General features: G+C 66.5%; 37 protein-coding genes. 29 read left to right on the forward strand and 8 right to left on the reverse strand.

Going from position 1 to position 42,179, the window contains the following annotated elements; all coding sequences use genetic code 11:
- The 7 genes from OXM57_05180 to OXM57_05210 all read left to right on the forward strand — a co-directional run.
- On the forward strand, nt 1–189 hold a 189-nt coding region (locus tag OXM57_05180; protein ID MDE0352061.1), incomplete at its 5' end, for a hypothetical protein.
- The gene (locus tag OXM57_05185) at nt 186–605 is read left to right on the forward strand and encodes a cytochrome c maturation protein CcmE (GenBank protein MDE0352062.1); all 420 of its coding nucleotides are present in this window, start codon (nt 186–188) and stop codon (nt 603–605) included. The genes OXM57_05180 and OXM57_05185, both read left to right, overlap by 4 nt.
- Complete coding sequence (ccsA, locus tag OXM57_05190; protein ID MDE0352063.1) at nt 602–2,629, forward strand: cytochrome c biogenesis protein CcsA; 2,028 nt, start codon at nt 602–604, stop codon at nt 2,627–2,629. Before OXM57_05185 ends, ccsA begins: the two co-directional genes overlap by 4 nt.
- Nucleotides 2,622–3,020, forward strand: coding sequence for a cytochrome c-type biogenesis protein CcmH (locus tag OXM57_05195; protein ID MDE0352064.1), 399 nt, complete (start codon nt 2,622–2,624; stop codon nt 3,018–3,020). Before ccsA ends, OXM57_05195 begins: the two co-directional genes overlap by 8 nt.
- Nucleotides 3,021–3,030: 10 nt before the next feature.
- Nucleotides 3,031–3,786, forward strand: coding sequence for a hypothetical protein (locus tag OXM57_05200; protein MDE0352065.1), 756 nt, complete (start codon nt 3,031–3,033; stop codon nt 3,784–3,786).
- A complete protein-coding gene (locus OXM57_05205) occupies nt 3,783–4,382 on the forward strand; it encodes a redoxin domain-containing protein (protein MDE0352066.1) in 600 nt (199 codons plus the stop codon). The genes OXM57_05200 and OXM57_05205 overlap by 4 nt, the downstream gene beginning before the upstream one ends.
- Before the next feature lie 135 nt (nt 4,383–4,517).
- Nucleotides 4,518–5,804: an ATP-binding protein gene (locus OXM57_05210; protein MDE0352067.1), complete on the forward strand. Its 1,287-nt coding sequence runs from the start codon at nt 4,518–4,520 to the stop codon at nt 5,802–5,804.
- A gap of 100 nt (nt 5,805–5,904) precedes the next feature.
- On the opposite strand, the gene OXM57_05215 is transcribed toward OXM57_05210, so the two are convergent.
- Together OXM57_05215 and OXM57_05220 are read right to left on the reverse strand one after the other, a co-directional pair.
- Entirely contained in the window at nt 5,905–6,819 is a 915-nt protein-coding gene (locus OXM57_05215; GenBank protein MDE0352068.1) for a TatD family hydrolase, read from the reverse strand.
- Between the two features lie 32 nt (nt 6,820–6,851).
- Nucleotides 6,852–7,730 carry a TIM barrel protein gene (locus tag OXM57_05220; protein ID MDE0352069.1) on the reverse strand — a complete coding sequence of 293 codons (879 nt, stop codon included), beginning with the start codon at nt 7,728–7,730 and terminating at the stop codon, nt 6,852–6,854.
- Nucleotides 7,731–7,780: 50 nt separating this feature from the next.
- On the opposite strand from OXM57_05220, the gene OXM57_05225 reads away from it, so the two are divergent.
- From OXM57_05225 to OXM57_05275, 11 genes are all read left to right on the forward strand, one after another.
- Nucleotides 7,781–9,118 carry a ScyD/ScyE family protein gene (locus OXM57_05225; protein MDE0352070.1) on the forward strand — a complete coding sequence of 446 codons (1,338 nt, stop codon included), beginning with the start codon at nt 7,781–7,783 and terminating at the stop codon, nt 9,116–9,118.
- 100 nt (nt 9,119–9,218) lie between these two features.
- Nucleotides 9,219–11,132, forward strand: a complete 1,914-nt coding sequence (locus OXM57_05230; GenBank protein ID MDE0352071.1) for an ABC transporter substrate-binding protein — start codon at nt 9,219–9,221, stop codon at nt 11,130–11,132.
- A gap of 60 nt (nt 11,133–11,192) precedes the next feature.
- Complete coding sequence (locus tag OXM57_05235) at nt 11,193–12,245, forward strand: ABC transporter ATP-binding protein (protein ID MDE0352072.1); 1,053 nt, start codon at nt 11,193–11,195, stop codon at nt 12,243–12,245.
- 8 nt (nt 12,246–12,253) lie between these two features.
- Nucleotides 12,254–13,267, forward strand: a complete 1,014-nt coding sequence (locus tag OXM57_05240) for an ABC transporter ATP-binding protein (protein ID MDE0352073.1) — start codon at nt 12,254–12,256, stop codon at nt 13,265–13,267.
- Nucleotides 13,264–14,214, forward strand: coding sequence for an ABC transporter permease (locus tag OXM57_05245; protein ID MDE0352074.1), 951 nt, complete (start codon nt 13,264–13,266; stop codon nt 14,212–14,214). Before OXM57_05240 ends, OXM57_05245 begins: the two co-directional genes overlap by 4 nt.
- Entirely contained in the window at nt 14,211–15,143 is a 933-nt protein-coding gene (locus tag OXM57_05250) for an ABC transporter permease (GenBank protein ID MDE0352075.1), read from the forward strand. Before OXM57_05245 ends, OXM57_05250 begins: the two co-directional genes overlap by 4 nt.
- Nucleotides 15,144–15,299: 156 nt before the next feature.
- Nucleotides 15,300–17,096 carry a thiamine pyrophosphate-binding protein gene (locus OXM57_05255; protein MDE0352076.1) on the forward strand — a complete coding sequence of 599 codons (1,797 nt, stop codon included), beginning with the start codon at nt 15,300–15,302 and terminating at the stop codon, nt 17,094–17,096.
- A 52-nt stretch (nt 17,097–17,148) separates the two neighbouring features.
- Nucleotides 17,149–18,114 (forward strand): hypothetical protein, encoded by a 966-nt coding sequence (locus OXM57_05260; protein ID MDE0352077.1) that lies wholly within the window; start codon nt 17,149–17,151, stop codon nt 18,112–18,114.
- 108 nt (nt 18,115–18,222) lie between these two features.
- Nucleotides 18,223–19,197, forward strand: a complete 975-nt coding sequence (locus tag OXM57_05265) for a hypothetical protein (GenBank protein MDE0352078.1) — start codon at nt 18,223–18,225, stop codon at nt 19,195–19,197.
- Nucleotides 19,197–20,801 (forward strand): thiamine pyrophosphate-binding protein, encoded by a 1,605-nt coding sequence (locus OXM57_05270; protein MDE0352079.1) that lies wholly within the window; start codon nt 19,197–19,199, stop codon nt 20,799–20,801. Before OXM57_05265 ends, OXM57_05270 begins: the two co-directional genes overlap by 1 nt.
- A gap of 52 nt (nt 20,802–20,853) precedes the next feature.
- A complete protein-coding gene (locus OXM57_05275; GenBank protein ID MDE0352080.1) occupies nt 20,854–22,212 on the forward strand; it encodes an aspartate aminotransferase family protein in 1,359 nt (452 codons plus the stop codon).
- Between the two features lie 49 nt (nt 22,213–22,261).
- Here OXM57_05275 and OXM57_05280 read toward each other — a convergent pair whose 3' ends face one another.
- Nucleotides 22,262–23,032: a glucose 1-dehydrogenase gene (locus OXM57_05280; protein MDE0352081.1), complete on the reverse strand. Its 771-nt coding sequence runs from the start codon at nt 23,030–23,032 to the stop codon at nt 22,262–22,264.
- A gap of 82 nt (nt 23,033–23,114) precedes the next feature.
- Between OXM57_05280 and OXM57_05285 the strand changes: the two genes are divergently transcribed.
- The 8 genes from OXM57_05285 (at nt 23,115) to OXM57_05320 (ending at nt 33,257) form a co-directional block, all read left to right on the forward strand.
- Nucleotides 23,115–23,711 carry a hypothetical protein gene (locus OXM57_05285; GenBank protein ID MDE0352082.1) on the forward strand — a complete coding sequence of 199 codons (597 nt, stop codon included), beginning with the start codon at nt 23,115–23,117 and terminating at the stop codon, nt 23,709–23,711.
- An 88-nt stretch (nt 23,712–23,799) separates the two neighbouring features.
- Nucleotides 23,800–24,726, forward strand: coding sequence for a hypothetical protein (locus OXM57_05290; protein MDE0352083.1), 927 nt, complete (start codon nt 23,800–23,802; stop codon nt 24,724–24,726).
- A gap of 317 nt (nt 24,727–25,043) precedes the next feature.
- On the forward strand, nt 25,044–27,002 hold the full coding sequence (locus OXM57_05295; protein MDE0352084.1) for a PPC domain-containing protein: 1,959 nt from the start codon (nt 25,044–25,046) through the stop codon (nt 27,000–27,002).
- A 248-nt stretch (nt 27,003–27,250) separates the two neighbouring features.
- Nucleotides 27,251–29,029 carry an ABC transporter substrate-binding protein gene (locus OXM57_05300; protein MDE0352085.1) on the forward strand — a complete coding sequence of 593 codons (1,779 nt, stop codon included), beginning with the start codon at nt 27,251–27,253 and terminating at the stop codon, nt 29,027–29,029.
- A 104-nt stretch (nt 29,030–29,133) separates the two neighbouring features.
- Nucleotides 29,134–30,171, forward strand: coding sequence for an ABC transporter permease (locus OXM57_05305; GenBank protein ID MDE0352086.1), 1,038 nt, complete (start codon nt 29,134–29,136; stop codon nt 30,169–30,171).
- A 2-nt stretch (nt 30,172–30,173) separates the two neighbouring features.
- Nucleotides 30,174–31,046 carry an ABC transporter permease gene (locus OXM57_05310; GenBank protein MDE0352087.1) on the forward strand — a complete coding sequence of 291 codons (873 nt, stop codon included), beginning with the start codon at nt 30,174–30,176 and terminating at the stop codon, nt 31,044–31,046.
- Entirely contained in the window at nt 31,027–32,148 is a 1,122-nt protein-coding gene (locus tag OXM57_05315; GenBank protein MDE0352088.1) for an ABC transporter ATP-binding protein, read from the forward strand. Before OXM57_05310 ends, OXM57_05315 begins: the two co-directional genes overlap by 20 nt.
- The gene (locus tag OXM57_05320; GenBank protein ID MDE0352089.1) at nt 32,145–33,257 is read left to right on the forward strand and encodes an ATP-binding cassette domain-containing protein; all 1,113 of its coding nucleotides are present in this window, start codon (nt 32,145–32,147) and stop codon (nt 33,255–33,257) included. The genes OXM57_05315 and OXM57_05320 overlap by 4 nt, the downstream gene beginning before the upstream one ends.
- Here the strand turns inward: OXM57_05320 and OXM57_05325 are convergent.
- The 3 genes from OXM57_05325 to OXM57_05335 are packed head-to-tail and all read right to left on the reverse strand — an operon-like array spanning nt 33,254 to nt 36,762.
- Entirely contained in the window at nt 33,254–33,997 is a 744-nt protein-coding gene (locus OXM57_05325) for an SDR family NAD(P)-dependent oxidoreductase (protein MDE0352090.1), read from the reverse strand. The two genes, OXM57_05320 and OXM57_05325, sit on opposite strands and share 4 nt — an antisense overlap.
- A gap of 3 nt (nt 33,998–34,000) precedes the next feature.
- On the reverse strand, nt 34,001–35,164 hold the full coding sequence (locus OXM57_05330) for an aminotransferase class V-fold PLP-dependent enzyme (protein ID MDE0352091.1): 1,164 nt from the start codon (nt 35,162–35,164) through the stop codon (nt 34,001–34,003).
- On the reverse strand, nt 35,155–36,762 hold the full coding sequence (locus OXM57_05335) for a thiamine pyrophosphate-binding protein (GenBank protein MDE0352092.1): 1,608 nt from the start codon (nt 36,760–36,762) through the stop codon (nt 35,155–35,157). The genes OXM57_05330 and OXM57_05335 overlap by 10 nt, the downstream gene beginning before the upstream one ends.
- Between OXM57_05335 and OXM57_05340 the strand changes: the two genes are divergently transcribed.
- The 3 genes from OXM57_05340 to OXM57_05350 all read left to right on the forward strand — a co-directional run bounded on the left by OXM57_05340 (nt 36,761) and on the right by OXM57_05350 (nt 40,535).
- Entirely contained in the window at nt 36,761–38,347 is a 1,587-nt protein-coding gene (locus OXM57_05340) for a D-aminoacylase (protein ID MDE0352093.1), read from the forward strand. The two genes, OXM57_05335 and OXM57_05340, sit on opposite strands and share 2 nt — an antisense overlap.
- A gap of 901 nt (nt 38,348–39,248) precedes the next feature.
- A complete protein-coding gene (locus OXM57_05345; GenBank protein ID MDE0352094.1) occupies nt 39,249–40,247 on the forward strand; it encodes an IS1595 family transposase in 999 nt (332 codons plus the stop codon).
- A gap of 99 nt (nt 40,248–40,346) precedes the next feature.
- Entirely contained in the window at nt 40,347–40,535 is a 189-nt protein-coding gene (locus OXM57_05350; GenBank protein MDE0352095.1) for a hypothetical protein, read from the forward strand.
- 370 nt (nt 40,536–40,905) lie between these two features.
- On the opposite strand, the gene OXM57_05355 is transcribed toward OXM57_05350, so the two are convergent.
- Nucleotides 40,906–41,316 carry a retroviral-like aspartic protease family protein gene (locus OXM57_05355; GenBank protein MDE0352096.1) on the reverse strand — a complete coding sequence of 137 codons (411 nt, stop codon included), beginning with the start codon at nt 41,314–41,316 and terminating at the stop codon, nt 40,906–40,908.
- A gap of 473 nt (nt 41,317–41,789) precedes the next feature.
- Nucleotides 41,790–42,056, reverse strand: a complete 267-nt coding sequence (locus tag OXM57_05360) for a hypothetical protein (GenBank protein ID MDE0352097.1) — start codon at nt 42,054–42,056, stop codon at nt 41,790–41,792.
- Nucleotides 42,057–42,179: the final 123 nt, after the last annotated feature.

The raw sequence follows: 42,179 nt of genomic DNA on the forward strand, positions 1-42,179 counted from the left end.
GACGGGGCGCCGATGGCCGCCAGAGCACCCGTTTGTTTCGCAGACAGACCACTAGTCTCGGAGGCCGGGATGGCGGGTAGCTGGGTGCTGTTCGGCTACCTGGTCGCCTACGGGGCGCTGGCGATCTATGCCGGCCACCAGGCATACCGCATCAGGCGGCTTGGCCGGCGGCTGCCCCCGGAGACATGAACCGTCGCCACGTTCTGATCCCGGCCGGGGCGCTCCTGGCGATCGTGGTCGGCTTCCTCGTGTGGGGGGGCATCACGGACAACGTCGTCTACTACCTGACACCGTCGGAGGCGGTCGATCAGCGATCCGGCCAGGAGCCCGGCTACCGGTTCCGACTGGGGGGCCTGGTAGAGGCGGACTGGCTCCATGGGACCGACGACGGGGTCCGGTTCATGGTCGGGGACGGCGCAGTCTCGATAGCCGTCGAGCATGCCGGCGCCGTACCCCAGCTGTTCCGCCCCGGGATCGGAGTGGTCGTCGAGGGGGCCTGGGAGGGAGAGACGTTCCGGTCGGACACCCTGCTGATCAACCATGACGAGCAGTACCGGGCCGTGGACGGCGAGGGAACCTACCAGGTACCGACCGCCGGGCCATGATCGCCTGGCTGGGACTCGGCTCGATCCTGGTCGCTCTCGGGGCGGCGCTGGCGGTGGCGTGGAGGGGGCTACCCGCCCTGGCAGGACGGGGCGCCGTGCCGATGCAGCGGATGAGGGGTCCGGTGCTGTGGCTCCTCGGCGGGGCTACGGCCGCCATGCTGGTACTGGAGATCGGCCTCCTGGCCGGCGATTTCTCCATCGCCTACATAGCCAATAACCACCGGATCGGGACCCCGCTGATCTTCACCATCGCCGCCGGATGGGCCGCGCTCGAGGGTTCGATCGTCCTGTGGGGGCTGGTGCTGGCGGCCTTCACCGGAGCGGTGTTCCGAGCCATGTACAGGCGTGACCACCCGCTCGCCGGAGGAACCCTGTCCGTGCTGGGGATGCTGGCCGTCTTCTGGTTCGGCCTGATGGCAACGGTCGCCAACCCCTTCGCAGTCTGCGCCGCCGCGGCCGACACCGCCGGGTGCGCCGTGTCGGCCTGGGCGCCCTGGTCGGCCGTGGACCTTCCGGGCACCGGCCGGGGGGCCAATCCCCTGCTCCAGAACCACATCCTGATGGCGGTCCACCCGCCCGTCCTGTACGTGGGATACGTGGGCTTCTCCGTGCCGTTCGCGGTCGGGATCGCCTCGCTGGCCGCCGCCGACCAGCAAGGGACCTGGCTCCGCACCACCCGTACCTGGACCCTGACCGCCTGGGGGTTCCTGACCACCGGCATCGTGCTGGGCGCCTGGTGGAGCTACGAGGTGCTGGGCTGGGGCGGGTACTGGGCCTGGGATCCGGTCGAGAACGCCTCCTTCATCCCGTGGTTGCTGGCCACCGCCTTCATCCACTCGTCAGTGGTCCAGCTGCGCAGGGGCGTGCTCCAGTCCTGGAACTACGTGCTCGTGATCGGCGCCTTCGCGGCCACCATCCTCGGCACCTTCCTGACCCGCTCGGGGGTGATCGCCTCGGTGCACAGTTTCACCCAGTCATCCATCGGCCCCGTCCTCCTGGCGTTTCTGGCGGTGGTCCTGGCCGGGTCGCTGGCCCTGTTCTCCGCCCGTGTCCACCTGGTGGGCAGCGCTCCCCGTCTCGACTCGCTTGCCAGCCGGGAGGGCGCCTTCCTCCTCAACAACCTGCTCCTGGCGGTATTCGCCTTCGTGGTCCTGTCCGGCACCCTGTTCCCGCTGGCCGTGGAAGCCTTCCAGGGAAAGACCGTGGGCGTGGGCCGGCCGTTCTTCGACCGGTGGGCCGTGCCGCTCTCCTACGGCCTCATCCTGGCCATGGGCATCGGGCCCATCACGCCGTTCCGGGTGGCCCGCGCCCGGGTGCTGTGGGAGCGGGTGCGCACGCCGATGCGGATCGCCCTGGGGCTGGCGGCCCTGCTGGTCCTCCTGGTGAGCCGCAACCGGCACGTGATCGTGGTTGTGGTGCTGGCGGTCTTCGTCGTGTCGGCCATCGCCAGGCACCTGGTGGTGCTGGTCCGCAAGCGCGCCACCGCAACCGGCCAGGGATCGTTGGCTGCCGCGGGGACCTTGATGAGGCGTGATCCAGGCTACTGGGGCGGGCAGATCTCCCATGTCGGCGTGGCGATCCTGGCGGTCGGGATAGCGGTCTCGGCCAACCACGCCGGCTCGGGGTCCATCGCGCTGAGCCCGGGCGAGACCGCTCCGTTCGCCGGCTACGAGATCGCCTACCGGACCCCGTTCTCGCGCGCCGAGCCGAACCGGGACGTCCTGGGCGTCCGCCTGGACGTGTCGCGGGGCGGTGAAGCCGTGACCGTGATGTCCCCGAGCCTCAACAGCTACGGCAACGGCGTCCCTCCCGTCGTCACCCCCGCGGTGTACTCGACGCCGCGGGGAGACCTGTACGTCTCGCTCACCCGGCTCGACAGCTCGGGGATGGTGGCCGATGTGTGGAGCTACCCGCTCCAGTGGATGGTGTGGCTGGGCGGGCTGGTGACGGCTGCCGGAGCAGGCTTCTCGCTCTCGGCCGTGGCAGGCCGGAGACGGCGGACGGCGGGAGCCGGCCATGGCTGACCGCCGCGCCCTCCTGGCGGGCGCCGCCACCCTGATCCTGGCCGCGGTCGTCGCGTGGGGCCTGGTGGTCGGCGAGCCGAGCGACCGTGACCGGGTAGAGGCGCTCGGCGCCCGGATCCGGTGCCCGGTCTGCCAGGGGGAATCGATAGCCGACTCCCCAACGCCCTATGCCAACGACATCCTGGCGTTCGTGGAGGAGAAGGTGGACGAGGGCTGGAGCGACGAGCAGATCCTGGACTATCTGGAGGCCAGGTTCGAGGGTATCCGGCTGGATCCCCGCTTCTCGGGCACCACGGTGCTGCTCTGGGTGCTGCCGGCAGGGGTGGCTGTCGCCGGCGCCTGGCTGGCCTTCCGGCGCCTGATCCGACGACCGGACACTGCCGATGGGTGACGGGCCACCGGTGAGCCGGCTCCGAGCCCTGATCGAGGCGGACATCCGCGACGTGCGCCGGCAACTGGCCGAGGAGGAGCTCGACGCCGCCACCGCCGGGCAGTTGATCGAGCGGTACCGGCAGGAGCTGGCCACCATCGAGGCCGGAACGGCGGACGGAGTCCTGGAGCCGGCGCCGCCCGGCCGATCCGGACGGCGCCTGGCGGGGACGTTGCTCCTGATCGGCGCCGTGATCGTCGTGTCGGTGACCGCCTACTTAGCAATCCGGCCCAGGGAAGGCGGGTTCGTGACCGGCTACTCGGAGACGCCGGTGGACCTTTCCGAGGTGACCAACGACCAGATGGAGGCGGTCATAGCCGCCAACCCCGATGTGCCCGGGATCGCCGCTATGCGGCTCAGCCTGGCCGACCGGTATTTCGAGGCCGGTGAGTTCTCGAACGCCCTCCCCCACTACCTGGACGCGCTGGATGGGGACCTCGACCGCACCCGCCGATCCCGCGCCCTGGCGAGGGTCGGCTGGATGACCTTCGAGTCGGGCAACGCCGGTATCGCCCGGTCCTACCTGGACGAAGCCCTGGCGGTGGATGGCGGCTACGCGGAGGCGCACCTGTTCCTCGGGTTGCTGCTGCTGGCCGAGGACGACGCCATCGGCGCCCTGGAACACCTGGAACCCCTGCTGGACGAGGCGGACCTCCCCGAAGGGATCCGAGGGGCGATCGAGGAGAGGATCGCCGAAGCCCGGCGGCAGGCGGGGGCCGGCGGATGAGCTCCCGCGGGCGCTACCTGCTCGTGGCCGGGCTGGTGGCCGTCGGCCTGGCCGTAGCCGTCTTCGCGGCCCGGTTCGGGGAAGGCGCCGGCCGGAGCGCCTCACCGGTCGTCGGCGCGGCGGTTCCCGACCTGACCCTCCCCTACCTGGACGGGAACGGTTCTCTGAACCTGGCTGATCTGAGCGGCTCGCACGACGTGGTAGTGGTCAACTTCTTCGCCTCCTGGTGCCTGCAGTGCCGCAACGAGCACGCCGATCTCATCTCGACCGCCGATGCCTACCACGACCGATCGGTGCGGTTCCTGGGAGTCGCTTTCCAGGACAATCCGGCGCGCGCCACCTCTTTCCTCGACGAGTTGGGCCGGGGTGGCGCCACCCGGTACCTGTCCGATCCGGGCTCCCGCGCCGCCATCGAGTTCGGAATCTTCGGCGTCCCCGAGACCGTCTTCATCTCCGGCGGCGTGATCGTCGGGAAGTTCCTCGGCGAGTCCGACACCCTCACGCTCACCGGAGCCCTGGAGCAGCTCCTATCCGGCCAGGCAATCGAGTCGAGACAGGTAGGCGAATTCCGCCAATCCCCGGAGGGAGACCCGTAGATCTGCCCTTGTCGGCCAAGCCTCCGGTCGCCGCGCGGATAGTCTGGAGTTACGAGCGCCGGATTGCGATTCGGTTGCGCCGAACGGGGCATGCGCACCGCTGACCAACTTGTTCCGAAACGGGGGGCACCACAGATGACCGATCAGCAAGACCCGCCGCAGCAACGGATTGAAGGCAACGACCCCTTCGGGATGTCCCGGTTCAGCATCCGGCGCTACTCGATCCAGCATTTCCTCCTGATCGTGCTGGTAAACGTCCTGCTGGCGACGCTGACCGTCGCCACGATCCGGTGGGGCAATCCGGCGCTGGTGGCACTGTCGACCACGACAGTGGTCGTTGTCCTGGTCAAGACGGTCCTGGTGGTGTGGGTGGGTATGCGTACCGTGGAGGTTGAGATCTGGATCAGGCGCCTCGGTATGGGTGACTTCGAGTACCGCATCGAGCCGCGGGGCAGCGACGAAATCGCCAAGGCCTGTGAAGCGTTGGAGACGTTGCGGCTGCGTTCAATCGAGGTCGTGAGGCTGCAACTCGTGGAGCGCCTCAGTGCCGAGTTGGCCTCCGCCAACGCCGACCTGGAGACCCGGAACCTCGAACTGGATCAGACCTTGTCCCAACTCCGCGAGGCGCAGGACCAGTTGGTTGCCCAGCAGAAGCTGCGGGAGATGGTCGATCTGGCCTCCGGGGTTGCCCACGAGATCAGGAACCCGCTGAACTTTGTAGCCAACTTCTGCGACGGATCCGCCGAGCTTCTTGATGATCTGATGGAGGCTCTGAGCCAAGACGAACAGGACGATGACCAGATCGAGGGGATCAGCAACGAAATCCGGACCAACATGGACTACATCCGGAGGAACCTGGGCCGGGCCGACCGAATAATCGAGGGCATGATCAACCTGGGAGACATCCAAGGGTCCTGGCAGGAGGTGAGCCTGAACTTGTTGGTGCAGCAGGCCGTGCGGGCCGCGGTGGATGCCTACCTTGCCGCAGGTGGCGGCGGGAAGCCCTCGGTAGAAGTATGGGAGGACCCGGCTGACCCACAATGTTTGGCAGTCCCCGAAGGCTTGGCATTGGCTGTCATGTGCCTGGTCCAGAACTCCCTCGAAGCCGTAGCCGCCGGTGAGAGGCCCGACGCCCCGATCACCGTGTCCGTCGAGACCGACGGAGACCGGGCCGATGTGATCGTCAGAGACGAAGGCTGCGGCATGACCCCCGAAGTGCTGGAGAATGTCATGAAGCCTTTCTACACCACCAGGCAGGGCGACAACCAGGGGGCGGGCCTGGGACTGCCCCAGGCCGCCGAGGTAGCCCGCGCCCACGGCGGCACCGTTGAGATTCAGTCGACACCTGGAAAGGGCACCACCGTAACTCTGACGCTGAGCATGCAGCACAGCCCGGCCGACACCCCCGAGCCTGTCTCGTAGCGACCGAAGACCGGAGGCGCCCCACCACCTGATCCCGACACCGGGAGTTGCCCGGTTCGTGGACGGTCCCGCCAATCCGGAGGGCCAACTACCAACTAAATCAGACCGCTAGCACCCGCGCCGGATTCGTGTGGGTCATGGCGTGGATCGCCTCTTCGCTGATGCCCTCTTCGCGCAGCATGGGGAGGAAGGTCTCGATCAGGTACTGGTAGCCGTGACCGCCGTTGGTCTTCAGGCGGGGCCGGGCCGGCATGTCCTGGGCGATGACCAGGCGGTCCTGGTGGCCCTGGCGGACCAGTTCGGCCAGGAACTCGGCCCGGCGCTTGTCGGAGTTGATCCACTCGATCCCGATCAGGTCGAACTCCATGTAGGCGCCGGTGGCGGCCACCCGTTCCAGTTCCGGCATCTCCAAGGTGCCGTCGAGGTGCCCGAAGATCACCCGATCGACCTCAACGCCCTCCTCCTGGAAGATCTCCAGGAACTCCAGCGCCATGTACATGGTGGTGTGGGTGGTCAGCGCCAGGCCGGTCGCCACCTGCGCCCGGGCCGCGGCCCGCAGGACCCGCTCCTCCACCCCCTGGACCCAGGCCTTGTCGAGGCCGATCTCCCCGATGATGCCGGGCTTGACGCCGGTGTCACCGACGCCGTTCTCTATCTCGTCGATCATGTAGTCGGCCAGCCGCTGGGTGGTCCACTTGTTGACGAACTCCGGGTAGTAGGGCTCGCGGTAGAAGCCGGTCCCCATGACGATGTGGACGTCGCTCGCCTCCGAGACCCGGCGGAGCTTCTCCGGATCCCGCCCGATGTGCTCCAGGGTCGGGTCGACGAGGGTTCCCCCGCCGGCATCCCTGTAGAGCCGGACCTCCTCCGTCATCTGGACCTCGTCGGTTATCGGGATCGCCAACCAGCGGTGCCTGGGCCACGAGAGATCGGCGAACACGTGGTCATGCATCTGGGTGTGGCCCAGTTCGCCGGGCGATACCGGGCCCCGGACCGTCATCACCTGCTTGGACACGAGCTACCACCTTCCCCCGAGCCGCCGACCCGCTATCCCGCGTGGGCGGCTTCTATCGCCTCCCGCGCGAACGCGACGCCCCGCCCGAATACCTCCTCGGCATGCTCCTCGCGGGCGTGGTCCTCGAAGGCCGCGTACTTGGCGGTTCCGTCCCGCTCCATCTCCGTCAGCAGTCCCCGGTAGTTGATGCCGTCATCTCCGACCGCGATGGGCAGGAAGGTTCCGGCATGGGCATCGGACAGCGTCTCGTACTGATCGGCCGAGCCGTAGATCTCCTCCGAGAATCGGGCCATTCCCTTGAGATGGGCGTAGGCGATGTAGTTGCGCAGGATCCGGTACCCGTAGGGCCAAGGCTCTATGCCCGCTGCGTAGACGTTGCCGGCATCGAAGTTGACCCTGATGTGAGGCGCGTCCAGAGCGTCGAGGAAACGGGCCGTGAGTTCCGGCTCCCGAACAACGTCCGTGCGCTCAGGATCCTCGTTACGGAGATCGAAGTGATTCTCCAACAGCATGGTGATGCCCTTTTCGGCCGCAAGGTCGTGGCAGGGTTCCATCCGCCGCTTGTACCGCTCCACGATCTCGTCGAAGTCCCAAGCGGGATTGTGCCCGGGATAGGTGATGACGAACTCCGCCCCCGCATCGCCGGCGAGGTTGATCACGTCACAGATCGCCCGCTGCGCCGCGGCCACGTCGTCGGTGATCATCACCCTCCACTTGGCGGTCGCGTTGACGCAAACGATGCGAACGCCGTATCCGTCCAGCGTTTCGGCGGCGTTGTCGAAACCATCGTTCTGGGGGTAGTAGACGAGCTCGATGGCTCCGATCCCCAGCCGGCGGCATCGCTCCCCGAGCTGCTCGTAGGTGGGATGCCATCTATTCCAGGACGAATCCGCACAAATCGCCAGTTCCATCGGTTCACTCTCTCTTCCCGCCGCCGACCGCCTAGGTTAGATTCGTGACCATGTCGGGAACGGTCCGGATCCTCACCAAGATCGGTCTGCCCGCGGCCGCCTGTCTGGTGATCCTCGCATGCGGTGGCGAACCCACCTCAGATGACGCGACCACAGGCGCGACCCGGGCACCGACGACCACGACCACTGCTCCTACGACATCGGCCACCACGACTTCCGTCCCGACGCCCACCACCGGCGGTTCCCTGGAGACGAGCACCACCCAGACGGCGCCCGAGGTGCTGACGGTGGAGGTAGTGCTCACCGACCTGGAGAACCCCCGCGGCGTCGGCGTGGATGCGGAGGGTGCCCTGCTGATCGCCGAAGCCGGATACGGGGAGGACGCCGATGCCCCGATCCTGAGGACCGGCCGCCTCACCCGCTTCCTGGACCTCAACGGTGACGGCGACTTTCTCGATCCCGGGGAGGCTGAGCGGTGGCTGGACAACCTGTTCAGCTTCAACTCGGTCAACAAGTACGAAACGGGTCGGGATGAGGTCAGCGGGGCTACGGATGTGCTGGTCCACGAGGATGGACGGGTCTTCCTGTCCCTTGACGGTGGGATCGACCAGAGCGGGGGCACGTTCATCCTCTTCGAGTTGGACGAGGACGGGACCCTCCTGCGGGAGATCAACCAGAACTCCAACATGACCGGGATCGGGTTCGCTCCTGACCAGCGCAGCGTCTACGCATCGCAGAGCACCCACAATTCGCTGATCGAGATCCGGCTCGAAGACGGAGACGTCCGGCACATCGTCACGTTCGAGGACCTCTACAGCGGTCAGCAGGCGGTCCCGGCCGGCCTGGCAGTGGACCCGACCACCGGCGACGTGCTGGTGGCGTTGTTCTCCGGCGTCGCCAAGGCCGAGGGCGAAGCATGCCGGTTCGTACCCGAGGCGATGTGCGACGGACGCTACCTGCCGCTGATCCCTACGGATGCGAAGGTGGTCAGGGTCGATCCGGCCACGGGCTCGGTCACCGACGAGGTCACCGGGCTGACCGCGGCGGTGGACGTGGCGGCCGACTCCGAAGGGAACGTCTTTACGGTGGAGATGGCCGCCGACCACGCCCAGCTGTTCCATCTGGGAGTCGACCTGTTCCTAGCCGACCTCCCCGCACTGCACGGCGGATACATAAGGTTCAGCGGGAGGGTCACGATGTATCCCGCCGACGGAGGGGACCCACGTGTCCTGGCGGAGGGCCTTGACCAGCCGACCAACATCACGGTCGGACCCGACGGCGCCCTGTACGTGTCGACGGGGCAGGGCACCCCTGGCCGCCCCATCCCCGGTCCGCAAGGCCGTACCGAAATAGTGGGAGAAGTTCTCCGGATAACCGGATACAAGTAGGACCCCGTCCCTGTGGACGGCATCCGACGGGACCACTATGTTTACAAGATCGCAGGTGGGCCGTGCCGCGGCCGGACAGGCACTCGAGAGGAGACACGCCATGAGAGCTAGTCGGATAGGGCGATTGCTGGGGCTGTTGCTCGTCGTCATGCTGGTGGCCGCGGGATGCGGCGCCGAGGACGACACGGCCGCGGAGGATGCGGCCGCCGCGCAGGCTCAGGCGGCCGCCGCGCAGCAGGAAGCCGACGCCGCAGCGGCACAGGCGGCCGCGGCTCAGGAGGAAGCCGACGCCGCAGCGGCCGCGCTGACCCAGGCCCAGGCTGACCTGGAAGCCGCCCAGGCGGCAGCGGCCGAGGCCATGGAGGGCGACGACGCCGCTCAGGCCGAGCTCGAGGCGGCGCAGGCCGAGCTCGAGGCGGCGCAGGCCGAGCTCGAGGCGGCGCTGGCCGAAGCCGAGGCAGCTCTCGATGAGGCCGAGATGGCCGCCGATGAGGCCATGAAGGCCGCTGAGGCAGCCGAAGCCGAGGCAGCCGCGGCAACGACGACGACCGTGGCGGCGATGGCAGAACCCGAACTGATCGAGGTCGTGGTCTCCGAGGACAGCGACATCTACAACTTCGACCCGAAGAACTCGGCGGGTGGTGAGTTCGACGCACCTGTGTTCACCACCATCTACGAGACGCTGGCCTGGACGAGCCCATCGGGCGACGTCCTGCCCCGCCTTGCTACCGACTGGACCATCTCCGAAGACAAGATGACCTACACGTTCAACCTGCGGGAAGGAGTCAAGTTCCACAACGGCGCCGACTTCACCGCGCACGATGTCGTGTACAGCGTCAACCGCGCCGTGAGCCAGGGGATCCCGATGGTGCAGCAGCGGGCCCAGAACCTGGAGAGCGTGACCGCAGTCGACGACTACACGGTCGTCTACCAGTTGAAGCAGCCTTCCACCGCGTTCCTCCTCAACATCGCGGACACCACCGGGCTGGGTTTCTCGTCGGTCCTCACGTCCACGGCGCCCGCCCACGGGACGACGCCCGTCGGGACCGGCCCCTTCACGTTCGTGTCCTACGTGCCCGGCTCGGAGTTGGTGCTGGACGTCAACCGTGACTACTGGGACCCCTCGGTCCTACCGTCGTACGACCGCATCCGGGTGAGGATCATCAAGGAAGACGCTTCGATGGTGGCTGCACTCCGCGCCAAGGAGGTGGCCCTGATCCATCCCACCGCCACCGCGACGGCCAGGACCCTGAGGGACGAGGCGGACTTCACGATCGTGGACACGGCGTCCCGCACCTTCTGGATCCATGCCAGCCGGGTGGGGGCGACCCGTGACGAGGCCGTGGTCAAGGCACTATGGCTCTCCATGGATCGTCAAGCCCTGGTTGACATCGCCTTCCTCGGCGAGGCGTTCCCGTGGTCGACCTCCCATCCGTCGGTTGCGTACGGCCTGGGACCCGACGACCTGCCCAACTACCAGCGGGACGTCGAGGCAGCCAAACAGATCCTGGCCGAGGCCGGTTACACGGACGGCGTCGACCTCGTGTTCACCTACCCGACCCGGGTCCCCTACGAGGACGTATTCTTCGAGGTCCTCCAGGCATCCTGGGCGGAAGCCGGGATCAACGTGACCCTCAATCCGGTGGAGCAGGCGGTCTGGATACCGAAGCTGATCAACGCGGACTACGACCTGTCGGCCACGGACCAGGGCTGGTACTCGAACCCCTACCGGTACGTCCTACCCAGGACCGGCTGGCAGGCTCCCCCAGAGGAGATCCTCCCCGAGCTGATCCCCGAACTGGACGCCCTGGCGGCGGCCTCCCAGGAGGAGCGGCCCGAGATCTTCCAGCGGATCCAGAGGCTTGAGGCCGAGAACGTGTACCCCTACACGGGCACCGTCTACGCCAACGCTTCGCATGTGTACCACAACGATCTGCTCGCCAACGCGGACCTGGGTACGTATATCACCGGCGACAAGCGGGTTCTGTACCTCTCGCTGGTTCCGGCTGGATAACTCGCAATCAGCGGCCGGGTGGGCTGCAACGGCCCACCCGGCCCCGGCCATCGCCTTTCAATGGAAGTAACGGAGGCCCCGGACCCGAGGTTCGACGGGACGATTCTGGCGGTCCGCGACCTCGTCACGGTCTACCCGACCCGGCTCGGTGTCGTTCCCGCCGTCGACCACGTCGGCTTCGAGCTCCGGGCGGGCGAGGTGCTGGGCATCGTCGGAGACTCGGGTAGCGGAAAGACCACCCTGGCCCGTTCCCTTCTTGGTCTGGTCGCCGCCCCGGGCCGGATTGAAAGCGGGGAGATCTTGCTACACGGCCGGAACCTGCTGGACTTCACCCCCGAGGAGATGAGACAGGTCCGCGGCACCGAGATCGCCATGATCTTCCAGAATCCGATCCGCTCCTTCCATCCCGGCTTCACCATCGGGTGGCAACTGACCGAGGCGGTGACGAGACATCAGCGGGTCTCCCGCCGGGAGGCCACCGACCGGGCCATCGAGGCGCTGACCTGGGTGGGTATGCCGGAACCGGCGGTGCGGATGAGGGACCATCCCCACCAGTTCTCGGGGGGGATGTTGCAGCGGGTGATGATCGCCATGAGCCTGCTGAACGAACCCGCGGTGCTCGTCGCCGACGAGCCCACCACCGCTCTCGACGTGACCATCCAGGCGCAGATCCTGGAGTTGGTCCAGAGGCTGGCCGTGGACCGGGGATTGGGGGTGATCCTGGTGACGCACAACCTCGGGATGGTGGCCAGCATCTGCGACCGGGTGATGGTTATGTACGCCGGCCAGATCGTGGAGGAGGCCTCGGTCGAAGACGTGTTCGCCCGTCCCGCCCATCCTTACACCGTCGGCTTGCTCGACTCCCAACCGGACCGGGCGACAGGCGCCAGACTGGAGGCCATGGCAGGCGGGTCGCCGACGATGACCGCCCTGCCCCCGGGGTGCAGGTTCGAGCCGCGCTGCGCCTATGCGGAGGCGGCGTGTTCCCAACCACCCGATCTCTGGGCCCTGAGCAGCGGCCAGACCGCCCGATGCTGGGTCAGCAAGCGACACGGCGGGCTACCTGCTCACCCGGACGCCGGGCCCGGCGCCGCCGGATCCGGAACCGGTTAGGCGACGGGATGGCCCTACTAAGGCTCGAAGGCGTCTCGGTTCACTTCCGGCTTCGCAGGCGCGGACGGGCGGGCGGGATCGTGCGCGCCGTCGACGGCGTGGACCTGACCATTAACGAGGGCGAGGTGCTCGGCATCGTCGGCGAGTCGGGCTGCGGGAAGACCACCCTGGGCCGGGTGATCGTCGGGTTGCAGCGACCCACTTCGGGTGACGTGGTGGTGCGGGGTGAGAAGCGGTCGCTCCGCCAGCGTCCGGGCGCCAACGCTCGAGCCGACGGCTTCCAGATGGTGTACCAGGACGCGGCCGGATCCCTCAACCCCTGGAAGCGGATCGGCTGGACCATCGCCGAGCCGCTCAGGAACGAGGGCATGAGGAAACCCGAGATGCGCGAGCGGGTTCTGGAACTGCTCGATCAGGTGGGCCTCCCCGATTCGATGATCGACCAGTACCCGGGTCAACTCTCCGGAGGGCAGCAGCAGCGGGCGGCCATAGCCAGGGCCCTGGCCGGGCGGCCCCGGCTGATCGTGCTCGACGAGGCGGTCAGTTCCCTGGACATGTCGACCCAGGCACAGGTCCTGAACCTGCTCAAGGACCTGGCGGAACGCCACGCGGTGAACTACGTGTTCATCTCTCACGACATCGCCGCGGTCGACTTCATGAGCGACCGGGTAGCGGTCATGTATCTGGGCAAGATCGTCGAGCTCGAAGACGCTCACGACCGCAAGAACCCGCTCGTCCATCCGTACTCCATCACGCTGCGGTCGGCGGTGCCGGTGCCGGATCCGGTCGTGGAGCGCCGCCGCAACCGCATCGTGCTGACCGGGCCGGTGGCCAGCGCTACCGAACTTCCTTCCGGGTGTCGCTTCCACACCCGTTGCCCGATCGCCCAACCGCTCTGTTCCGACGCCGAGCCGGAGTTGGTAAGCGCATCGCCAACCAGCCGGGTTGCCTGCCACTTCGCCGGGGAGTTCGACGGCCGTTACGCCGCGACCGGCGCCGGGACTCACGGGGCTTCGGCGTGATCCTCTTCACCGTCCGCAGGTTCGCCGAGGCGGTCGCCGTGCTGTTCGTGCTGACCTTCCTGATCTACGTGATCGGGACCATCGTCCCGGGTGACATCGCCCAGCAGATGGCGGGCATCGAGGGCGCCACGCCCGAGCGGATGGCCGAGATGCGGGCCCGTCTCGGGCTGGACCGCCCGCTGATGGTGAGGTACGGGGAGTGGTTGGGCAATGCGGTGAGGGGCGACTTCGGCCATTCGTTGTTCACGGAACGCAATATCGCCGCCGATGTCCGGCAGCAGTTCCCGGTGTCCCTGGAGGTGGCCTTCCTCAGCGTTCTGCTGGCGGTGATCATCGGCATCCCGCTCGGCGTGTACGCCGCCGTGAACACCGGCACGATCGTGGACAGGGTCCTGAGAGGCATCTCCCTGGTGTTCTTCTCGGTGCCGACCTTCGTATCGGGAGTCCTGTTCGTATGGCTGGGATCGATCGTCCTCAGGTCCTTCTACACGTCGTTCTACGTGCCGTTCACCGAGGATCCGATCGCCAACCTGCGGTCGATCATGTTGCCGTGCCTTGCTATCGCCCTTCCCACGTCCGCCTCGATCATCCAGATGACCCGCACCACGATGATCGCCAGCCTGCAGGAACCGTTCGTCGATACGGCCCGTGTCAAGGGCGCCAGGGAGAGCAGGGTCCGGTATATCCACGCGCTGCGCGCCTCGCTGGGACCCGTCGTCACGCTGATCGGCCTGCTGTTCGGCGCTCTCGTCGGTGGTCTGATCATCGTGGAGCAGATCTTCAACCTGCCCGGGCTGGGCCGCGGGGTATTGCTCGGCATCGCGGAACGTGACTTCCCGTACGTGATAGCGGCCACGCTGGTCATCGCCAGCGTCTACATAGTGGTGAACTTCATCGTGGACCTCCTCTACCCCATCCTCGACCCGAGACAGCGGGAACAGACATGACCACACCGCACCCACTGCCGGACGCTCTCTCGACGGTGGAGAGGCGGGGAGCCGGGGAGACCCCCGGGATCCGCAACGCTCGTTTCTGGCACCAACTCCGCGCCGTGGCCAGGCATCCCTCCGGAAGGTTCGGCCTTCTGCTGATCGCGCCCGTGCTGATCCTCGCCATCGCCGGACCGCTGGTGATCCACTGGGATCCCATCCAGATCAACCCGGCAGACTCCCTCCAGGGACCGTCCGCCCGGCACTGGTTCGGGACCGACCAACTCGGCCGGGACCTCGCCGCCCGGGTGGTGAGCGCCATCCCGGTGGTCATCTGGGTCCCACTCGGCGCGGTCATCCTGGCCGTGACCACCGGGAGCGCCATCGGCATCCTGGCCGGATACCGCCGGGGATGGCTGGAGAGGGTGCTGATGGCGGGAACCGACGTGCTGCTGGCGATGCCGGGCCTGCTTACCGCCATCCTCATCGTCGGCGTGTTCGGAGGCGGCTCCCGCAACATGATCCTGGCCATCGGAGTCATTTACCTCCCCCGCTTCACCCGCATCGCCCGCGGTTCCACCCTGGAGGTCCGCGGCCTCCCCTACGTCGATGCCGCCCGCCTGTCGGGCACCAAGCCGCTGGCCCTCGTCACCCGACACATCCTGCCGGGCATCAGCTCTCCCCTGTTCGTGATGTGCGTGCTCAGCCTGTCCACCGGGTTGCTGGTGCAGACCGCCCTGAGCTTCCTCGGTTTCGGCTTCGAGCCTCCCACCGCCGATCTCGGGAGGATGCTCGCCAACTCGGTCGACTTCCTGACCCTCGCCCCGTGGATGGCCATATCCCCCGCTCTGGTGATCACCCTGCTCATCCTGGCCTTCAACAACTTGGGCGACGCGGTCCGCGACGTGATGGACCCCGAGGTCGCCCGCTCCGCAGGCGCGGTCTGACCTCAGCCCGCACGCGAAAACCGCCATCTAGAGCGAGATCTAACTGCTCTCAAACAGCTAGTACCAATTGTCCAAATGGCTTACCGGCGCCGACCCTGACGGCCATCGTCCCGTGTCCTGTCCTGCCAGGGCGGCACCGGCCGCAAGACGGTGCACGTGTACAATCCGCTCACCGACAGGGGTGGACTTACGGGCGATCCGACTCAGATAACCGGCGCAGCATCGCTCGTGCGTGCCCTGGAACTTGAGGGGATCGACACGGTCTTCGGGTTGGTCGGTCACGGCAACCTCGCATTCGTGGACGCCCTGGCGGACAGCGACACGATCGACTACGTCACCGTGTTCCACGAGCAGGTGGCCGCCCACGCCGCCGACGCCTACTTCCGGGCGGGTGGACGGATCTCGGTCGTGACGACCACGGTGGGACCGGGATTCACCAACCTGATGACCGGACTCGGGGACGCCATGCTCGACTCGTCGGCCATGGTGGTGATAGCCGGGGGGATGCCGAGCGCCTACGTGGGGAAGGAGCCCCTCCAGGAACTCTCCTACTCGATCGACAACGCCCAGATCGACATCGCCCGCCCTCTCACGAAACGGATCATCCAGGCAACCGGCGCCGCCGAGCTCGCCAACCAGTTCCACCGGGCGGTGGGCTACGCGCTGGCGGGGTGTCCGGGCCCGGTCGTCCTGCAGGTCCCGCTCGACTTCTTCTCGGAATGGGTGGAGCCTTCGGTTGCCAGGCTCCGACCCTCACGGCCCGGCCGCAGCGGCCCCGATCCCACCGAGATGGAACGGGCGGCCGATCTGATCGCACGAGCCGAACGCCCGCTCGTCTTCGCCGGCGGCGGCGCCATCATCTCGCATGCCTCCGCGGCGGTGACGCGCCTCGCCGATGAGTTCGGGCTGCCGGTCGCCACAACCATGAGCGGGCAGGGGGCCATTGCCGAGAACCACCCGCTCTCGATCGGCTACACGGGCGTCGTGGGGACCAGGCCGGGCAACAATGCGGCGAGAAGGGCCGACCTGCTGGTGGCGGTCGGTACCCGGTTCCCGGAGATGGATTGCAACAACTGGAGGCCGGAGTACTTCACTCCCATCCCGCCCGCCAAGTTGATCCATATCGACATAGACCCCAACCAGATCGGCAAGATCTACCCCACTGACGTCGGCCTGGTCGGTGACGCCCGCCGCTCTCTCGAGGAACTGGCCGCCGCGCTGGGAGACCGCATGAACGGAGCAGACCCGTGGCATGGCTGGCGCGAGGAGTTGGCCGGCGAGAAGCAGACCTGGGCGGACGACCTCCATGAGGTCCGCACCACCCCCAGCTTCCCGTACGAGCCGGCCTACCTGGGAACCCTGCTGCGCGAGCTGCTGCCACCCGACACGATCCTGGTCACGGGGGTAGGAATCCGCCATGCCATTGGGCAGCACTACCCGTTCTTGAATGAGGGCACCCAGATCGTGGCCAGCGGGTTCGGGACCATGGGCCAGGAAGTAGCCGCTCCGATAGGAGTACGGAGGGCCCGCCCGGACGTGCCGGTGGTAGCCGTGGTGGGCGACGGGGCGGTGATGGCATGCCTCGCGGCGCTCCCCACCGCGGTGACGGCGGGCATCGACGCGGTCTGGCTGATAGCCGACAACACGGGTTACGCGTCGATCGCCCTTTACCAGAACAAGCACTACGGTCGCGACGCCGGCACCTATTTCAAGGACCACGAAGGGGTTTCCTACGATCTGGACTACGTAGCCTTCGCCCGCTCCTTCGGCGCCCGGGCGGAGCGGGTAACCGATCCGGACGACTTCCCCGGGCTTCTGTCCAGGGCCTTGGAGGAACGCGGCACCTGGGTACTCGAACTGCCGGTGACACCCTATCCCCGCATCATCGGATCAGGTCATTGGGATGTGAACGACATACTGGCGGCGGGTACCGAGAAGGGTCGGACCGGCTGACCTACCGTGCCCTTGGACGTGCGCATACGGACCGACCGGGGAGGATGGCGGAGTGACCGGAACGGGCCTGATACGAACGGTGCTAGGCGACGTAGCGCCCGAGCCCTGGGGGATAACCAACGCTCACGCCCATCTGGTCGGCGTGCCCGACACCTCCAAGCCACCCTTCGACACCACGGACGCGTCCGAGCTCACCATGACCCTCGACGACAGCCTCCCCGAATTGGAGGACTTCGCGGGCGCAGGCGGGTTCTGCCTGGTCGATCTGACCCCGGCTGGTATGGGACGGGACCCGGCGGCGCTCGTGCGGGCCTCGGAGCAGACCGGGATGCACATCGTGATGGGCACGGGCATCTATCACCACGCCCACCACCCCGGGTCGATCGCCGGCCTGGATGAGGCCGAGATCGCCGAGATGCTGGTCCGGGACATCGTCGAGGGGGTGGACGGCACCGGTGTGCGCGCCGGCATCATCGGGGAGCAGGGCACCTTCACCGGCCCGATGACCGAACGCGAGAAGGTCGTGTTCAGGGCCTCGGCCATGGCCGCGATGGAGACCGGAGTGGCGGTCACCACCCACACCCACCTGGGTCTCAACGCCCTGGACCAGATCGACGTACTCACGTCGGTCGGTCTGGCCCCCGAGCGGATAGTGATCGGACATCTTGACGACGGCGAGCCCGACCTCGACCTGATCCGCGAGATCATCAAACGGGGGGCTTGGGCACAGTTCGACGACATCGGGTACGAGTACTACACCGAGAGGCTCAAGGTCCAGATGACGACCGACGTCGTCCGGGCCGCCAAACTGCTCCAGTTGGCCGAGGAAGGCCTGGCCGGCCGGGTGATCCTCGCCAGCGACTTCGGCATGCAGCGGCATCTGCAGGTCCGGGGCGGACCGGGTCTGGTAGTACTCGCGGACGGGTTCCGCCGGACAGCTCTGGACGGAGGAGTCCCCGAAGAGGTGCTCGATCAGTGCATGATCACCAACCCGGCAACCGTTCTGACCATGCTGTGAAACCGACGCCTACTTCCCCGACCGGGCGGCTGCGCGCTGCTTGCCGGCCGAACGGGACCTTCGACGGAGCCGGCAGGAACGCCGGATCTCCGCGGAGCGGCTGACGGCATGCGCTCGCCGGGTCTGATCAGGACGGTGCGAGGAGACGTGCCGGCAGGCGACTGGGGTCTGACGAACGCCCACGCCCACCTGTCTCTGGGTGTGGAGGAGCAGGCGCATCCGGCCTGGACCGAGACGGCGGAGCGTTACGGCGATCACATGCTATCGATCGAGGACACCTTGCCGGAGTTGTGGGACTTCTCCAGGGCGGAAGGCACGTGCCTGGTCGAACTCACGCCGATGGGCATGGGACGAGATCCCGGCGCCCTGCTACGTGCATCGGAAGCAACCGGCGTACATGTCGTGATGGGAGCGGGCATCTATCACGAACCGTTCCATCCCGACCGCATCGCCGGCCTGACCGCCGACCAGATCGCCGAGATACTGGTAGGGGAGATCACGGAAGGTGTGGACGGGACGGGGATCCGGGCCGGGATCATCGGCGAACAGGGCACCTATACCGGACCGATGACCGAACGGGAGACAACCGTGTTCAGAGGCTCGGCGCTGGCAGCCGTCGAGACCGGGGTGGCGGTGTCCACTCACACGTATCTGGGGCGCAACGCCCTCGACCAGATCGACGTACTCACGTCGGTAGGGTTGGCGCCCGAGCGCATAGTCGTCGGGCATCTCGACGACACCGAGCCCGACCTCGAGCTTGTCCGCCGCATCGTCGGGCGGGGCGCCTACGCACAGTTCGACACCATCGGGTACGAGTACTACACCGAGACGCTCGGGGTGCAGATGACGACCGACCGCGTGCGCGCCGGAGCGTTGCGCCGGCTGGCCGAGGAGGGTCTGGCCGATCGGATCATCGTGGCCAGCGACCTATGCAGGAGACGACACCTCACGGTCAACGGCGGCCCCGGCCTCGCCCATCTCATCACCGGGTTCCGAACTCTGGCCATCGGAGAGGGTGTCCCGGCCGATGTTCTGGACCGGTGCATGATCACCAACCCGGCCTCTGTCCTGGCGATGGTCTGATGGCGGTCCCGAACGGGGGTGACGCGGCGATCGCGGCCCTGATCGAGGGCGGCGTCACCACCGTCTTCGGTATCCCGGCCAGCTACACCGTGGAGATCTACGACGCCATCGGCCGCCAGGGATGCATTAGGTCGATAGTGGCTCGCAACGAGCAGGCCGCCGCCTTCATGGCCGACGGCTACGCACGCCGCTCGGGCGAACCCGGGGTGGTGGTGGTCACCGGGGGTCCCGGACTCGGGAACACGGTCACCGGCCTGCAGACCGCGTACGCGGATTCGTCGCCTGTGGTGGTCATCGCCAGCGATCACAATCCGTCCCACCGCTGTGGCCGGCCCCTCGGACTCCCGCACGAAGCACTTGACCAGGCCGCGCTGGCGGAAGCCACCGGAGCGAAGGTGGTGCGGGCAGACACCGGCGCATCCATCTTCGCGGCCGTGGAGGAGACCCTGGCAGCGTGTCGTTCGGGGCGTCCCCGACCCGGGGTGGTGCTGATCAGTCGCGCCGCCCTGGAAGCACCGGAGACTCCACGCCCCGCTATGCGAGAGAAGCCCCGGCTGGATTACCCGACGGCTAACGGCGACGAGGTGGATCGGGTAGCCGGGCTTCTCGCTGCGGCTACCGACCCGGTAGTTCTGGCCGGCGCCGGGGTGTTACGGGGACGGGCAGAGCCTCAGCTGGCGCGCCTCCTTCACAGCACAGGTTTGCCGGTGGTTACGACGGTCGCCGGCCGCTCGTCGGCCGATCGGGACAGCGGCTGGGTCGGAGTCATGGACAATGCCGCCACCCGGGTCATCGTGGAACGGGCTGACCTGGTGCTGGCTCTCGGCACGAGCTTCGGATGGGCCTCCACCGCAGATTGGACGCTCCGCATCGGTGGCTCGCTCGTCCACGTCGACATCGATCCCGCCAGCCTCGGACAGCATTACGAGCCGGATCTGGCTATCGAAGCCGACGTCGGTCCCTTCCTCGCCTCGCTCGGAGAGGCGGTGGCCCGGCGCCGGACCCGCGCCGGCCGCCTCCGGACGGAGATCGACCCGGTGACCGCCTCCCATCCCTGGACCGATCCGATCGACAGGGTGCTGCCGTCCCGTGGCGTGACGATCTGCGGTGACGTGACGATGGCTTCGCGGTGGATCCCCGGTGGAGTGGCTCTGGGACCTGAGCGCCGGCTCATGACCCCTTGGAACTTCCAGACCCTCGGATGGGCATACGGAGCCGCCCTGGGCGTGCAGGCCGCCGCACCGGACGAGACCGTGCTGGCGGTGATGGGAGACGGCGGAGCTCTGTTCACGCTCGGGGAATTGGCTACTGCCGTGGAGCATGAGCTCCCCGTGTGCCTGGTGGTGTACAACAACCGCTCCTACGGGATCATCGCCGAGGTCCAGGACATGTACTGCGAGGGGCGCCGGTTCGGCGTCGACCTGGAACAACCCGACTTCACGGCCGCGGCGCGGGCATTCGGCATGAGTGCGTCGCGCGCCGACACCCCTGATGAGTTGGCGGCTGCTCTCAGCAAACATGTAGGAACCGGCGAGCCAAGCCTCATCGAAGCGCGACTCGGCATCGCCGACCTGGGCATCGATCCGGTCGACGGCCGGGACTAGTGAACGGCATAGCGCCACCAGACGACACGGCAGACAACTCCGGAGAAGCAAGATGAACCACACAGGCAACCCATCCGGTACCCCGGAGCTACCCAGGCTCGTCACCGAAGTACCCGGCCCCAGATCCAGGGCGATCTTCCAGCAGGATCAAAGCCTGCTTGCAGCCGGCAACTCCGCCGGTTCGCTCTGGTCGGAACTGGCAGTGGTGGAAGGACGCGGCGCCATGATCCGGGACGCCGACGGAAACTGGCTCCTCGATGCGTGCGCCGGCACCGTGGTGATGAACCTGGGCCACGGGCACCCGGCGGTGGCGACCGCTCTCGGGGAACAGGCCCGGCTGCTGACCCACTTCTACGACTTCGCCACCGAGGTCCGGGTGCGTTTCGCAGAACTCCTCAGGAGCACCCTGCCCGAAAGGTTCGATGCCTTCCACCTCGCCAACTCCGGGAGCGAGGCCGTGGAGGCGGCCCTCCGGACCGTCCGCTCGGCCACGGGACGCCACGAGGTGATCGCCTTTCACAACGGCTACCACGGACGGACGCTGGGGGCGCTCTCTCTCACCTCGGGCGCGGGACGAGAGGGCCTCGGACCGTTCCTGCCGGGCGTGGTGCATGCGGTGGCCCCCGATCCGATGGAAACGCCGCACCGGAGCGAAGCCCAACGGGTCGAGGCATGCGCCCGGCACCTCGACCGGGTGGCGGGGCAGGTACTGGCCGGCCCACCCGCCGCGGTCATCATCGAGCCCATGCAGGGAGCCGGGGGCATGATTCCCGTCCCCGCCGCCTTCCTCGAGTCCGTCAGGGCTTTCTGCGACCGGACCGGGGCCCTGCTCATGTTCGACGAGATACTGACCGGAGGCGGCCGCACCGGCCGGCTCTGGGCCTACCAGCACTCCGGCGTGGTGCCCGATCTCCTCCTGCTCGGCAAGGGCATCGGCGGAGGCTTCCCCCTTGGGATCGTGGCCGGTCCCCGGCACGTCATGGACGCCGGTCCTGGTGCGCAACCCACCCACAACAGCAGCACCTTCGGCGGCAACCCGCTCGCCTGCGCATCGGGTCTCGCTGCGCTGACCGCTTTGCTCGAAGAGGGCCTGGTGGACAACGCCTCCCGCGTGGGCGAACACCTCGTCAACGCGCTCGGAGAGCGCCTGGCACAGCGTCGCAACGTGGCGGACGTCCGGGGACTGGGCCTGGCCATCGGTGTCGAGATGGTCCGCGATCGGGCTACCCGCACCCCCGTATCCGGTGACTTCATCCGCGAGGTGCTGCGGGGTCTCCTGCGCAGGGGCGTCGTGATATCCAGCACCGGCCACGTGATGAGGATCACCCCTCCCCTATGCCTGACGATCCCCCAGGCCGAGTACATAACACATGCCGTCGGGAGCACGCTCGCCGAGCTCGAGCGGGATTGAGCCGATCCACCCATTCGCGCGTCCCGAGCCGGGCCGACCGCTCCCGAGTTCAGACCGCCGAGTACCCCCCGTCGACCACCAGGTCGGAGCCGGTGACGTAGGAGCTGTCATCCGACGCCAGGAACAGGACAGCCCTGGCGATCTCCTCGGGTTCCGCCCAGCGCTGCATCGGTATGTGGGGAAGGAACAGGGAGCGCCGCTCCGGGTCATCCCAGGACGAGCGACCCATCTCGGTCATCGTGAATCCCGGCACCACCGTATTGACCCGGATCCCGTACCTGGCGTACTGGGCGGCGGCGGTCCTGGTGAGGAGGCGGACCGCTGCCTTCGAGGCCGCATAGGCAGGGGCCTGGGCCTCGGACAGGTCCGGGTAGATGGCTCCGAGCATGCCCATAACCGACGACACGTTGATAATCGACCCGGATCGCTGGCCCTTCATCACCGGCAGGACGGCGCGGATTCCGAGGAAGGTCCCGGTCAGGTTGACATCGTTGACCCGGTTCCATTCCTCGAGGGGGGTGTCCGCGAAGGAGGACCGGTAGCCGGTCCCGGCGTTGTTGACCAGCACGTCCAGTTTCCCGAAGCGATCGACCGTCTCCTCCACAGCCCGCTGCCAACTCTCCTCCCGGGTCACGTCGAGAGCGACGAAAGACGCCGTTCCCCCCTTTGACGAGATGGAGGCCGCTACTCGCTCCCCCGCCTCGGTTTCGATGTCACCGACCACGACTGTGGCCCCTTCCCCGGCGAACAGGACTGCTTCGGTAGCGCCCATGCCCCGGGCAGCTCCGGACACGAACACCGCCTTGCCTTCGAGCCTCACCTGTTCTCCTCACTTCCGGTTGCCCACCCCAGATTCTGTCTCCGGTTCGCCAACCCCGGTCCTCCCAGGCTAGAACTTCAGTGTGAAGACCAGGGCCCTCTGCACGATCGCCGTCGTGGTTGCCTCCCTGATGGGGAGCTGCCGCGCCGCCCCCTCGCCCACCACCGTCCAGACGTCGGACACGCTCGCGACGGCCACCGTGGCGACCACCGCCCCCAGCCCCCCAACGGCCTCGGCCGCGACCACCCACGCAACCAACACCCAGGCCTCTGCCGGGCCGGTATTGGATGGAGCCGCGGAGGAGTGTGACAGCTTCACCATCGCCCTCGACCGGCTCGTCTTCATCCGGCTACAGCCCATCGTCGAGGAGGCCGCTGACCTGCTCCACTCAGCACCCGACCACGTCGACCCCGCGGAGGTGGCGACCGGGCTGATGGAAGCGAGCCGCCGACTCTTCGGGCTGGTCGAGGAGCTCGATCTGATGGGAGTTCCACCAAGGGAGATCGTGGATCTGCTGCTGTCGATAAGGGAGGGCATCCTGGCATACGCCGCCGGTTTCGACGAGGGATCCCGAGGATGGGCATCGGGCGACGCAGAGTTGATCGCGGAGGCACGGGCCGATGTCCTGGAGGCGTCGGCGGTTCTGACCGAATTCTTCGGATGGCAACTCTGCCCCTGAGGAGATAGTCGGGGCCGCGACGCAGCCCGCCGGTGCCGGTTCGGGTAGGGTCGAAGCAGCGACGGGATCGACCGACCGGGGAGACGACATGGCGTTGCAGGTAATGACCGTGCGAGGGCCGGTCTCACCGGATGAACTGGGCCACACCCAGATGCACGACCACATTTTCGCCGACATCTCTTGGGCCCGGCACCGCTGGGTGGCCATGCCGATCACGGACGAAGTCCAGATGACCGAGGAGGTCGGGTTCTACAAGGACGCGGGCGGGGGCACTCTGGTCGACTGCGGATTGGAACACATAGGCCGGAAGCCGGTTGAAATGCGGCGGATCTCCGAGACCACCGGCGTGCACCTCGTGATGGGAACCGGCTTCTACCGGGAGCCCTACTACCCCGAGTTCGTCAACAAGTGGACCACCCGCCGGCTCGCCGAATACATCGTCAACGAGATCGAGAACGGCTGGGCCGACACCGGCATCCGCCCGGGCATCATCGGCGAGATCGGCATCGACAAGCGCTGGGTGCAGGGGGTCGAGGAGCGGGTCATCCGCGCCGCCGCCCGGGCTCACCATGCCACCGGCCTGGCGATCACCACCCACACCCCGCCGCACACGGCTCTGCTCTTCCACGAGATCCTCCAGGAAGAGGGGGTGCCACCGGACCGCATCATCTTCGGGCACCTGGACAACACGCTGGAGATGGACGAGTTGGAGCGCATCGCCCAGACCGGCGCCTACATCCAGTTCGACCTGATCGGCATCGAGTGGATCAACGCAGACCACCGGCGCGCCCGGTTCCTCGCCGAGTTGGTCCGTCGAGGTCACAGGGACCGGCTGCTGGTGGCCCAGGACATGCCCGCCCGCCCGCGCCTGATGACCAACGGCGGCCACGGCTACCGGCACCTCATCGACAACTTCCTGCCGATGCTCCGCAACGAGGGACTCGACGAGGAGACCATCCACCAGATCACCCACACCAACCCCGCCCGAGCCCTCGCTGTGGACAGCGCCGACTGAGAACTTGTGCATCCCTCCCGGAGGTCATGGCCTCTTCTCGCTCTCGAGCGAGGGCCCCGGTAGGCGACCGGGCCGGTAGCCTGTCGGTGCCGATGGAGTCGCCAATCCGTGTACCTTGCCTCGGGCTGCTCGCGGCTTTGGTTGCCGTAATCGTCCTAGCGAGCTGCGGAGGCGACTCGACACAGGAGTCAACTTCCACCACCGCCGCAAGCAGCACGACAACAACTGCCGGCAGCACGACAACGACCACCACTGCCACCAGTACGACGACCGCGCCATCCGAGACCACGGAGGCTCCCGCCGATTTCGATGTCAGCGTGGATGCGTACACCGATTGGGGAGAGGTGTTCAACGCTCTCACCACCACCGAACAGGAGTGCATCCGCGACACCTTCGATGCCGACTTATTGGAGTCGGTACTGGACCGATCGGTCATGTCGGAGTCGGACACCCCGGAGGCTTGGGAGATCTCGATGTTCTCGTGCCTCGCCCCTCAAACTGCCCGAGCCGTGTTCCTCGCCTTATTGGTCGCAGGGATTGAGAAGGATGGTGCATTCCGGGCAGACGCGGATGCGCAGGCCTGCCTGGATGAATGGGTAGCCGGGATCGATGTGTTTGCAACGATGGTGGCCCTGTCGGCTGATGACGCCGGGGCGGCAGGGGAAGTTACCACCGCGTTCATGAGATGTCATCCAGATCTGTTCATTTCCTCCATGCTCGAGCAGACCGGCATGACCCTCGAAGACCTCAACGAGGAAGAAGCAACCTGCCTCCGGGAATGGGCAGCCGGCACCGACTGGGCAACCCTCCTCGCAAGCTCCACCGACGACCCTTCGTTTCTGGGAGACTTCGTCCCCGACCTGATCGCATGCGCCCCCGACCTGTTCATCTCATCCATGCTCGAGGACACCGGTCTGACCCTTGACGACCTCAGCGAGGAAGAAGCAACCTGCCTCCGGGAATGGGCAACCGGCATCGACTGGGCAACCCTCCTCGCCGGAGACGACTTCGCGGTCCTCCTGGACTTCCTCCCCGACCTGTTTGCGTGCGCCCCCGACCTGTTCATCTCATCCGTCCTCGAGGACACCGGTCTGACTCTCGAAGACCTCAGCGAGGAAGAAGCGTCCTGCCTCCGGGAGTGGGTAACCGACTTCGATTGGTCGACCCTCTTCACCGGCTTCGCCGACGATTCCATGTATCTGTTCGAGCTGCTGGAGTGCGTGCCCGACCTATCGTGGTCGGAGCCCGGTGACCTTCCTTGGGGCCAGGTGATCGAAGAGGCAACACCCCTTGGGATCGGTGTGGTCTTCCAAGGCGAGTTGGACGACGAAGGCGACAGCGACTACTTCATCTTCGAAGCCGAAGAAGGCGAGTTCTACCAACTGGACGTAACCCTCGGAACCCTCGAAGACTCCGTACTGGACCTATACGACGCAGACGGCATCTGGCTGGACGCCAACGACGACTATGGCGACTCGACCGCGTCGCGGCTCGTATGGGACGCGCCCGCCACCGGCACCTACTATGTCCAGGTAGCCAGCTTCGACACCGGCACCGGCACCTACACGCTCACGATCTCAGGCATCACGGACGATCACGCGAATTCGGCAGCCAACGCAGTGCCGGTCGAGATCGGAATGACAGCCCGAGGCGCGATCGACTACGAAGGCGACGGCGACTACTTCATCTTCGAAGCCGAAGAAGGTGTGTTCTACCAACTGGACGTAACGCTCGGAACCCTCGAAGACTCCGTACTGGACATCTTCGACACCTACGGCATCTGGCTGGACGGCAACGACGACTCCCCCGAATCCACAGCCTCCCGGCTCTATTGGACCGCACCCGGCACCGGCACCTACTACGTCCGGGTGACCGGCTTCGACGTCAGCACCGGCACCTACACCCTCACCATCGCCGTCTCGGACATCGTGGACGACCACCCCGATTCGACTACCGACGCAACACCGGTGGAGATCGGAGTGGCAGCCCATGGCGCTATTGACTACGAAGGCGACAGCGACTACTTCACCTTCGAAGCCGAAGAAGGCGAGTCCTACCAACTGGACGTGACCCTCGGAACCCTCGAAGACTCCATACTCGAACTGTTCGACGCCGACGGGATCTGGCTGGACGCCAACGACGACTTCGCCGAATCGACAGCCTCCCGGCTCGTATGGCTCGCACCCGGCACAGGCACCTACTACATCCTGGTAGGCAGCTTCCGCACCGGCACCGGCACCGGCACCTACACCCTCACCATCGCCACCGCCCTGTAGCGTCGTCTCGCTCCGGGCTTGCTCCGGTCTCGACGGATCGCTCCTGATCAGTCGGGTGGTCTTCGCCTACCACGGCGCGCCATCACCAAGGAAAATGGAGTCCCACTATCTCGGACGCCGGCCGGTCCCTCCATGTATGATCAAAATTGAGACCACTCCGGGGTCAGGTGGAGCAAGTGGACGTTCTTACCCGGGGTCCGGACGAAGGGAAAACGATGTACAAACACCGACCAGGCCGATGGCTGGCAGTGTTATTGACACTGGCTGTGTTCGCCGTCGCTTGCGGCACGGACGACGCGGACGATGCACCCGCAACCCCGGCGGCCCCTGCGACCACCGCCGCGCCCGCGGAGACAACCGCCACGACTGTGGTGGAGGTGGGAACGACCACCACGACCGCGGCGCCGGCGGGTGAGACCACCACGACGACCGCCGCTCCCACGACCACCACCGAGGCGATGGCCGAACCCCTGACGGGCCGCGAGGCAACCGTCGTGATCGGCAAGAAGATGGATGGCGACACCAAGTTCGATCCGGCCCGGGCCTTCGAGGAACTGTACGTGCTCGTGCTCGGATCCGTGTACAACAACCTCGCGCAGTGGGCGCAGACCGATACCGGCTACGACTACCAGACGCTGCTTCCCGAGTTGGCCACCGAGTGGTCGTCCAACGCGGACGCTACCCAGTGGACCTTCACGCTGGATCCGAACGCCCGCTTCCACGACGGGTCACCGGTCACCTCTGACGATGTGGCGTTCTCGTTCATGCGGCTGAAGAACGTAGCCGCCACGCCGTCCTACCAGGCGGCCAACCTCGACAGCGTCGACACGCCCGACCCCCAGACCGTCGTGGTCAACCTGGCCGCACCAGACGCTGAGTTCCCGGGCCTGACCACCGCCGCCGCTTTCAGCATCCTCAACAGCGAGTTGGTGATGGCCAACGGCGGCGCGGCCGGGGAGGATGCCTCGGAGACCGACACAGCCGGCGAATGGCTGGCCCTGAACAGCGCCGGATCCGGTCCGTTCACCTTCGACTTCTCCGAACCGGGCAGTCGCCTCGAGATCGTCCGCGTGGACGATTACTGGGGAGGCCCGCCCGCCGTCATGGAGCGGATCATCATGGTGAACATCCCCGAAGCCCAGTCGCGCATCGACGCGCTGGCCCGGGGCGACATCGACCTGGCATGGACGGTGATCCCGCACCAGGCCGCTACGTTGGGAGAGGACTACACGATCCTGCAGGCCAACACCAACCACTGGTACTACGTGATATTCACGACCGATGCGGAGAACAACAACGCATTCGTGGCCAACCCGACGGTCCAGAAGGCGCTCAAGTACGCCATCGACTACGACGGCCTCCAGCGACTCTGTCCCGGATACACCGCCAATCGGGTGTACGGCCTGGCGCCGATGCGCCTGGGAGGCATCACGGAAGGCTACGAGCGTGACCTGGACAAGGCCAAGGAACTGCTGGCAGAGGCGGGCTATCCCGATGGCTACGACGATCCTGAGAACCCGATCCGTCTCCAGACGTTCCAGTGGAGCGGTTTCTGCCCCGGATTCGGTGACGTGGCCCAGAAGCTGGCCGCCGACTTCGCCGACATCGGTGTCAAGACCGAGGTGCAGATCCGCGATGTGGGCGTGTTCTTCACCGACTTCCGCAAGGGCGACCTCGACATCAACGTGAGCGACTGGTTCCCCGACTTCCCGTCGGCGATGAACTCGGCGGCGGTGTCGTTCGCGGACGGATTCATCAACTGGCAGCGGTCGCTCTGGCCCGACAATGCCGAGGGCTGGCCTCTGTATGACGAGATCAAGGCGGCAGGTGACGCGGCGCTGGCGTCGGTCGATCCGGCGGAGCGGTTGAGCCTGCTGAACGACGTGGAGCGGTTGAGCTTGGAAGCCAACCCGACTCACCTGATGGTCGAGATTCCCGAGTGGTACCCGCACGTCAACACGTTGACCGGCGTCTACTACCACGCCGTCCACCGGTTTGAGCCATACCGGATGGGGCGGTCCCGGTAGTCGAGGTCTCACGGGAGACCGCACAACCCCATCGGGGGGCGGCCGGCCGGTCGCCCCCCGATCCCCATCTCGTACGACTGAAGCCATGACCCGGAGGAGTTGACATGCGCTGGTTCGTACTGCGGCGCCTGGCCCTGGCTCCGCTCGTGCTGCTGGGCATGACCTGCATCACCTTCTTCGTGTCCCAACTGATCCCCATCGACCCGGTCGCCGCCTACCTGGGAGGTCGGGGCGCCGCCCAATCCGACGCGGCTGAACAGGCCATCATCGACGCCCTCAACGCCCGCTGGGGATGGGACAAGCCGATCCCGGAGCGCTACTGGATCTACCTGACCAACCTACTCCAGGGTGACATGGGCGAATCGAGCCACTCGGCGCGAGCCGTCAGCACCGACCTCGCCAACGTGGTGCCCCCCACGATCGAGTTGGTCGTGGCGGCCTTGATGGTCGCGCTCGTGTTCGGCATCCCGCTCGGCGTGTTCGCGGCGGCGCGCCGGGGAGGCGTCTGGGACGAGTTCTTCAAGGTGGCCTCCACCCTGGCGATCTCGGTACCGGTCTTCTGGCTGGCCATCGTGGGATTCACCGTGTTCTACGGGCGGCTGGGGTGGGCGGCAGGGCCCGGACAGCTGGACATCTTCATGCGCCCGCCTCCGGACGTGACCGGGATGGTCACCGTCGACTCCATACTGACCGGCCGCTGGGACGCCCTGTTCGACACCCTGCACCACCTGGCGTTCCCCGCCCTGGTGCTGGGTCTGGTGATCGGCTTCTACTTCGCCCGGGTGGTCCGTTCGGAGATGGTCGACGCCTTGGAGTCGGACTACGTCCGCACCGCTCGCGGCAAGGGCCTGCGCCGCCGCCTGGTCCTCTATCGCCATGCTTTTCGCAACGCCGTCATCCCGGTGATCACCCTGTCGGGGCTTGCCTTCGGTTCGCTGCTCACCGGGATCATCGTGGTGGAACGCGTGGTGGGCTGGCCCGGACTCGGCTCGTACGCCTTCACGGCGGCCACGCGCCTGGACCTCAACGCCCTCTCCGGCGTGGTGCTGGTGATCAGCCTGGCCTACGTACTGGCCAACCTGGCGGTCGACCTGCTGTACACGGTGGCCGACCCGCGGGTACGCGACGGGATGAGTTCGTGACCTTGAGCCGGCTTCGCCGCCTGGAGGAGGCGGTAGCGCCCACCCGCCTCTCCACGACCCTGGAGTCGCTCCGGCCCCGCACCTTCCTCGAGTTCTACGGCCTGGGCGTGATCGTGGTGATGGTGGCGGCCATCGCCGCCGCGCCCCTCATCGCCCCCGACCCGCTCGCCCAAGATCTGACGTCGGCCCTGGCCGGTTCGAGTGCCGAGCACTGGCTGGGCACCGACAACCTGGGCCGTGACCTGTGGGCGCGGATCCTCTACGGGGGTCGCGTGTCGGTGGTGATCGGCGTCTTCGTCCTCCTGACGGCGGGCGCCGTCGGCGTCCTCTACGGCGCGGTGTCCGGATATGCCGGTGGCATGGTCGACGCGGTGATGATGCGGATCGTAGATATCTTCCTGTCGTTTCCCTCCATCATGCTGGCCCTGCTCATCTCCGCAGCGCTGGGACCCACCATCCGCAACGTGATCATCGCCATCGCGGCAGCCTGGTGGCCGGTCTACGCCCGGCTGATCCGCGGCCAGGTCATCGTGGTGAAGGAACGCGAGTTCGTTACCGCCTCCAGGGCATTGGGAGCGGGGCCGATGCGGAACCTGCTGCTTACGGTCCTGCCCAACAGCTTCGGGGTGATGAAGACGATCTTCGTCCTCGACATCGGCTACGCCATCCTGGCAGGATCCACCCTCGGCTTCCTGGGACTCGGAGTCTCGGCGCCGACCCCCGAGTGGGGGTACATGATCCGCGAGGCCCTCCAGTACCCCACCCACTGGTGGTTCATCCTCAGCCCCGGCCTCGCTCTGCTGCTGTTCGTATCGGCCATCAACTTCGCCGGGGGTATCGTGACCCGGTCGGTCCATGAAGACCCCGGTCGCTGAGTCCCGCTCGGGGGCAGCCTCTCCGGGTCCGGACCGGCCCATACTGTCGGTGAGGGATCTCGACGTCACCTTCCGAGCAAGAGCGCCGGTGCTGGCGGTGCGAGGGGTCTCGTACGACCTGGCGGCAGGCGAACACGTCGGCCTGGTCGGCGAGAGCGGATCGGGCAAGAGCGCCGGCGCGCTGGCGCTCGTGCGGCTGCTACCCGACTACGCCGATGTGTCCGGGACGGTGATGCTGGACGGCGTCGATCTGTTGCGGCTCAACGAGCGCGAACTGAGGGCCGTACGGGGTGACCAGGTTGGGATCGTCTACCAGGACCCCTTCAGCTCCCTGAACCCGGTGCTGACGATCGGCAAGCAGCTCACCGAGGTACTGAGCAAGCACAAGGGACTCGGGATGAGGGCGGCGCGCCGGCAGGCGGCCCGGCTGCTGGAGACGGTGGGGGTTCCCAACGCGGAGGAGCGCATCTCCGACTACCCCCACCAGTTCTCCGGAGGCATGCGGCAGCGCGCCGTCATAGCCATGGCGGTGGCGCCCCGGCCCGCACTCCTGATTGCGGACGAGCCGACCACCGCCCTCGATGTCACCGTGCAGGCCCAGATCCTGGAATTGCTCCAGGAACTCACCTCCGACCACGAGACAACGATGCTGCTCATCACCCACGATCTGGGAGTGGTGGCCGGCGTCACACAGCGGGTGATGGTCATGTACGCGGGGCGCATAGTCGAGTCCTCCTCCACCGCCGATGTGTTCACGAGAGCGTCCCATCCCTATACGGTCGCTCTTCACAGATCCCTGCCCCGGATCGATGTCCGCCAGGAACGGCTCGTGACGATCGAGGGCCAGCCTCCCGACCCGACCCAACCCGTCAGGGGATGTCCCTTCGCTCCCAGGTGCCCTTCCAGAATCGATCGATGCGCCGACGAGGACCCGCCGTTGATGACCATCCCTACCGCCCGGCGCGCCGCCGCCCGGGGCTGGGACATGCCGTCGATCCTTGAGCGGGACGGAGACCAGGTTCCCGGGCCGGCGAGTCCCCACCTGACCGCCTGCTGGAACCCCCCGGAACCGGCGGACGACGAACGCGGACCGGCCCGATGAGCACCGAGCAGGTGGCCAGTCCGGCCCTGGTCGAGGTCCAGGACCTGAGGGTCTGGTTTCCGGCAGGGCGCGGATCGTCAGCCAAGACCGGTGGCTCCATCAAGGCGGTGGACGGGATTTCGTTCACCGTCCGGCGCGGTGAAACCCTTGGTCTCGTGGGTGAGTCGGGATGCGGCAAGACCACGACCGCCCGAGCCATCCTCAAACTCCTGGACCCGACGGAGGGAAGCATCCTGTTCGACGGCGTCGACCTGTCAACCGTCTCGCGTCGAGAACTGCGGCTGATGCGCCGCCGGATGCAGCCGGTCTTCCAGGACCCGTTCTCCAGCCTCAACCCGAAGCGGACGGTGGAGCGGATAGTCGCCGAGCCGCTCGTCATCCATCGCCAGGGGACCCCGTCGGAGCGCCGGGAGAGGGTCGCCGATCTGCTCGAGACGGTCGGGCTACCACCCGACGCGGCGGGCCGTTACCCGCATGCCTTCAGCGGAGGCCAGCGGCAACGCATCGCCATCGCCCGGGCCATGGCCCTCCGACCGGACCTGATCATCGCCGACGAGCCCGTCAGCGCTCTCGACGTCAGCATTCGCGCCCAGATACTCAACCTGCTGAGCGATCTCCAGCAGGAGTTCCACCTGACCTACCTGGTCATCGCGCACGACCTCGCCCTCGTTCGGCAGGTGACCGACCGGGTGGCGGTCATGTACCTGGGAAAGATCGTCGAACTGCGACCCACAGAGGACCTCTACCGGCGGCCGCTCCACCCGTACACGGTGGCACTCCTGTCTTCGGCGCCCATTCCCGACACCGAGGCCGAAGCGACCCGGCAACGTATCGTGTTGGAGGGTGATGTACCCAGCCCGGCCGATCCGCCGGCAGGCTGTCGCTTCAACACCCGATGCTGGCTCCGGCGAAATCTGGGAAACCCGGAGATCTGCACCACCGAAGCACCCCCGTTGGCGCAGGTACAGGACCACGGCGCGTCCGGCGTGGTGGCGTGCCACTTCCCAGAGGCGGTGGAGGACTCACCCGAACGTAGGGAGACGTTGGTAGCTCTCACCGGTTCGAGGGCTTCCTCCCCCGATGAGGGCTCTACCCCGGACGTCGGCTAGCCGAGCATCTCCCCGCGATCCACCACCGCGACCTCGCCCGTGATCGAGTCGTTGGCCAGCAGCCCCATAAGGGACCGGACCACGTCCTCCACCGGTATTACAGGCACCGCACCTGACCGGAGCTCTCGGGCGCGGTCGGGAGGCACGTGGCGGTCTATCCATTCGGTGAGCATCCAACCCGGCGCGATGGCGTTGACCTGCACCTCGGGCGCCAGCGCCCGGGCCAGGCAGCGGGTAAGCGACACCAGCGCAGCCTTCGACACCACGTAGGGGATGGAGCTACCCGCGCTGGTGAAAGCGGAATTGGAGGCCACGTTGATGATCTTGCCCGCACCCCTGGATCGCATCCCGGGCGCCACCGCCCGGGAGCACAGGAACGCACCCGTGACGTTGACATCCATGATCCGCCGCCACTCCTCCGCGGTAACCGCCCCCAGGTCGGGGAAGGCAACGTAGCGGGTGGTGCCCGCGTTGTTGACGAGGATGCTCACCGGTCCCAACTCCTCCTCGACCGACGCCACCATCGAAGAGACCGCCGAACCGTCGGTGATATCGGCCCGGACTGCTACGGCGGTCCCTCCGCGGTCGCTGATCTGCCGGGCTACCCGCTCCGCCTCTGGACGCGACCTCGAGTAGTTGACGGCTACCGAGACACCGGCCCTGTCCAGCGCGAGGGACGTCGCTCGACCGAGACCGGTGCCCCCGCCGGTCACCAGCGCCACCTGCCCGTCCAGATCCACGCTCTACCCCGCCGACGCCCGGGTAGAACCGCGCCGGTACGCGTCGATTCCACCGAGAAGACGGTCCACGTCGCCGGGAGTGTTGTAGAGATGGGGATCGGCCCGGACCCGGTCGTCCTCGGGGTATCCCCACACATCCACGCCCAGCCTCCGCAGATGGCGGCACAACGGCACTGCCCCGTCGAAGTGGAAGGACACCACCCCGCCCCGCTCGGTCCGGCTCGCCGGGGTCAGCACATGGATTCCCCGTTCGGTCAGCCCATCGATCATCTGCCCGGTCAGTTCCAGAACATGCCGTTCGATGTCCGGTATGCCCGCCTCGATGATGATGTCCAATCCTCTGCGCGCGGCCGTGATGCCCGGCAGATCCGCGAGTCCGATCTCGTGGCGCACCGCACCGGGCCGGTACGAGAGGTTGGCAGGCTCGTCCGGCCCGCCGTCCTGGTAGGTACCCACGTAGCCGACGTGGGGCGGCGCCAGAGACTCGAGGTGCTCCCGGCGCGCGTAGAGGTATCCCAGCCCGGGCGGACCGAGCAACCACTTCATCAGCGTGCCGCTGATGAAGTCGACACCGGCATCCGTGGCATCGATGGGAACGGCGCCCGCCGACTGGGCGGCGTCGACGATGAGGTAGCCGCCACAACTGCGGGTGAGTTCGGCCAGCTTGCGGAGGTCGTGGCGGAAGCCGGTACGGGGGGCCACGTGAGAGACGAGCACCGCGATGGTGTTCTCGTCCACGAGGTTTTCGATCTCTGTCATCCGGGTGGAGGACGGTCCGTCGGGAACCGAGCGGACCTCGACCGGGCGGCGGTTCGGCAGCAGCCAGGGCCAGACGGCGCTCGGATGGGAGGTCGGGTCCGTGACGATGTTGGCACCGGGCGGCGGTTCGATCATCTGGACCGCCAGGTTGGACCCTCGAGAGGTATTGTCGACGATGGCTATCTCACCGGGATCAGCACCCAGCACCGTCGCCAGCCGGGCCTTGAGGATCTCCCACTCGTCGAAGTAACGCGCCCTGTGATACGCCGGATCGAACATCCATCGATCGGACCACCGGTCGAGGGCCGCCTTGACCGGGATCGCAGCCGGGGCAAGACCCCCGGCGAAGAGGTAGGCGCGGGTCTCGGTGATCGGGAAGAGAGACCGGTACCGCTCCGTCAGGACCATGCGGGCACCTCGATCAGGGTCGGACCGTCGGTTGCCAGGGCAACCTCCACTGCGTCCGCCAGATCGGGGGGCTCGTCCGCGCGCGCCCATGCCGCGCCGTAGGCGGAGGCCAGGGTTGCCAGGTCCGGTACGAGCAGGTCGGTGGCGAACGGCTCGAACCCTCGTTCCCGCATCAGGCGGCTTATCTCACCGAAGGCCCGGTCGTTCCAGACGACCACCGGAAGCGTCAGCCGGTGCTGGGCAGCCACCATCAGCTCGGACATGGTGAACATGAACCCGCCGTCCCCGACCAGCGCGGCCACCGCTCTGTCGGGCCGGGCGATCTTGGCGCCGATCGCGGCGGGCAGCGCGTATCCCAGAGTGGCCAGACCGGACGGGTTCATCCATGTCCGCGGTCCGGGGAGGTCGTAGAAGGGGAAGGCGCCGAATCCGGCCACCATCGCCACGTCCAGGGCGAGGGAGGACTCCTCGGGCATAGCCGTCCGCAGGGCTCGGATCCAGGGAAGGTAGGTCCGGCCCATGACCAACGCCTCCTTCTCGGCCGCGTCGCGGACATGGGCCGCACGGGAAGCACCCACCCGGGGGCTCGAACCCGCCACGGAGTCGAGCATCATCGCCAACGCCGTCCCGGCCTCCCCCACCACCGCCGCGTCCACCGGGTGGTTGCGGCCGACCTGGTCCGGGTCGATGTCGACCTGTACCAGCTTGCCACCCAGTTGCAGCGGGCCCAGCCAGAAGTCCGCCGGGCTCAACTCCGTACCCACGGCCAGCACTACGTCACACCCTTCGAGGAAACGCGCCACCGAGCTGTAGACAACCAGCGAAGCCTCCAAAGGATGGCCGCCCGGGACCACCCCCTTCCCGTTGAGCGTGGTCGCGATGGGCGCGTCAAGGCGCTCGGCGATCGCCAGCACCTCCTCGACCGCACCTTGAGCGCCGCCCCCCGCCACGATGGCGGGCGCCGCGGCCGAACCGAGCAGTCGGGAGGCCCTCATAACCGCTTGCCCGTCCGGAGCGGGTGGATCCTCGGCGGGTGCGGCCGGAATCGGGGCGGAGGTCGCCGCCTCCTGCACGTCTACGGGAATGGCCAGGCACACGGGTCGGGGCCGCTCGGTCCTGAAACGCCGGAACGCGTCGTGCACGGCCTGCGCCACCTCGTCAGGCGAGAGCACGAGCCGAGGCCGGTCGGTGATGCCCTCCAGGACGCTCTCCTGGGAACGGAGTTCGTGCGAGTGACCCCTGCCGCGCCCGATGTCCTCGCTGGGGATGTGGGCGGTGATGCAGAGCACCGGAACGGAGTCGGAGTAGGCCTCGGCGATCGCGGTTGCCGCATTCGTAACGCCCGGCCCGGTGGTAACGATGCAAACCCCCGGGCGGCCGGTCACCCGGGCGTAACCATCCGCCATGAAGGCTGCCCCCTGCTCATGGGTGGTGGTGATGTGCGCGATGTCGGTTGCGCTGCCCAGCGCGCGGTAGATCTCGAGCGTGTGGGTGCTCGGAATGCCGAAGACGTGCCGGACACCGTTCACCCGGAGCGATTCGATCAGTGCATCGGCGCCGGTAATCGCGGACCTCTCCCCGGGGTAGGCTCGGTGCATGGTCGACCTTCTCCTGCGAAATGCGATGATCTACCCCGGCGACGCCGAGCCCCGGCCGGGAGATGTCGCAATCGACAACGGCGTCATGGTAGCGGTGGGACCAGGCCTCCAGCACGAAGCGGCCCGGACCATCGACCTCGGGGGACTGTCCCTGGCGCCCGGGTTCGTGGACATGCACGCCCACAGCGCTCTGCGTACCTTCGAGGATCCGATCCTCACGCCGAAGCTTCTCCAGGGCTTCACGACGGAGCTGATCAACCCTGACGGGATGGGTCCGGCGCCCGTAACGGACAAGGGTCTGGCCGATCGGATGACACAGCTGGCTCTGTCGGAAGGTCGAGGCCCTGCCGAGTGGCCCTGGCGATCCATCGGCCAGTACCTGGACGCCCTGGACGGTACGCGTCCCGCCATCACCCTGTGCCCGTTCGTGCCTCATGGTGCCGTGCGTGACGCCGTGTTGGGGGGTGCCCAGCGGGCACCCGGCGCCGACGAGCTGCGTGCCATGCGGCGCCAGGTGGCGGACGGCATGGAGGCGGGCGCGTGGGGAATCTCTTTCGGCCTCGTGTACACGCCGGGCGCGTACGCGGACCGCGACGAGGTCGTGGCCGTCGCCACCGAGGCGGGCCGGTTCGGCGGGCTGACATCCGTCCACATGCGGGGCGAGAGCCACAACCTGCTGGAGGCGGTCGAGGAGATGATCGACGTGTCACGGCGGAGTGGCGCGCCCCTTCACCTCTCCCACCTGAAGGTGCTGGGGCATCGCAACACCTGGAAGCTGGAGCCGCTGGTCGAAATGATCGACAGGGCGCCGGCGGACGGGGTCGACATCACCTTCGACCAGTACCCGTACGGCGCCGGTGTGACCCTGCTGTCTGCCCTGCTACCCCCGTGGGCACATGACGGGGGCGTCAAGCAGATGACAGCTCGGCTGCGGGACGGCCCGACGGTGGACCGTCTGCTCGAGGCGCTCGGAGACCCGGACGCGGGCCCGGAGAGCTTCTACTACCAGTGCGGCCCGGAGGGAATCGTCGTGATCGACTGCGGGCCCGACGGTCCCGGCGACGCAATGGGGCGCACGCTTGCCGAGATCGCCTCCGCCCGACGGGTCGAGCCCGAACGGGTGGTCATCGACCTCTTGCTGGAAACTCGGATGAGCGCTCTGGTCATCCTCCATTACGCCGACGAATCCGTCGTCAAGGCCATCGCCCGGCACCCGGCCATGCTGGTGGGTAGCGACGCGGTCTTCGCCGCCACCCCCCACCCGAGGCTGTGGGGCACCGCACCCCGGTTCCTGGGCGGTTACGCCATCAGGGATGGCGTCGTCACAGTACGCGAAGCCATCGCCCGGCTCTCGTTCCGGGCAGCACGGCGGGTCGGGCTGGACGACCGAGGTGAGATCGCACCGGGACAGCGAGCCGACCTGGTTGCCTTCGACCCCGACAGCGTGATCGACCGGGCGACCTACGACCAGCCCGAGCTCTCACCCTCCGGGATCGACTGGATAATCGTCGGCGGCGCGGTCGCGGTAGACCCGAACGGACCTACCGGAGAACGCCGGGGCCAGATCGCCCGTAAGAACGGCTAACCGGATGGCCCGGCTCCGCCGCAAGTCCGCATCGAACTGGCACAGCCGGATCTCACAGGTAGCACATCGACTGTCCAAAGATGATTGACTCGCAAGGCTCTGACGCTGAAAGCCTTCCTCGGAATAACGACCGCCTTGTCCTGGTCGGTACTACGGGCGCGGGCAAGACAACGATGGCAAAGACGATTGCTCAAGTGCTCGGCATGGATCACATCGAGTTCGACGCCATTCGCCATGGGCCGGATTGGACGGAGACACCGGACGATGTCTTCAGAGAACGGTTACGGCAACAGCTGCAGGGCGACAGGTGGGTCGGAGACGGAAACTACAGCCTCGCACGGGATGTAGTTTGGCCCAACGCAACCGTGTTGATATGGCTGGACTACCCGATACGCGTGGTCCTGTGGAGGTTGTTTTGGAGGACTATGCGTCGTGGAGTCCTTCGGGAAGAGCTATGGCACGGCAATAGGGAACAGATATGGCGGCACTTTCTCAGCCGCCAGTCGTTATTCCTCTGGGCATTACAGACCCACTGGCGGCGACGCCGTTCGATACCAGCGGCCTTGGCCCATCCAGACCATGCTCACCTGGACCTGGTCCACCTGCGCTCGCGAAAAGCTGCCAACGAGTGGCTCCTGACTCTGACGCAAGGGCAATGAAGGCAAGAGGATGGCCCCTGTGCGGTAACGCCAAATTCGCTCCTCCATCCCCCGCATGGTCACCATGTAGGCCGATACGGTGAATGGCTGTCCGCCAGCGATATCCCAGCGTTACCACCCAAGGCGTACGGATGCCGGATACGGCACGAAGTGGCTATAATTTTGGGGATTATATACCTAACTTGACAAAGCCTTTGGATTCTGCTTAGATAACAGCATACAGCAGACCAGGACGGCGGACGATGACAACCAAGACCACACAGAGCGCACCCGGACGGGCAGACCGGAAGGGCATCTCGGTTCTCGAACTGTTCGACATGTTCCCCACCGAGCAGGCTGCCCGTGACTGGTTCGAGTCGATCCGCTGGCCCAACGGCGTAGACGCGTGCCCACGGTGCGGAACTGTCGGTGAGGTATCGCCGGTTACCTCCGGCAAGCCTATGCCCTACCGATGCGGCGCCTGCCGCAAGTACTTCTCCGTTCGTACCGGAACGGTCATGGAATCTTCCCGCTTGCCGATCCGCAAGTGGGTTATCGCCCTGTACCTGTGCTCAACGAACCTCAAAGGCGTGTCCAGCATGAAACTACACCGCGACCTGGACGTGACTCAGAAGACCGCCTGGTTCATGCTCGGGCGTATCCGGGAAGCCTGGGTGGACGCTGCCGACGTGGTGCTGGATGGCACGGTGGAGGTTGACGAGACCTACATCGGCGGCAAAGAGAAGAATAAGCACCAGTCGAAGCGTCTGAACGCCGGGCGGGGCGCTGTGGGTAAGGCTGTGGTAGTTGGCGGTCGGTCACGCGACGGGCGGGTCACTGCTGCCGTCGTAGACGACACGACACGGGCCACGCTTCACGGGTTCATCCACGATCACGTACAGGCCGGATCACGAGTGTTCACCGACGGTGCCGACGCCTACCACGGAGTAGGCGAAGGCCGCGACCTTGACCACGAAGCGGTGAAGCACACGGTCGGTGAGTACGTGCGGGGTGAGGTTCACACCAACGGCATGGAGTCGTTCTGGTCCATGCTCAAGCGGGGCTACTACGGCACCTACCACAAGATGAGCTTCAAGCACCTACGCCGCTACGTTGCCGAGTTCGCCGCCCGCCACAACGTGCGGAACTTCGACACGTTGGATCAGATGGCCGCGCTCGCGAAGGGCATGGAAGGGAAGCGGCTCATGTACCGGGACCTCATCGCAGGCGAACAGGTGTGCGGACCACGACCAGCCTCCTGAAGTCGCGAAAACCCTGGCCAGAAAGGATTCTCCCGTTTGGATATGCATGCACAGCCTGTATAGTCTCGTACACACGCCGGGCGGGAGAGGAGAGTCAGGATGTCCCCGCAGAGCGAGATCGGCATTCTCATGGAGTTCGTAAGCTCCATGATCTGTCCACTACTAGTTGAGGCTCAGGAGAACGGGCGACAGCTCTCACTAGAGAAGGTACCTGCCTCTGTTCTAGAAGCTGCCCGCGAGATCACGGAACATGAGATTACGCCGCGCGTCATGGTTGCTACTTCGTGAACCGCGAGGACCCTTCGAATCTCCCTGAAATCCCCTTTGACATAGCAAGCCGAGCGACCTATGTGTTTGGCCACCTTCATCATCTAGCTGGCATCTACGACGGCGACTGGAATGCTAGAGAGCACCCAAAATCGGTCACACTCGCTGTTCGAGAGATACAAGAGTGGTTGGCGTACCGTCAAGGTCTTGCCCTGGCCATCTACACACAGTCGTTCACGGTAGAGATCACACGAGATACGTTCGGGGTTGCCAAAGGATTACCTATGGAAACCGTCGATCTAGGAGGCGACTAGGGCCTCGGCGGGCGAACAAGCGTGCGGACACCGACCCCCTTTAGCGGCGATCCCCAGATGATTTGAAGGGTTTAGGTTCAGACGGAGAAGGTGAAGCGGCCCGCGAAGTCCATCGTTAGTACCCCCTTACAGAGGATGTCTCGACCGATCAGCACGTCGTAATGAGGGGAGCCAGCCTCAAAGGAAGCCGCCCGGTGGTCCGGGATTCCGATGTGCTGTGTTCCGAACTGCAGCAAGAGATCAACGAGGTATTGGTTAACGGCGTCGGAACCGGTAGCTCCTACCATTGGTACCTTGCCGGTTGACTGCAAGTCTAGGAAGTCCGCAACCTTGTTAGAGATGCAGGTCACGTCGGCGCCGGTGTCGACGAGGCCTGAGAACACTCTGGCTTCACCTTCCGACTGCTGCTCGAACGTCCCGCCAGGTAGGACAGCCACTTGGAGCAGGATACCTACGGTCGGGTCGTACTCGCCGCTAAGACACGGCATGGGAGAACCACCCTAGATCCACAGGACGAGCGGTGATCTCCTGTACCGAGAAACAGGTCTCTGGATAGAGCTTGACCCCAGCCAGATGAGCATCCCGCACAGTGTCAAACACGGCGGTGAGGGTGCCGTCGTGAAGGAGCGCCCACTTGTTAGCGTGAGTCGCATTCAGGCTGGGGAGCAAAGCTTTGAAAGCCTCATAGTTGCGGTCCACTTCCGCCTGGGCTGCTTGCTGAGCTGCCATTCTAAGCTTCCCCTCTAGGCCCAAGGAACTTCTCCGTCTGATCGGCTTGAATGAACATGGCGCGGGCGAGGTCCTGTGGGCTCCGCGGTTCCCGTACCTGCTCAAGACGCCGTTTCGCGCGTTTGGTGGTCTTGCGGGTGTGTTTCTGGCGCGTGTCCATGTCGCCTTCTCCCCTTCCCTGGTGCCGAATGATACAGATACTACTCGCGGGCCGCTCCGTAGCCAGTCGAGTTCATCCGCAGTCGAACCACGCCGGTGCGTCCTCCTCACAAACTGTCGCAAGCTCGGCCCTAGACCGCCTCAGGTCGGCCACAGGCGACACGACCTGATCCAACATGTCCTCGGGCGCGAGATGCCCGCACTCGTCTATCCAGTTCTCCGCCTTCAGCAGGGTCACGTCCATGTTGCTCACGTAGACCAGGTAGTCCGCTTGTGCTGCCTCCCAGCCTTCGAGCAACAGGAGCAGCATGTATTGGGTTTGCGCTTCGAGTTCGAACATGAGATCGGCAGTGTCATAGGCTTCTGCTACACACCAAGCGGACACGTCCCTTGTTGTAGTCGTGCGTGGTGTTGACGATCGTCGAGATTCCCCGGTCTCGATCAGTGAATTTCCCCACCCTGT

It is taken from the genome of bacterium (genome assembly GCA_028820935.1).
In the GTDB taxonomy this organism is placed as follows: domain Bacteria; phylum Actinomycetota; class Acidimicrobiia; order Spongiisociales; family Spongiisociaceae; genus Spongiisocius.

Excerpts from the sequence above, each read along its gene's own strand:
- OXM57_05185 (MDE0352062.1), top strand. The coding sequence starts at position 186 with ATGAACCGTCGCCACGTTCTGATCCCGGCCGGGGCGCTCCTGGCGATC.
- ccsA (MDE0352063.1), top strand. The coding sequence starts at position 602 with ATGATCGCCTGGCTGGGACTCGGCTCGATCCTGGTCGCTCTCGGGGCG.
- OXM57_05195 (MDE0352064.1), top strand. The coding sequence starts at position 2,622 with ATGGCTGACCGCCGCGCCCTCCTGGCGGGCGCCGCCACCCTGATCCTG.
- OXM57_05205 (MDE0352066.1), top strand. The coding sequence starts at position 3,783 with ATGAGCTCCCGCGGGCGCTACCTGCTCGTGGCCGGGCTGGTGGCCGTC.
- OXM57_05210 (MDE0352067.1), top strand. The coding sequence starts at position 4,518 with ATGACCGATCAGCAAGACCCGCCGCAGCAACGGATTGAAGGCAACGAC.
- OXM57_05220 (MDE0352069.1), bottom strand. The coding sequence starts at position 7,730 with ATGGAACTGGCGATTTGTGCGGATTCGTCCTGGAATAGATGGCATCCC.
- OXM57_05225 (MDE0352070.1), top strand. The coding sequence starts at position 7,781 with ATGTCGGGAACGGTCCGGATCCTCACCAAGATCGGTCTGCCCGCGGCC.
- OXM57_05230 (MDE0352071.1), top strand. The coding sequence starts at position 9,219 with ATGAGAGCTAGTCGGATAGGGCGATTGCTGGGGCTGTTGCTCGTCGTC.
- OXM57_05235 (MDE0352072.1), top strand. The coding sequence starts at position 11,193 with ATGGAAGTAACGGAGGCCCCGGACCCGAGGTTCGACGGGACGATTCTG.
- OXM57_05240 (MDE0352073.1), top strand. The coding sequence starts at position 12,254 with ATGGCCCTACTAAGGCTCGAAGGCGTCTCGGTTCACTTCCGGCTTCGC.
- OXM57_05250 (MDE0352075.1), top strand. The coding sequence starts at position 14,211 with ATGACCACACCGCACCCACTGCCGGACGCTCTCTCGACGGTGGAGAGG.
- OXM57_05265 (MDE0352078.1), top strand. The coding sequence starts at position 18,223 with ATGCGCTCGCCGGGTCTGATCAGGACGGTGCGAGGAGACGTGCCGGCA.
- OXM57_05270 (MDE0352079.1), top strand. The coding sequence starts at position 19,197 with ATGGCGGTCCCGAACGGGGGTGACGCGGCGATCGCGGCCCTGATCGAG.
- OXM57_05275 (MDE0352080.1), top strand. The coding sequence starts at position 20,854 with ATGAACCACACAGGCAACCCATCCGGTACCCCGGAGCTACCCAGGCTC.
- OXM57_05290 (MDE0352083.1), top strand. The coding sequence starts at position 23,800 with ATGGCGTTGCAGGTAATGACCGTGCGAGGGCCGGTCTCACCGGATGAA.
- OXM57_05305 (MDE0352086.1), top strand. The coding sequence starts at position 29,134 with ATGCGCTGGTTCGTACTGCGGCGCCTGGCCCTGGCTCCGCTCGTGCTG.
- OXM57_05315 (MDE0352088.1), top strand. The coding sequence starts at position 31,027 with ATGAAGACCCCGGTCGCTGAGTCCCGCTCGGGGGCAGCCTCTCCGGGT.
- OXM57_05320 (MDE0352089.1), top strand. The coding sequence starts at position 32,145 with ATGAGCACCGAGCAGGTGGCCAGTCCGGCCCTGGTCGAGGTCCAGGAC.
- OXM57_05330 (MDE0352091.1), bottom strand. The coding sequence starts at position 35,164 with ATGGTCCTGACGGAGCGGTACCGGTCTCTCTTCCCGATCACCGAGACC.
- OXM57_05340 (MDE0352093.1), top strand. The coding sequence starts at position 36,761 with ATGGTCGACCTTCTCCTGCGAAATGCGATGATCTACCCCGGCGACGCC.
- OXM57_05335 (MDE0352092.1), bottom strand. The coding sequence starts at position 36,762 with ATGCACCGAGCCTACCCCGGGGAGAGGTCCGCGATTACCGGCGCCGAT.
- OXM57_05345 (MDE0352094.1), top strand. The coding sequence starts at position 39,249 with ATGACAACCAAGACCACACAGAGCGCACCCGGACGGGCAGACCGGAAG.
- OXM57_05350 (MDE0352095.1), top strand. The coding sequence starts at position 40,347 with ATGTCCCCGCAGAGCGAGATCGGCATTCTCATGGAGTTCGTAAGCTCC.
- OXM57_05355 (MDE0352096.1), bottom strand. The coding sequence starts at position 41,316 with ATGCCGTGTCTTAGCGGCGAGTACGACCCGACCGTAGGTATCCTGCTC.
- OXM57_05360 (MDE0352097.1), bottom strand. The coding sequence starts at position 42,056 with ATGTTCGAACTCGAAGCGCAAACCCAATACATGCTGCTCCTGTTGCTC.